This is a genomic window from Sandaracinobacter sp. T42, assembly GCF_059115405.1.
Genome location: NZ_CM181101.1, coordinates 1,691,814 through 1,747,273 on the forward strand (window position 1 = coordinate 1,691,814; position 55,460 = coordinate 1,747,273).

General features: G+C 66.5%; 57 protein-coding genes, 2 tRNA genes and 1 riboswitch (2 of these 60 cut by a window edge). Of the genes, 40 read left to right on the forward strand and 19 right to left on the reverse strand.

Going from position 1 to position 55,460, the window contains the following annotated elements:
• On the reverse strand, window positions 1-44 hold the beginning of the coding sequence (locus tag ACW9TV_RS08170) for a HamA C-terminal domain-containing protein (RefSeq protein WP_494302993.1). 913 nt of this gene lie to the left of the window's left edge; 44 of the gene's 957 nt are visible here — the first part of the coding sequence; it begins with the start codon at window positions 42-44; its stop codon lies beyond the left edge, outside the window.
• A 371-nt stretch (window positions 45-415) separates the two neighbouring features.
• On the reverse strand, window positions 416-613 hold the full coding sequence (locus ACW9TV_RS08175) for a hypothetical protein (RefSeq protein ID WP_494302994.1): 198 nt from the start codon (window positions 611-613) through the stop codon (window positions 416-418).
• Between the two features lie 209 nt (window positions 614-822).
• On the opposite strand from ACW9TV_RS08175, the gene ACW9TV_RS08180 reads away from it, so the two are divergent.
• From ACW9TV_RS08180 to ACW9TV_RS08190, 3 genes are read left to right on the forward strand one after another with little or no spacing between them, the layout of a single operon-like run.
• Window positions 823-1,119: a DUF3489 domain-containing protein gene (locus tag ACW9TV_RS08180; RefSeq protein ID WP_494302995.1), complete on the forward strand. Its 297-nt coding sequence runs from the start codon at window positions 823-825 to the stop codon at window positions 1,117-1,119.
• Entirely contained in the window at window positions 1,119-1,556 is a 438-nt protein-coding gene (locus ACW9TV_RS08185; RefSeq protein WP_494302996.1) for a DUF2924 domain-containing protein, read from the forward strand. The genes ACW9TV_RS08180 and ACW9TV_RS08185 overlap by 1 nt, the downstream gene beginning before the upstream one ends.
• Entirely contained in the window at window positions 1,553-3,190 is a 1,638-nt protein-coding gene (locus ACW9TV_RS08190; protein WP_494302997.1) for a recombinase family protein, read from the forward strand. Before ACW9TV_RS08185 ends, ACW9TV_RS08190 begins: the two co-directional genes overlap by 4 nt.
• 318 nt (window positions 3,191-3,508) lie before the next feature.
• Here the strand turns inward: ACW9TV_RS08190 and ACW9TV_RS08195 are convergent, their stop codons facing one another.
• From ACW9TV_RS08195 to thyA, 5 genes are all read right to left on the reverse strand, one after another.
• Entirely contained in the window at window positions 3,509-3,928 is a 420-nt protein-coding gene (locus ACW9TV_RS08195) for a hypothetical protein (RefSeq protein WP_494302998.1), read from the reverse strand.
• Window positions 3,925-4,710, reverse strand: coding sequence for a hypothetical protein (locus ACW9TV_RS08200; protein WP_494302999.1), 786 nt, complete (start codon window positions 4,708-4,710; stop codon window positions 3,925-3,927). The genes ACW9TV_RS08195 and ACW9TV_RS08200 overlap by 4 nt, the downstream gene beginning before the upstream one ends.
• Window positions 4,711-5,015: 305 nt before the next feature.
• Window positions 5,016-5,102 (reverse strand) — tRNA-Leu (locus tag ACW9TV_RS08205).
• A gap of 70 nt (window positions 5,103-5,172) precedes the next feature.
• On the reverse strand, window positions 5,173-6,300 hold the full coding sequence (locus ACW9TV_RS08210; RefSeq protein ID WP_494303000.1) for a beta-ketoacyl-ACP synthase III: 1,128 nt from the start codon (window positions 6,298-6,300) through the stop codon (window positions 5,173-5,175).
• Between the two features lie 22 nt (window positions 6,301-6,322).
• Window positions 6,323-7,234 carry a thymidylate synthase gene (gene thyA / locus ACW9TV_RS08215; RefSeq protein ID WP_494303001.1) on the reverse strand — a complete coding sequence of 304 codons (912 nt, stop codon included), beginning with the start codon at window positions 7,232-7,234 and terminating at the stop codon, window positions 6,323-6,325.
• Between the two features lie 140 nt (window positions 7,235-7,374).
• Here thyA and ACW9TV_RS08220 point away from each other — a divergent pair, with 140 nt between their 5' ends.
• Together ACW9TV_RS08220 and ACW9TV_RS08225 are read left to right on the forward strand one after the other, a co-directional pair.
• The gene (locus ACW9TV_RS08220) at window positions 7,375-8,763 is read left to right on the forward strand and encodes a glycosyl transferase family protein (RefSeq protein ID WP_494303002.1); all 1,389 of its coding nucleotides are present in this window, start codon (window positions 7,375-7,377) and stop codon (window positions 8,761-8,763) included.
• On the forward strand, window positions 8,756-10,075 hold the full coding sequence (locus tag ACW9TV_RS08225) for a hypothetical protein (protein ID WP_494303003.1): 1,320 nt from the start codon (window positions 8,756-8,758) through the stop codon (window positions 10,073-10,075). The genes ACW9TV_RS08220 and ACW9TV_RS08225 overlap by 8 nt, the downstream gene beginning before the upstream one ends.
• 6 nt (window positions 10,076-10,081) lie before the next feature.
• Here ACW9TV_RS08225 and ACW9TV_RS08230 read toward each other — a convergent pair whose 3' ends face one another.
• Genes ACW9TV_RS08230 through ACW9TV_RS08245 form a run of 4 tightly spaced genes read right to left on the reverse strand, consistent with a single transcriptional unit; the run spans window position 10,082 to window position 13,113 of the window.
• On the reverse strand, window positions 10,082-10,729 hold the full coding sequence (locus ACW9TV_RS08230; protein ID WP_494303004.1) for a 1-acyl-sn-glycerol-3-phosphate acyltransferase: 648 nt from the start codon (window positions 10,727-10,729) through the stop codon (window positions 10,082-10,084).
• A complete protein-coding gene (locus tag ACW9TV_RS08235; protein WP_494303005.1) occupies window positions 10,726-11,451 on the reverse strand; it encodes a MerR family transcriptional regulator in 726 nt (241 codons plus the stop codon). The genes ACW9TV_RS08230 and ACW9TV_RS08235 overlap by 4 nt, the downstream gene beginning before the upstream one ends.
• A gap of 13 nt (window positions 11,452-11,464) precedes the next feature.
• Window positions 11,465-11,656, reverse strand: a complete 192-nt coding sequence (locus tag ACW9TV_RS08240; protein WP_494303006.1) for a hypothetical protein — start codon at window positions 11,654-11,656, stop codon at window positions 11,465-11,467.
• On the reverse strand, window positions 11,653-13,113 hold the full coding sequence (locus ACW9TV_RS08245) for an FGGY family carbohydrate kinase (protein ID WP_494303007.1): 1,461 nt from the start codon (window positions 13,111-13,113) through the stop codon (window positions 11,653-11,655). The genes ACW9TV_RS08240 and ACW9TV_RS08245 overlap by 4 nt, the downstream gene beginning before the upstream one ends.
• A gap of 86 nt (window positions 13,114-13,199) precedes the next feature.
• Between ACW9TV_RS08245 and ACW9TV_RS08250 the strand changes: the two genes are divergently transcribed.
• The 5 genes from ACW9TV_RS08250 to ACW9TV_RS08270 all read left to right on the forward strand — a co-directional run bounded on the left by ACW9TV_RS08250 (window position 13,200) and on the right by ACW9TV_RS08270 (window position 18,685).
• Entirely contained in the window at window positions 13,200-13,985 is a 786-nt protein-coding gene (locus ACW9TV_RS08250; protein WP_494303008.1) for an SDR family NAD(P)-dependent oxidoreductase, read from the forward strand.
• 29 nt (window positions 13,986-14,014) lie between these two features.
• Window positions 14,015-14,216, forward strand: a riboswitch (cobalamin riboswitch).
• A gap of 105 nt (window positions 14,217-14,321) precedes the next feature.
• A complete protein-coding gene (locus ACW9TV_RS08255) occupies window positions 14,322-16,190 on the forward strand; it encodes a TonB-dependent receptor plug domain-containing protein (protein WP_494303009.1) in 1,869 nt (622 codons plus the stop codon).
• Window positions 16,177-16,959, forward strand: coding sequence for an ABC transporter substrate-binding protein (locus ACW9TV_RS08260; RefSeq protein WP_494303010.1), 783 nt, complete (start codon window positions 16,177-16,179; stop codon window positions 16,957-16,959). The genes ACW9TV_RS08255 and ACW9TV_RS08260 overlap by 14 nt, the downstream gene beginning before the upstream one ends.
• A complete protein-coding gene (locus ACW9TV_RS08265) occupies window positions 16,956-17,924 on the forward strand; it encodes a FecCD family ABC transporter permease (protein ID WP_494303011.1) in 969 nt (322 codons plus the stop codon). The genes ACW9TV_RS08260 and ACW9TV_RS08265 overlap by 4 nt, the downstream gene beginning before the upstream one ends.
• A complete protein-coding gene (locus ACW9TV_RS08270) occupies window positions 17,924-18,685 on the forward strand; it encodes an ABC transporter ATP-binding protein (RefSeq protein WP_494303012.1) in 762 nt (253 codons plus the stop codon). Before ACW9TV_RS08265 ends, ACW9TV_RS08270 begins: the two co-directional genes overlap by 1 nt.
• Here the strand turns inward: ACW9TV_RS08270 and hemF are convergent.
• Complete coding sequence (hemF, locus tag ACW9TV_RS08275) at window positions 18,672-19,556, reverse strand: oxygen-dependent coproporphyrinogen oxidase (RefSeq protein WP_494303013.1); 885 nt, start codon at window positions 19,554-19,556, stop codon at window positions 18,672-18,674. The genes ACW9TV_RS08270 and hemF overlap by 14 nt on opposite strands.
• Before the next feature lie 78 nt (window positions 19,557-19,634).
• On the opposite strand from hemF, the gene ACW9TV_RS08280 reads away from it, so the two are divergent.
• Window positions 19,635-20,573 carry a haloalkane dehalogenase gene (locus ACW9TV_RS08280; protein ID WP_494303014.1) on the forward strand — a complete coding sequence of 313 codons (939 nt, stop codon included), beginning with the start codon at window positions 19,635-19,637 and terminating at the stop codon, window positions 20,571-20,573.
• A gap of 54 nt (window positions 20,574-20,627) precedes the next feature.
• Window positions 20,628-20,704: transfer RNA gene (locus tag ACW9TV_RS08285), tRNA-Asp, on the forward strand.
• Window positions 20,705-20,738: 34 nt separating this feature from the next.
• Here the strand turns inward: ACW9TV_RS08285 and ACW9TV_RS08290 are convergent.
• From ACW9TV_RS08290 to ACW9TV_RS08310, 5 genes are all read right to left on the reverse strand, one after another.
• Window positions 20,739-21,050, reverse strand: coding sequence for a chorismate mutase (locus tag ACW9TV_RS08290; RefSeq protein ID WP_494303015.1), 312 nt, complete (start codon window positions 21,048-21,050; stop codon window positions 20,739-20,741).
• Entirely contained in the window at window positions 21,047-21,256 is a 210-nt protein-coding gene (locus ACW9TV_RS08295; protein WP_494303016.1) for a DUF2842 domain-containing protein, read from the reverse strand. Before ACW9TV_RS08295 ends, ACW9TV_RS08290 begins: the two co-directional genes overlap by 4 nt.
• A 9-nt stretch (window positions 21,257-21,265) precedes the next feature.
• Window positions 21,266-21,979, reverse strand: coding sequence for a 5-formyltetrahydrofolate cyclo-ligase (locus tag ACW9TV_RS08300; protein WP_494303017.1), 714 nt, complete (start codon window positions 21,977-21,979; stop codon window positions 21,266-21,268).
• Between the two features lie 88 nt (window positions 21,980-22,067).
• Window positions 22,068-22,403 (reverse strand): cell division protein ZapA, encoded by a 336-nt coding sequence (locus ACW9TV_RS08305; protein WP_494303018.1) that lies wholly within the window; start codon window positions 22,401-22,403, stop codon window positions 22,068-22,070.
• Window positions 22,396-22,557 (reverse strand): hypothetical protein, encoded by a 162-nt coding sequence (locus ACW9TV_RS08310; RefSeq protein ID WP_494303019.1) that lies wholly within the window; start codon window positions 22,555-22,557, stop codon window positions 22,396-22,398. The genes ACW9TV_RS08305 and ACW9TV_RS08310 overlap by 8 nt, the downstream gene beginning before the upstream one ends.
• A gap of 401 nt (window positions 22,558-22,958) precedes the next feature.
• On the opposite strand from ACW9TV_RS08310, the gene tkt reads away from it, so the two are divergent.
• The 26 genes from tkt to ACW9TV_RS08440 all read left to right on the forward strand — a co-directional run bounded on the left by tkt (window position 22,959) and on the right by ACW9TV_RS08440 (window position 50,794).
• The gene (gene tkt / locus ACW9TV_RS08315) at window positions 22,959-24,887 is read left to right on the forward strand and encodes a transketolase (protein ID WP_494303020.1); all 1,929 of its coding nucleotides are present in this window, start codon (window positions 22,959-22,961) and stop codon (window positions 24,885-24,887) included.
• Window positions 24,888-24,919: 32 nt separating this feature from the next.
• On the forward strand, window positions 24,920-25,921 hold the full coding sequence (gene gap / locus ACW9TV_RS08320) for a type I glyceraldehyde-3-phosphate dehydrogenase (RefSeq protein ID WP_494303021.1): 1,002 nt from the start codon (window positions 24,920-24,922) through the stop codon (window positions 25,919-25,921).
• Between the two features lie 80 nt (window positions 25,922-26,001).
• Window positions 26,002-27,126: a phosphoglycerate kinase gene (locus tag ACW9TV_RS08325; RefSeq protein ID WP_494305064.1), complete on the forward strand. Its 1,125-nt coding sequence runs from the start codon at window positions 26,002-26,004 to the stop codon at window positions 27,124-27,126.
• A gap of 14 nt (window positions 27,127-27,140) precedes the next feature.
• Window positions 27,141-28,055, forward strand: a complete 915-nt coding sequence (locus ACW9TV_RS08330) for a class I fructose-bisphosphate aldolase (protein ID WP_494303022.1) — start codon at window positions 27,141-27,143, stop codon at window positions 28,053-28,055.
• Window positions 28,056-28,146: 91 nt separating this feature from the next.
• Window positions 28,147-28,842, forward strand: coding sequence for a thiamine phosphate synthase (thiE, locus tag ACW9TV_RS08335; RefSeq protein WP_494303023.1), 696 nt, complete (start codon window positions 28,147-28,149; stop codon window positions 28,840-28,842).
• 66 nt (window positions 28,843-28,908) lie between these two features.
• Window positions 28,909-31,023: a M3 family metallopeptidase gene (locus ACW9TV_RS08340; RefSeq protein ID WP_494303024.1), complete on the forward strand. Its 2,115-nt coding sequence runs from the start codon at window positions 28,909-28,911 to the stop codon at window positions 31,021-31,023.
• A 157-nt stretch (window positions 31,024-31,180) separates the two neighbouring features.
• Entirely contained in the window at window positions 31,181-31,744 is a 564-nt protein-coding gene (efp, locus tag ACW9TV_RS08345; RefSeq protein WP_494303025.1) for an elongation factor P, read from the forward strand.
• A 114-nt stretch (window positions 31,745-31,858) separates the two neighbouring features.
• Window positions 31,859-32,656 (forward strand): inositol monophosphatase family protein, encoded by a 798-nt coding sequence (locus ACW9TV_RS08350; RefSeq protein ID WP_494303026.1) that lies wholly within the window; start codon window positions 31,859-31,861, stop codon window positions 32,654-32,656.
• A 259-nt stretch (window positions 32,657-32,915) separates the two neighbouring features.
• Complete coding sequence (gene ndhC, locus ACW9TV_RS08355; RefSeq protein WP_494305065.1) at window positions 32,916-33,302, forward strand: NADH-quinone oxidoreductase subunit A; 387 nt, start codon at window positions 32,916-32,918, stop codon at window positions 33,300-33,302.
• 47 nt (window positions 33,303-33,349) lie between these two features.
• Window positions 33,350-33,853 (forward strand): NuoB/complex I 20 kDa subunit family protein, encoded by a 504-nt coding sequence (locus tag ACW9TV_RS08360; protein WP_494305066.1) that lies wholly within the window; start codon window positions 33,350-33,352, stop codon window positions 33,851-33,853.
• Between the two features lie 4 nt (window positions 33,854-33,857).
• A complete protein-coding gene (locus ACW9TV_RS08365; protein ID WP_494303027.1) occupies window positions 33,858-34,484 on the forward strand; it encodes an NADH-quinone oxidoreductase subunit C in 627 nt (208 codons plus the stop codon).
• On the forward strand, window positions 34,481-35,716 hold the full coding sequence (locus ACW9TV_RS08370; protein ID WP_494303028.1) for an NADH-quinone oxidoreductase subunit D: 1,236 nt from the start codon (window positions 34,481-34,483) through the stop codon (window positions 35,714-35,716). Before ACW9TV_RS08365 ends, ACW9TV_RS08370 begins: the two co-directional genes overlap by 4 nt.
• Entirely contained in the window at window positions 35,713-36,339 is a 627-nt protein-coding gene (gene nuoE / locus ACW9TV_RS08375) for an NADH-quinone oxidoreductase subunit NuoE (protein ID WP_494303029.1), read from the forward strand. Before ACW9TV_RS08370 ends, nuoE begins: the two co-directional genes overlap by 4 nt.
• Window positions 36,329-37,636 carry an NADH-quinone oxidoreductase subunit NuoF gene (nuoF, locus tag ACW9TV_RS08380; RefSeq protein WP_494303030.1) on the forward strand — a complete coding sequence of 436 codons (1,308 nt, stop codon included), beginning with the start codon at window positions 36,329-36,331 and terminating at the stop codon, window positions 37,634-37,636. Before nuoE ends, nuoF begins: the two co-directional genes overlap by 11 nt.
• Before the next feature lie 3 nt (window positions 37,637-37,639).
• Window positions 37,640-39,676, forward strand: coding sequence for an NADH-quinone oxidoreductase subunit NuoG (nuoG, locus tag ACW9TV_RS08385; protein WP_494303031.1), 2,037 nt, complete (start codon window positions 37,640-37,642; stop codon window positions 39,674-39,676).
• Between the two features lies 1 nt (window position 39,677).
• Window positions 39,678-40,733: an NADH-quinone oxidoreductase subunit NuoH gene (nuoH, locus tag ACW9TV_RS08390; RefSeq protein WP_494303032.1), complete on the forward strand. Its 1,056-nt coding sequence runs from the start codon at window positions 39,678-39,680 to the stop codon at window positions 40,731-40,733.
• Window positions 40,730-41,215, forward strand: a complete 486-nt coding sequence (gene nuoI, locus ACW9TV_RS08395) for an NADH-quinone oxidoreductase subunit NuoI (protein WP_374390442.1) — start codon at window positions 40,730-40,732, stop codon at window positions 41,213-41,215. The genes nuoH and nuoI overlap by 4 nt, the downstream gene beginning before the upstream one ends.
• Before the next feature lie 53 nt (window positions 41,216-41,268).
• Window positions 41,269-41,904 carry an NADH-quinone oxidoreductase subunit J gene (locus ACW9TV_RS08400; protein ID WP_494303033.1) on the forward strand — a complete coding sequence of 212 codons (636 nt, stop codon included), beginning with the start codon at window positions 41,269-41,271 and terminating at the stop codon, window positions 41,902-41,904.
• The gene (nuoK, locus tag ACW9TV_RS08405; RefSeq protein ID WP_494303034.1) at window positions 41,901-42,206 is read left to right on the forward strand and encodes an NADH-quinone oxidoreductase subunit NuoK; all 306 of its coding nucleotides are present in this window, start codon (window positions 41,901-41,903) and stop codon (window positions 42,204-42,206) included. Before ACW9TV_RS08400 ends, nuoK begins: the two co-directional genes overlap by 4 nt.
• A 1-nt stretch (window position 42,207) precedes the next feature.
• Window positions 42,208-44,217: an NADH-quinone oxidoreductase subunit L gene (gene nuoL, locus ACW9TV_RS08410; protein ID WP_494305067.1), complete on the forward strand. Its 2,010-nt coding sequence runs from the start codon at window positions 42,208-42,210 to the stop codon at window positions 44,215-44,217.
• Between the two features lie 68 nt (window positions 44,218-44,285).
• Window positions 44,286-45,827, forward strand: coding sequence for an NADH-quinone oxidoreductase subunit M (locus tag ACW9TV_RS08415; RefSeq protein ID WP_494303035.1), 1,542 nt, complete (start codon window positions 44,286-44,288; stop codon window positions 45,825-45,827).
• Entirely contained in the window at window positions 45,824-47,275 is a 1,452-nt protein-coding gene (gene nuoN / locus ACW9TV_RS08420) for an NADH-quinone oxidoreductase subunit NuoN (RefSeq protein WP_494303036.1), read from the forward strand. Before ACW9TV_RS08415 ends, nuoN begins: the two co-directional genes overlap by 4 nt.
• Window positions 47,253-48,017, forward strand: a complete 765-nt coding sequence (locus tag ACW9TV_RS08425; protein ID WP_494303037.1) for a biotin--[acetyl-CoA-carboxylase] ligase — start codon at window positions 47,253-47,255, stop codon at window positions 48,015-48,017. Before nuoN ends, ACW9TV_RS08425 begins: the two co-directional genes overlap by 23 nt.
• Complete coding sequence (locus tag ACW9TV_RS08430) at window positions 48,017-48,835, forward strand: type III pantothenate kinase (protein ID WP_494303038.1); 819 nt, start codon at window positions 48,017-48,019, stop codon at window positions 48,833-48,835. The genes ACW9TV_RS08425 and ACW9TV_RS08430 overlap by 1 nt, the downstream gene beginning before the upstream one ends.
• 5 nt (window positions 48,836-48,840) lie before the next feature.
• Window positions 48,841-50,496, forward strand: coding sequence for a ribonuclease J (locus ACW9TV_RS08435; protein WP_494305068.1), 1,656 nt, complete (start codon window positions 48,841-48,843; stop codon window positions 50,494-50,496).
• A gap of 7 nt (window positions 50,497-50,503) precedes the next feature.
• Complete coding sequence (locus tag ACW9TV_RS08440) at window positions 50,504-50,794, forward strand: DUF1467 family protein (RefSeq protein WP_494303039.1); 291 nt, start codon at window positions 50,504-50,506, stop codon at window positions 50,792-50,794.
• Between the two features lie 10 nt (window positions 50,795-50,804).
• Here the strand turns inward: ACW9TV_RS08440 and ACW9TV_RS08445 are convergent, their stop codons facing one another.
• Together ACW9TV_RS08445 and ACW9TV_RS08450 are read right to left on the reverse strand one after the other, a co-directional pair.
• Window positions 50,805-52,883, reverse strand: a complete 2,079-nt coding sequence (locus tag ACW9TV_RS08445) for a coiled-coil domain-containing protein (protein ID WP_494303040.1) — start codon at window positions 52,881-52,883, stop codon at window positions 50,805-50,807.
• Window positions 52,884-52,927: 44 nt separating this feature from the next.
• Window positions 52,928-53,749, reverse strand: a complete 822-nt coding sequence (locus ACW9TV_RS08450; protein WP_494303041.1) for a CDP-alcohol phosphatidyltransferase family protein — start codon at window positions 53,747-53,749, stop codon at window positions 52,928-52,930.
• Window positions 53,750-53,817: 68 nt separating this feature from the next.
• Between ACW9TV_RS08450 and ACW9TV_RS08455 the strand changes: the two genes are divergently transcribed.
• Together ACW9TV_RS08455 and ACW9TV_RS08460 are read left to right on the forward strand one after the other, a co-directional pair.
• The gene (locus ACW9TV_RS08455) at window positions 53,818-55,155 is read left to right on the forward strand and encodes a CDP-alcohol phosphatidyltransferase family protein (protein ID WP_494303042.1); all 1,338 of its coding nucleotides are present in this window, start codon (window positions 53,818-53,820) and stop codon (window positions 55,153-55,155) included.
• 82 nt (window positions 55,156-55,237) lie between these two features.
• A protein-coding gene (locus ACW9TV_RS08460) for an inositol-3-phosphate synthase (protein ID WP_494303043.1) crosses the window boundary here: on the forward strand, window positions 55,238-55,460 show its 5' portion. 893 nt of this gene lie beyond the right edge of the window; the window shows 223 of its 1,116 coding nt (coding positions 1-223); the start codon lies at window positions 55,238-55,240; its stop codon lies beyond the right edge, outside the window.

Below are 55,460 nucleotides of genomic sequence, written 5' to 3' on the forward strand. Positions count from 1 at the left end.
GCGGAGTTTAGATCTTCGGCTGTGATCTCGGACAGTGCGCTCATTCCTGTGATTTATCTCATCGCTCTTAAATTGCTACAAATATTAGGCAACCGGGGATGACGTTGCGCATCACACTTGGGGTAGCCCAACCGGGGCGCCAAGCCCGACAACAATGTACTTCAGCGAAAGCCAGATCTTGGAGTCACGCCCAAATCTGCGGTGTGGCCAAGAGGGACGCATAGCTGACACGTGCGTGAGCGGGCTGCAACGGCGGTTTACCATCTTCGCGTTTTCGGAAGAGACGTTCCGGACCGTCCCGAAAAGCTGCCATGGAAAGTTAGGCAGCGCTGGAAATCCCGCCTGATATCAACTAAGTGCCTCCTCGAGCGGTTGTTTCCCGAGCGACCCGAGGGCAATCGCTCAACCCCTGACATTATTCATCAAGCAACGCCCTGATTGCGCTCGCCAGGGCAGTGATCCGCTCCGCAGCCTGTTCGACCGCAGCGGCCAAATGTTCTTGCGCGCCGCGATCACCACTACCAGCCAGGAGCGCCACCGGGCTGGTATCCTCCATGATCATGCCAACCCTGGTGAAGAGCTGTTCGATCAGTTCGCGTGTGTCGTCGTCCATGGCCCGACCACGCCGTGACCGCGCTTTGAAGTCCACCCGCAGCTTTGTCACAGGGGGCACAATCCATTCGACTTCGTGTCTATTCTGAGCATTGGTGTGTTCACTGAATCGCGGCCCTGATGAGGCGCAGAAGCCCTGATCGGCATGACCGGCAGGGCATTGGGTGGTGGGAGCAGCAAGGGTGCTGCTCCCGTACAGGACAACCACCCATGACCGAACCGACCACCACCAAGCGTCCCCGCCGCACGGCCCGCGAGGCCAAGCCCGAAGCTCCGAGCATGCCACCGGCCGCCAAGCCCCAGTCCAAGGCCGCGCTGGTCGAAGACCTGCTGCAGCGGAGCGGTGGGGCATCGCTCGATGACCTCTGCCAAGCCACCGGCTGGCTCCCTCACACCTGCCGTGCCTTCCTCACCGGCCTGCGCAAGAAGGGCCGGGCAGTGGAACGCAGCAAGCGCGAGGACGGCGTGACCATCTACCGCATGGCAGCCATGCAGGCCGCGGCCTGATGGGAAGGCAGCGCTACCTGAACCTCGCCCGGCTCGCCGAGCTACCGGGCGAGGACCTCAAGGCCGAGTGGGCGCGCCGCTATGGCGCGTCTGCTCCGAGCCTCTCGCCCGACCTGCTGCGGCTGGGGATCGGTTACAAGCTGCAGGAGGTGAAGCTTGGCGGGATCAGCCGTGGAACTCGAACCTTGCTGCGCCAGGTCGCAGCGCGGGCAGGGGAGGGTGAGAAGAGCAAGCCGCTGCCGAGGAAGCTTACCCCCGGCACCCGGCTGGTGCGCGACTGGCACGGCGTGGGCCACACCGTGATCGTGCTGGAGGTCGGGTTCGAGTACGACGGCAAGCACTGGAACTCGCTCACGGCTATCGCCAAGGCGATCACAGGGTCGCCATGGAACGGCCCGCTGTTCTTCGGCCTCACCGCGCGAAGGAAGAAGCCATGAAGGTGCTGCGCTGCGCGGTCTATACCCGCAAGTCGACCGAGGACGGTCTCGAACAGGAGTTCAACAGCCTCGACGCGCAGCGGGAAGCCTGCGAAGCCTATATCACCAGCCAGCGCCACGAGGGTTGGACGCTGGTGCCGGGGCGCTACGACGATGGCGGGTTCTCGGGCGGCAACATGGAACGCCCCGGCCTCAAGGCGCTGCTCGCCGAGATCGATGCCGGCAATGTCGATGTGATCGTCGTCTACAAGGTCGACCGCCTGACCCGCAGCCTTGCCGACTTCGCCAAGATCGTAGAGCGGCTTGATGCCAAAGAGGCCAGCTTCGTCTCGGTCACGCAGGCGTTCAACACCACCACGAGTATGGGGCGGCTAACCCTAAACGTGCTGCTCAGCTTCGCCCAGTTCGAGCGCGAGGTCACCGGCGAGCGGATCCGCGACAAGATCGCCGCTTCGAAGAAGAAGGGCATCTGGATGGGCGGACCGGTGCCGCTCGGCTACCAGGTCATTGAGCGCAAGCTCGTGCCCGTGCCAGAGGAAGCCGAGCGGGTCCGCACGATCATGCGGCGCTACCTCGAGGTCAGAAACGTCCCAAGGCTGATCGACATCCTGCGGGCCGAAGGCGTGGTAACCAAAGTCCAGCAGCGCGTCAGCGGCCCGCACCGCGGCGGCATCCCATTCGCGAGAGGCAGCCTGTTCCATCTGCTCAAGAACCCGGTCTACCGGGGCAAGATCGTTCACAAAGGCAAGGTCTACGAGGGCGAGCATGAAGCCATTGTCGATGAAGACCTGTGGGAACGTGTCCAGTTGCACCTTGCCGAGAAGGCCCCGCCGCGTCGCAGGGCAACCAACGACAAGCAGAACGCGCTGCTGCGCGGGCTGATTTCTGATCCGCACGGACGGCCGATGGTGCCGACCTATGGCTCGAGCAAGGTCAAGCGCTATGCCTACTACGAGACACGAAAGGATCTGGCCCGGCCAGGCGATCCACCCGGCCTGCGGTTCCAGCGTGGCAAGCTCGAGCAGCACCTGCTCGCTGAGCTTGCGGAACTGCTCGGCGACCAGCATCGGTTGCGGCGAATGACATGCCTCGAGGATGCGGGCGCGCTGCGCACACTGTTCGCGACCGCGCACCTGCTGTCGTTGAAGCTCACTGACTTTCACGAAAGGGAAGCCGCGATCCGCGCGCTGGTCAAGGCGATCACCATCGGCAACCAGGCAATCGAACTGCAACTCTATCCATCGGCATTGGGGGTAGAGGCCGAGGCGATGCAACAATGTTCGATCCCGCTTCCGGAACGCAAACCATTCCGCGAAGCGCGGCTGCGGATCGATACCGAGCAGACCCCAGCAACATCGAGCGTCGACCTGATCGAACTCCTTGGTGATGCAATGGCGGCGCAGCGGCTGGTGCTGGCTTCGCCCGAGCTCAATCTCAACCAGCTGGCCAAGCGCGAAGGGCGGTGTCGCACCCAGCTAGCACGGCTGCTGCGGCTCTCGTTCCTCAGTCCAAGAATCGTCGAGGCGATCGCTGAAGGATCGCAGCCCAAGGGACTGAACCGGCGCGTGTTGCTGAGCTGCGATCTGCCGCTCGACTGGGCTGACCAGGAGCGCATGTTCGGGCTCGCAACTTAAGCCAAAACCATCACAAAACGAGGTGAAGCCGGGTTCTCGCGGACAGAGAATCCGGCATATTTTTGGGCTGATGGCCGAGGTCAAAAATGCTCTCTGGCTTCACCTGCGATTTAGCATCGCGCCAGAGCCCGCAGAACTGCGCGGTTCTGCAGGCGCAGGGCGCCCGAGGGCGAAAATCTGTTACCTCGTGAGACTGATTGGTGCGGTCGAGAAGATTCGAGAAAAATAACAAAATGGCCACAGCATTCGTCATTCAATGACACGACCGCATAACATACTGACAAAGCGTCGGAACTTGAGGGCGGCGCATTGCCGCGCTCAATCGAAGTCTCCCTCCGATCCGCCAGCGGCATCGGCGGGATCGTTTCGCGGCTGCTCGTCCTGAAGAGATTTGAACAGCACCCCCGACCGAACCGGATCGAGGTCGTCCGCGACGGAGAGGGCCCAATTTGCCCACCGGTCGATGGTCTCCTCCTTGGAACCTGGCATTGCGGCGCGAGCACGCTCGACGAGCAATCGGATCGTCTCCGCCTGGTGAAGAGCGGCCGAATGCGCGAGCAAGTCGTCGATCCGAGCCTGCCGTTCCTTCGCGACCAGTTCGCGCTCCCGGCGCTCTGCCTCCTCGACCGCCTTGCGGCGCTTCTCAATGATGCTTCTCCGCCGCTCCAGCCACCAGTTATGATGCCTGACCTCGCCGTCGCGCAGGATCTGCTCGCCCGTGACGATCATCTTGATCAAGATCTCGCTGAGATGGTCTTCGACTTTTGAGGTGTTCGTATCCTCCCAAGCGACCGCTCGCCGTCATCCCAGCCGCTGCGGATAACCAGGCGCATCTTGGACTTGGCGTCGGCCTTCTCGAAGTTGCCCCGCCGAGGGTCGATCCTGAGATTGGCAGGCGTGTCGACCGCGATCCGGACATGCGCTTGATGGACGGTGATGGTGATGTCTTTCCCTTCGCGTCCCCTGATCTCGCTTGCACCCCCAAACTTTGCGGCCGCGCGGAATAGGCTGTTCAGTATCCGCAGGCGGCGGGTTTCAAAGGGGGTGTCGAAGAGCGGGCCGTCCCAGAGGCTCCACTTGGACGCCAGCTGCTTCTCCCGACGCAGCCGGTCAGCGTTCAGCAGCTTACCAACGGCTGGATGCACGCTGTCGAACGTTCGTATCAGAGGAACCTTGCCAACTGCGGTGGCAACTTCGGCCTCCACGTCCCCCATCAAGTTTTCGAAGGCGGGCGGATCTGGGATCGGGCCGAGAAACTCCTCTTCGTCCGGCGAGGACTGATACCGCGGCTCGCCGATTGGAACGGTCAACTCCATGCCAGGAGGGCGTTTTGGGAGGGCGGGCCGGTTGATCGACTCGCCCACTTGGATCTTTGCCCAATGACCGCGCTCGGGGACAGGTATCAATGCGTCGATGCATTTCCTGCGCAGCGCCACATCCGAAACACCGAACTTCGGAGCAAGCGTCTTCAGCGGCTCCTGCCAAACCTGCTCGTATAGCGCTGTTCGATCGATCCTCACGTGCCGGCCCCCAAGCAGTCTGATTCAGTGCACGTTACCGCATTCGAGGCCGGCTCGGGTGCGTCGGCGGAAAGTCTTGCGGTGACAGGTGGTGATTCTGCGAAGGAGCAACCGAGGCTGGCGGATGGTGAAGCCGGCTCATTAGAGGGGAGAGATTTTGCCCTATTGTGGGGCTCAGGAGACGTTCCTGTTGGGCGTCTCTGACTTCAGGGGCGTGATTCGCAGGGGGGCAAGGTCCTGAAAACTCGCCGAATACTTCAGGGCGATCCAGAGAAATCGTGAATAAAAACAATGACTTAACTGATTGGTGCGGTCGAGAAGACTCGAACTTCCACGGCCTTTCGGCCACAGCGACCTCAACGCTGCGCGTCTACCAGTTCCGCCACGACCGCACGCCGATGCCTGAAGCGGGATGTCCCGCCGACTGGTGAGCGCGCGCCCTAGCAGGCGCGGTGCACGGGTTCAAGCGGTCTTTCGCAGGAAAACGGTGCCCGCCGAATAGCCTGCCCCAAAGGAACAGATGAGTCCGGTATCGCCCGCCGCCAGATCGTCGCTGTTCAGGTGGAAGGCGATGATCGAACCGGCGGACGAGGTGTTGGCGTAGGTGTCCAGCACAGTCGGGCTTTCGTCCGGGCTCGCTTCATGGCCCAGCACCTTCGACGAGATCAGGCGGTTCATGTTGGCGTTGGCCTGATGCAGCCACATCCGGCGAAGCTGGCCGGCCTCGAGCCCCAGATCGGACATGTGGGCGACGATCATGTCCGAGACCATCGGCACCACTTCCTTGAACACCTTGCGGCCTTCCTGGCGGAACAGCTTGTCCGGCTGGCCGATGCCTTCCGGTGCGGCGCGGTTCAGGAAGCCGAAATTATTGCGGATGTTGTTGGAGAATTCGGTCTTCAGGCGGGTGCCGAGGATCTCCCAGTGGCCGGCCGGCGCGATCTCTCGGGATTCGACGAGGATCGCGGTCGCCACGTCGCCGAAGATGAAATGGCTGTCGCGATCCTGCCAGTTGAGGTGGCCCGAGCAGATTTCCGGGTTCACCACCAGCACGCTTTTCGCATGGCCGGCGCGGATGAAATCGGCCGCCGTCTGGATGCCGAAGGTGGCGCTGGAACAGGCGACGTTCATGTCGAAGGCGAAGCCCTCGATCCCCAGCGCCGCCTGCACCTCGATCGCAATGGCCGGATAGGCGCGTTGCAGGTTGGAACAGGCGCACAGGACGGCATCTACGTCCTTCGCGTCGCGGCCGGCGCGGGCGAGGGCCTGGGTGGCCGCCTTCACCGCGATTTCGGCCAGCACCGAAAGTTCCGTATCGGGCCGTTCCGGGATTCGCGGGCACATGACCGCGGGATCGAGGATGGGGGCCTTGGAGAGCACATAGCGGGCCTTGATGCCGCTGGCCTTTTCGATGAACTCGACGGAGCTGGGGGCAAGCGGCTGCACCTCGCCTGCCTCGATTGCGGCGGCGTTGTCGGCGTTGAACCGCGCGACATAGGCGTTGAAGCTTTCGACCAGCTCTTCATTGGAGATGCTGTCGGCGGGTGTGAACAGGCCGGTGGCCGAAATCACGGGTGTCGCGGTGCTCAATTGGGTCTCCCGAAGGGTGGCTCTAGACGGCCACTGGCGCTGCAATCGCAGGGTGGGGATCATAGCCGGTCAGGGTCAGATGCTCCAGCCGGTAGTCGAACAGGCTGGCCGCTGGCGCCAGCGACAGGGTGGGGAAGGGGCGCGGTTCGCGCGCCAGCATGGTTTCGACGAGATGGGCGTGGTTCAGATAGAGATGCACATCCGCGCCCATCCACACGATCTCGCCGGGGGCATAGCCGCACTGATCGGCCAGCATGCGGACGAGGAGGGCGGCTTCGAAGATGTTGAAGGGGAAGCCGAGGCCCAGATCGCAGCTGCGCTGGTAGAGGATGCCGGACAGGCGATCGGGGCCGTCCGACCGGGGCTCCACGAAATACTGGTAGGTCATGTGGCAGGGCGGGAGCGCCATCTGGCCCAGTTCCGCGACGTTCCAGCCGGTGAAGATGTGGCGGCGGCTGGCGGGGTTCTGTTTCAGGCTGTGAAGCAGCGCCGCGATCTGGTCGTGCGTTTCGCCATCCGGGCCCAGCCAGCGGCGCCACTGCTTGCCATAGACGGGGCCGAGTTCGCCCCATTGGGCAGCGAAGCCTTCGTCAGCCAGGATGCGCGCTTCGAATTCGTCGCGCGTCAGGATTTCGCCGGTCCCGTTCCGGTGACGCTCCATCGGCCAGTCCGTCCAGATATGGACGCCCTGTTCGACCAGCGGGCGGATGTTGGTGCTGCCCTCAAGGAACCAGACCAGTTCCTTCACCGCCGATTTCCAGAACACCCGCTTGGTGGTGAGCAGCGGGATGCGGCCGTCTGACAGATCGAACCGCAGGAGCGCGCCGAACAGGGCGCGGGTGCCGACGCCGGTGCGGTCCCGCCGCTCGCTGCCCTTCGTCCAGACCTGCCGCATGAGATCGAGGACGGCGGATTCCGGGTGCGGGGGTGTCATGCCACCGGCTGCTAGCGCAATGCGGAGGGCGGGGAAAGAAGCATGGTAAACCTCTGCTGCACGGGCTTGCCAGACGGCTTTGCTGTGCTAGCTAACCGGTTAGGGGGTCGGCCAAATTCTTGCCCTGGGGGCGTTGGCCGTTGGTTGAAATCGTTCCTGTGCTGGCCATTCTGGCCGTGCTGACGCGAGAGCTCTTGTGGCTTTCGGCTTCGGGGATCTTCCTTTCCAGCCTGGATGACATGGCGGTGGATGCGCTGTGGCTGGGCCGTTTCGCCTTTCGCGGAACCGAGCCTGTGCCGCCCGCCCCGGCCGGGCGGGGGCGATTCGCGCTGATCGTGCCCGCATGGGACGAATCGGCGGTGATCGGCGCGATGCTGGACCGGTTGTGCCGCACCTTGCCCGACGATCGGCTGCGGGTGTTCGTGGGTGTCTATTCCAACGATCCGGCGACGCTGGCGGCGGTGCAGGCGGTGGCCGATCCGCGGGTGCAGGCGGTGCCGACGGGCACGCCGGGGCCGACGACCAAGGCGGATTGCCTGAACAATCTGTGGCGGGGCGTGCTGGCGCACGAGGCGGCGTGTGGCGAGCGCTTCAAGGCGGTTGTGCTGCACGATGCGGAGGATGTGGTGGATCCCGCCAGCCTCGATCTCTATGACCGCTGGATCCCGGCGCTGGCGATGGTGCAGGTGCCGGTGCTGCCGATCCAGGACCCGGCGACGCGCTGGGTTTCGGGCCATTATTGTGACGAGTTCGCCCAGGCGCACGCCAAGGACATGAGGGTGCGCGGCCTGCTGGGGGCGCCGGTGCCGTCGGCGGGCGTGGGCACCGCGATCGACCGGGACGTGCTTGCGCGGCTGGCCGGGCCGGGCAATGCGCCGTTCGATGCCGCGAGCCTGACCGAGGATTACGAGATGGGCCATCGTGTCCATGCGCTGGGTCTGAAGGCGCGCATGGTGCGCGCGCATGCGGGCGGGCGGCTGGTGGCGACGCGGGCCTATTTCCCTTCGACCATCGAAACCGCCGTGCGGCAGAAGAGCCGCTGGCTGGCGGGCATCGCGCTTTCGGGCTGGGACCGGCTGGGATGGTCCGGTGGGTTCGCCACCCGCTGGATGCTGCTGCGGGACCGCAAGGGAATGTTTACCGCCGGAGTTGCGATGCTGGGCTATCTGGCGGCGATCCTGCTGCTGGCGCAGCTGGCGCTGAGGGCCTGGATTTCGGCGCGGACGGGTGTGCCGCTGCCGCCGTTGCTGGGGCCGGCGGATTCGGCGCTGCCGGGGTTCCTGGCGCTGAACGCCGGGCTGCTGCTGTGGCGGCTGGGCCTTCGCGCCGGCTTCACCGGCCACGCCTATGGCTGGCGCGAGGGGCTTCTGGCGATCCCGCGCGCGTTAACGGCGAACGCGATCAACTTCCTGTCGGCGCTGAGGGCGATGGAGCGTTACCGCGCCGCGCTGGAAAGCGGGGGCGCGCCGGCCTGGGGCAAGACGGAACACAGGTTCCCTGAAGCGGATGTGGAGATTGCGTGTGGCTGAGGGGGTTTCATCGGGTCGGGCGCTGCGCAGCTATCAGTTGATTCTTGTGCTGGCCGCCGGTTGGGCGCTGGGACGGATGCCGAACTGGCTGGCGGCGGAGACGGCGGAAAGTGCGGCGCTGGCGGCGGCGCTGTCCCCCGTGGCGCCGGCTGCGGCGCGACCGGGCGAAGCGGACATGGTGCGCGCGTCGGCCGAGATCGCGGCGCGGGTAGCGGCGGAGGTAGCCGATGCGACCGTTGCGCGCCTGCTGGCGGCGGGCTGGGCCCCGGCCGGCGCGCAGGGCGGGCAGCCGCGGATCGTGCTGGAAGCGCCCCGCGGGCTGCCGCCGCAGCAGACGACCGTGCGGGTGGTGGCCGAGGCCCCGGCCGGTGGATGGTATGGCTTCAGCCTGCCACCGGGCCAGTTGGCCGCCGGGCCAGCCCCTGATCCGGCCCCTGCACCAGCCCCCGCTGCCGCGGTTCCCGCTCGGCCCACCGCCCCGGCGAAGGCCCATGCCACCGCGACGGCCGGCTATGCCGCGATCCGCGCCGGAGACCTGCGACAGGGTGTAGGGCTTCTGAAGGCGGCGTCGGCCATGGCCCCGGATACGCCGGAGACGACCCAGTGGCAGGCGGATGTGCGGCAACAGACCCGGCGCTGGTCCGGCGGGGGTTATGTGCTGACGCGGGAGGGGGCAGGCGGTGGCGATGCGCTGGCGGCCTCGCCGGTGCTGGGGGCGGGGCAGGCGGGCGTTGCGCTGGGCTATCGGCTGAATCCGCTGGGCAAGCAGCGGGTTTCGGTGATCGGGCGGGTTTCGGCGGCCGCCGCGCCGCAGGGCGGCCTGGACGGCGAAACGAGCGAGGCGGCGATCGGGCTGCGCTGGGAACCTACGCGCAAGCTGCCTGTCGCACTGGACGTGGAGCGGCGGATCGCGCTGGGCCATTATTCCCGCAACGCCTGGGCGGCGCGGCTTTCCGGCGGCGTGCAGGCGGAAACCGGGGTGCGCGGGGCGCGGCTGAAGCTGGAGGCTTATGGCGAAGGCGGGGTGGTGGAGGGTTTCACCAGCCTGCCCGACCTTTATGCGGGGGGGCAGGGGCGTGGCGCCGTGCCGCTGCTGACCTTGGGGCAGACCCGGATCGACGCGGGCGCGGGCGTGTGGGGCGGCTGGCAGCGCAACGCCGGTGTCGTGGCGTCGCGGCTGGACATAGGGCCTTCGGGCCGGGTGCGGGTTGGGCCCTGGCCCTTCTATGCGCAGGTGGACTGGCGGGGGAAGCTGGCGGGGAACGCGGTGCCGGGATCCGGGCCGGTGCTGACGGTGGCCGGGGAGTTCTGAGCGGGTTCAGACCTGCTTGCCGGAGCCGACCGAGAAGCGGCCCGCATGTTTGCCGCGCGCATCCGCATAATGGCTGCGCATGACGGCGAGATCGGCTTCATAATCGCCGCTGGGCCAGATTTCCCCGGAAATGCGGACTGTGCGGGTGCCATAATCCATCACGGCGAAGACGATAGGCACGCCCGCCAGCCGGGCGATGTGGTAGAAGCCGGATTTCCATTCGCCCACGGCCGCGCGGGTGCCTTCGGGCGCGATCGCCATCTGCAGCTGGTCGCTCGCCTCGAAGGCGTCCACCGTTGCCCGGACCAGATCCTTCCCGCCGGAGCGGTCGATGGGGTAGAGGCCCGACAGCTTCACCAGCCACCCATAGGGGAAGCGGGCAAGGCTGGCCTTGCCCATCCACCTGAGACGCACGCGATAGATGCCGGCAGCGGCCACCATCCACAGCCCGTCCCAGTTGGAGGTGTGGGGGGCGGCGAGGATCACCGCTTTGGGATGATGCGGATAGGAACCTGCGACCTTCCAGCCGGCAAGCGCGAAGAGCGCGCGTGAGGCCCAGCGATAGAGTTCCGGCCCGACGCCCCGGAAGGCGTGCGGCTCGGCCCTGGTGAGGTCGTAGCGGATGTGGGTGCCTGGCGGCGGAGTTCCGGTCACGCCTGGCCTGCGCCCCTTGCTTCGGCGCTGCGGTTGTCGTTCGCGATACGGCGACGTTCGGACAGCAGGGCCAGCACTTCGCGGGTAAACAGTTCGGCCATCAGCTGGTTGAGGATTCCGATCCCGCGCTCGGCCATGTCCACGGCTTCCAGTTCGCCCACATGCGGGGCGACATTGGCGAAGAATTCCTTGAGTTCGATATCGGCGAGTTCGTGCATGACGGCGGCGACGCGCCCCATGTCTGTTCCGGCATAGCCCCGCTCGCGCGTGAAGCCGACCTTCGCGGCATCGATCAGCAGGCGCAGGATGCGCTGGTCACGCGGGGTTATGCTGCCGTCGTGTGCGGGAGTGATGACGCCCGCCGCGATTGAATCCGCGAGATGATCCGGATCTGCCCCGTTGGCCACTGCGAACGCCACGGCATCCACCCGTTCGCCTTCGGCATCGAGCCGGGCGCGCAGCAGATGATCGATTTCCGGCAGCATCTGCGGTTCCAGCCAGCCAGGCTGATCGCCTGCGAACAGCGAGCGGATGACGGAGAGCGGCAGGAAGCGCTCGTCCTTGAGGCGGCGGATCGTCAGCAGGCGGGCCAGATGTTCGTCCGTGTAGGTGGCGCTGTTGCGATGCGTGCGGTCGGGTTCGGGAAGGAGGCCTTCCCGGATGTAGAAACGGATCGTCTCCCGCGAGACGCCGCTGGCCCTTTCCAGTTCGCGCATGCGCATGAATGCCGCCCTATCAGGGGTTTGGCCGGCCCGCCACATTTTCCGGCACCGGCAGGGTAGACCAGCTCCAGACGTTGAACAGGGTGATGGCCGCCACCAGCAGCAACAGGATCGCGCGCAGCCGGTTCCGCCGCCACATCCAGATTCCGCCCAGCGCCAGCGCGAAGGCGCCCAGCATCGCCAGGCCATAGAAAAGGCCCGTCACAGGCCGGCCAGCGTCTGTTCGACGGCCTGGCCCCAGGCCCTGCGGCGGATGGCGCGGGCGTCTGCCGGGATGGCGGGTTCGAAGCGGCGGTCCGCATGGACCATCGCCGCTTCCGCATCGGCCAGCGCCGGGAACAGGCCCGCGCCGACGCCTGCCAGCATGGCGGCGCCAAGCCCGGTCGTTTCGATGCTGCGCGGGCGTTCGACTGGCAGGCCGGTCGCATCGGCGAGATCCTGGCAGAGCCATTCATTGGCGACCATGCCGCCGTCGACGCGCAGGCTGGAAGGGCTGACCCCGTCGGCGGCGAAGGCGTCGATCAGGTCGGCGGTCTGCTGGCCCATCGCTTCCAGCGTGGCGCGCACGATATGGGCCCGGGTGGTGCCCGCCGTGAGACCGGTGAGCAGGCCGCGCGCCAGCGGCTGCCAGTGCGGCGCGCCGAGGCCGGCGAAGGCGGGCACGAAACTGACGCCGCCGCTGTTCGGCACGGAGGCCGCGAGCGTCGCCGATTCCGCGACCGTATCGAGGATGCCCAGCCCGTCGCGCAGCCATTTGACGGCGTTGCCGCCCACGAAGATCGAGCCTTCCAGCGCATAGGCACGGGGGCTGGAGGACAGGAAGGTGGCGAGCAGGCGGTTGCCGCTGACGGGCGGGTGTGCGCCGGCGTTCGCCAGCATGAAGATGCCCGTGCCATAGGTGCATTTCGCCATGCCGGGCGACGAACAGCCCTGGCCGATGGTGGCGGCCTGCTGATCCCCCGCCAGCCCTGCGATCATCAGCGGCCGTCCGTAGAGGCGGGTTTCGGCGATGAGCCCGGCGGTGGGGCAGATGGCGGGCAGCGCCCCGGCCGGTATGCCGAGCAGGTCGATCATGTCGGCCGACCAGGCCGCGCCCGCGAGATCCATCAGCAGGGTGCGCGATGCGTTGGTGGCGTCCGTGAGGTGCTGGCCGGACAGTTTGAACAGCAGCCAGCTTTCGACGGTGCCGACGGCCAGATCGCCGCTTTCGGCGGCGGCCTTCACCCGGGGCCAGTTGTCCAAAGCCCAGCGGATCTTCGTGCCCGAGAAATAGGGATCGAGCAGCAGCCCGGTGGTGGCCTGCACCGCCGGTTCGTGCCCGGCTTCGCGCAAGGCGGCGCAAAGATCCGCGGTGCGCCGGTCCTGCCAGACGATGGCCGGGGCGAGCGGCTCGCCGCTGCGCCGGCTCCAGAACACGATCGTCTCGCGCTGGTTGGTGAGGCCGATGGCGCGAACCCGTTCGCTCACCTTGGCCAGCACCTCGCGGATGGCCTGATCCGTCAGCCGCCAGATTTCGGCTGCATCATGTTCCACATGGCCGGGGGCCGGATAATGCTGGGTGATGGCATGCTGGGCGACGGCCACGATCTGCCCGGACAGATCGAAGGCGAGTGCGCGCGTGGATGTCGTGCCGCTGTCGACGGCGAGGATCAATTCTCCCATGGCTGCCATTGCTGGCGGGTTGCGGGGCATCAGACAAGCCCTGACTGTGCGGGCCCTGACTGTGCGGGAAAACCGGGGAGAGGATCATGCGCTTCGAGGGACGGGTGGTGCTGGTGACGGGGGCTGCTTCGGGAATCGGCCGGGCGGCGGTGCTGGGATTCGCGGCCGAAGGGGCCGCCGTGCTGGCGGCGGACTGGTCGGAATCCGTTCAGGCGACGGTGGCGGACGTGAAGGCGGCGGGTGGCCGTGCGCAGGCGCTTGTCGGCGACGCGAGCGACGAGGCGTTCGTGAAGGCGGCTGTCGACCGGGCGGTTTCGGATCACGGCCGGCTGGACGCGCTGTTCGCCAATGCCGGCGTTTCCGGCGGGCTGACGCCGCTGGCGGAGCAGTCGGCGGCGGAGTGGGAACGGGTGTTGCGGGTGAACCTGATCGGGGTGTTCCTGGCGATCCGCGAGGGCAGCCGGGTGATGATTCCGAACGGGAAGGGTGCGATCGTTTCGACCGCCAGCGTGGCGGGCATCCGTTCGGGCGCGGGGGGCATGCCCTATTCGGCATCCAAGGCCGGGGTGATCAACCTGACGCAGACGGCGGCGAACTGGCTGGGGGGAACGGGCATCCGGGTGAACTGCATCTGCCCGGGCCTGACGGAGACGGGAATGACGGCGCCCCTGTTCGAAGGCGCGCGGGCGCGGGGCCGGGAAGACAGGATCGGGCAACTGAATCCGCTGAAGCGATATGCAACGCCCGACGAACAGGCGGCTGTCGCGATCTTCCTGGCTTCGGACGAGGCGAGCTATGTGAACGGGCAGGCGATCGCGGTGGACGGGGGGCTTTCTTCCAGCCACCCGACCGCGCCGGGCAAGTTCGTGTAAGGCTTGCCATGGGCGGCGCGCGGCGTTAGCCCATCCGTATCGGTGAAGGTGCCCCGGTATGGCCGGGGTGAAAAGGGAAGCCGGTGAGGGGGAACCCCTCCCGAGTCCGGCGCTGTCCCCGCAACTGTAACCGGGGTGGCTGCCCGCCACATGCCACTGCCGTTCCGGCGGGAAGGCGTGGGCAGCCCATACCCCGGAAGCCAGGAGACCTGCCTTGACCGGTCGTCCAGTCTTTCCGGCGGGGACTCCGGGGCGACCGAACAGGCGTTCGCGCATTGGCGCGAGGGCCTTTCGCATGGGCGACATCTGTCGTGACCATTGCGAAAGGAGTTTCTTGTGCCTGTTCTGTTTTCCATTCTTGCCGCTGCTTCCCTCACCGATCCCGACATCCTCGTTTCCGCACGCGCGCCGGTGACGGCAGCCGGGCTGGGCAGTTCCGTGACCGTGCTGACGAAGGCCGATCTGGACCGGTTGCAGGCCCCGCTGCTGCTGGACGTGCTGAAACTTCAGCCGGGCGTGAGCTTCAGCCGCAACGGTGGCCCCGGCGGCTTCACTGCCGTCCGCCTGCGCGGGGCGGAGGGCGAGCAGACGACGCTGGTGATCGACGGCGTGAAGGTGGCGGACACGGCGAGCCCCGGCGGCGGGGCGGATTTCGCCAATCTTTCCACCGCCGGTATGGGCCGGGTGGAGATCCTGCGCGGGCCCCAGAGCCTGGCCTGGGGCAGCCAGGCCATCGGCGGCGTGATCGCGGTGGAGACCGTGAAGCCCGGCGACGTCCCTGCAGCGGACGCGCGGGTCGAGGCCGGATCGCGCAACAGCTGGCTGGCGCGGGCGGACGCCTCCGGCCGGGTCGGTCCGGCGGCGCTGTCGGGCGGGCTGAACTGGCAACGGACGGACGGGATTTCGGCCGCCTCCGAAGGGCGGGGCGCGACCGAGCGTGACGATCTGGAAAGCTATGGCGCCAACGCGCGGGCCGATGTGGAGATCGTGCCGGGTCTGGTGGCAGACCTGCGCGGCCGCTTCCAGCATTCGGACGTTGGGCTCGATGGCTTCCCGCCGCCGACCTACGACCTTGCGGACACGGATGACCGGCAGCGCACCCGCGAGCTTTCGGGCGTGGCGGGGCTCGGCTATCGCGGCGACAGCTTCTTCGTTCGCGCCGGCTGGCAGATTTCCGATGTGGACCGGCGCAGCTATACCCCGGGCGCGACGCCTGAGACCACCTTCACCTCTGACGGGCGGCTGGAGCGACTGGACCTGCGCGGCGACTGGCGCGCGAGCGGCTGGCTGACGCTGGCCGGCGGTGTCGAGCGCGAGATCACGCGCATCACCACGCAGGACCAATGGTCAGTCGATCCGTTTCGGGCGCGCACCCGCCTGCAGGGCGTTTGGGGGCAGGCGCTGCTTGCGCCGGCGGAGGGGCTGAACCTGCAGGCCGGCCTTCGCCACGACGATCACAGCCGCTTTGGCGGGGTGACGACCTTTGCGGCGAGCGGTTCCTATCAGATCGTCGAAGCGCTGCGCCTGAAGGCCAGCTGGGGCGAGGGCTTCAAGGCGCCGACCCTGTATCAGCTGTTCTCGGATTATGGGAACGAGGCGCTGAAGGCGGAGCGCGCCCGGGGCTGGGATGCAGGGGTCGAGCTGAACCTGCTGGACGGCGCGCTGAAGGCATCTGCCACCTTGTTCCAGCGCACCACGCGCAACCAGATCGATTTCATCTCGTGCTGGGGCGTGACCAGCCCGATCTGCGTGAACCGGCCGTGGGGCACTTATGACAATGTGGCCCGCGCCCGCGTGCACGGCGTGGAGCTGGGGCTGGGCATGAACCCGGTGCAGGGTTTCACGCTGGGCGTGCAATCGAGCTGGATCGACGCGCGCAACCGCACAGAAGGATCGCCCAACGAGGGCAAGCGGCTGGCGCGGCGGCCCGGGCAGACGGTGTCTCTGGTGTCCGATTATGCGGCGCCCGCCGGATGGAGCCTTGGCGCGACCTTGTCGCAGGTGTCTTCCAGCTTTGACGATGCCGCCAGTACGCGGCGCATCCCCGGCTATCTGACAGCCGACATCCGCGCCGGCATCGCCTTTGCGGAGCGGTTCGAGCTGTATGGCCGGATCACCAACCTGTTCGACGAACGCTACGAGACGGTCAGCTTCTATGGCGCGCCGGGGCGTCAGGCGTTCGTGGGCATCCGTGCGAAGCTGTAGCATCCTCGCCGCGCTGATCGCGCTGTGGGCGGGTGCGGCCGACGCCCGCCCGCAGCGAATCGTGAGCATGAACCCCTGTGTTGACGCCGTGCTGCTGGCGGTGGCCGATCCGGGCCAGATTGCGGCGATCAGCCACTGGTCGCATGATCCTGCCGGAAGCTCTGTGCCCGTGGATCTGGCGCGGCGCTTCCCGGCGCATGGTGGCACGGCGGAGGAGGTGATCGCGCGGCGACCCGACCTGCTGTTCATCACCCCCTATACCCCGATGGCGACGCGCGAGGCGTTCCGGCGCCTGGGCTTCCGCATGGTGTCGCTGGGAGTTCCCGCCAGCATCGGGGAATCGCTGGCGCAGGTGCGGCAGATCGCGGACGCGGCCGGGCAGGGCGCGCGCGGCGAAGCGCTGGCGCGGCGGATCGAAGGGGCGCTGTCAGATGCGCGGCGGGCCCCGCCACGCCCGGCGCTGATGCGCATGGCATCCGGGCTGGTGCCGGGGCCGGGCAGCCTTTCCGAAGCGCTGATGGCGAACAGCGGGCTTCGCAGCGTGGCGGCGGATTATGGCTTTGCCCATGCGGGTGTGCTGGCGCTGGAGCCGCTGGCGCTGAACCCGCCGCCGCTGCTGATCACGGACCGGCCCGAGGCTGTTCCGCCTTTGCTGAAGCGGCTGCGCGTGTCGGTGGAAGGCTTCGACCGGCAGTTGCTAAACTGTGGCGGGCCCAGCCTGATCCCGGCGGCGCGGCGGCTGGCGGCGATCAGGGACTCGCTGCCATGAGACGCCCGGCCTTTGTGGCGCTGCTGGGCGCGGGTGCGCTGGCGGCCTTCCTGCTGAGCCTGATGGCCGGCAAGGTCTGGATTGCGCCCTTGGGGCTGGCGGCCGGTACGCCCGAAGCGCTGGTGATGCTGGAATTGCGCCTGCCGCGTGCGCTGTTGGGGCTGCTGATCGGGGCGATGCTGGGGGCATCCGGCGCGGTGTTGCAGGGCTATCTGCGCAACCCGCTGGCGGATGCGGGGGTTCTGGGCGTTTCCGCCAATGCGGCGCTGGGGGCGGTGCTGGCGCTGTTTCTGGGGCTGGCGGGCACGCCGATGCTGGTGGCGGCGTTCGGCATGGGCGGCGCGATGGCCGCCATGACATTGCTGGCCTTGCTGGCGGGGCGGTCGGCCAGCGCGACCGGCTTCGTGCTGGCGGGGGTGGTGCTGTCCAGCCTGGCGGGCGCGCTGACGGCGTTGCTGATCAGCCTGGCGCCCAATCCCTTTGCGCTGGAGGAGATTGTCACCTGGCTGATGGGGGCGCTGACGGATCGCGGCTGGCCGCAGGTGCGGATCGTGGCGCCCTTCACGGCGCTGGGGCTGGGCCTGTTGCTGCTGACGGGGCGCGCGCTGGACGCACTTGCCCTGGGGGAGCCGGCCGCGCGCTCTCTGGGGGTGGATCTTCGCGCCACGCGCTGGCTGGTGATCGCGGGCACAGGCCTTGGCGTGGGGGCCGCCGTTGCCGTGACGGGCGTTGTGGGATTCGTGGGGCTGATCGTGCCGCATCTGCTGCGCCCCTTCGCGGGGGAGCAGCCTTCGGCACTGATCCTGCCTTCGGCGCTGGGCGGGGCGCTGCTGCTGCTGCTGGCGGATTCGCTGGTGCGCCTGTTCCCGGGGGCCGGGGAACTGAAACTGGGGATCGCGATGGCGCTGCTGGGCGCCCCCTTCTTCCTGTGGCTGCTGTGGCGCGGGCGAACGGGGATGTCATGATGCTGGAACTGACCGATCTGTCCCTGTCGCGCGGTGGGCGGACGCTTTTGTCCGGCCTGTCTGCCCGTTTCGAACCCGGCAGCGTCAGCGTGATCCTTGGACCGAACGGCGCTGGGAAGTCCACGCTGCTCGACACGCTGGCAGGCCTGCGAAGGCCGGATGGGGGCGTGCTGTGCCTGGATGCCGTGCCGGTGGCGGACATGCCGCATCGCGAACGGGCGCGACGCATCGGCTATCTGCCGCAGGGCGGGGAGCTGAACTGGAACCTGAAATCGCGCGAACTGGTTGCGCTGGGCCGGCTGCCGCATCGGGGGGCGTTCGCGGGTGAATCCGAGGCCGACAGGGCGGCCATCGCCCGTGCCATGGCGGCCGCCGACATCGCCGCGCTGGCGGATCGCCCGGTGCTGAGCCTTTCCGGTGGCGAACGGGCGCGGGTGCTGCTGGCACGGGTTCTGGCGGGGGAGCCGGCGCTGCTGCTGGCGGATGAGCCGCTGGCCAATCTGGATCCGCGCCATGGCGTCGATGCGCTGCGCCTGTTCCGCCGCGCGGCGGATGGCGGCGCGGCGGTGGTGCTGGTGCTGCATGATCTGCAGGCGGCGGCGCGCGTGGCGGACCATATGCTGCTTCTGGCGGACGGCCGATGCCTTGCGCAGGGCCGCCCGGTGGACGTGCTGACCCCTGCGCTGCTGGCGCAGGCCTACGGGCTGGAGATGCGGGTGGTGGTGGCCGACGACGGGGGCCTGATCATCATTCCCAGATGACTTCCGGCGGCAGGCTCATCAGGATCGCATCAGTGTTGCCGCCGGTTTTCAGGCCGAAGGTCGTGCCGCGATCGTAGACGAGGTTGAACTCGGCGTAGAGGCCCCTGTATTTCAGCAGGGCGTGGCGGTCTTCGGCTGCCCATCCCTCTGCCATGCGGCGCCGCACGATGGCGGGGAAGGTGGCGAGGAAGGTTTCGCCCACGTCCTTCGTGTAGGCGAAATGGGCATCGAAATCGGCCTGGGTGTCGGCCGACAGCCAGTCATAGAAGATGCCGCCCACGCCCCGGTTCCGCTTGCGGTGGGGGATGTGGAAATATTCGTCGCACCAGGCCGAGTGTTTCGGCCAGAATTCGGGCGCATGGCGGTTGCAGGCCTGTTCGAAGGCGCTTCGGAAGAAGGCGGTATCCTCGTCGCGGGGGAGGGCGGGGTTCAGATCCGCGCCGCCGCCGAACCAGCGTTTCGTGGTGACGAGGAAGCGGGTGTTCATGTGCACGGCGGGCACATGGGGGTTCGCCATATGGGCGACGAGGCTGATCCCCGTGGCGAAGAAGCGCGGGTCTTCCGCGGCGCCGGGAATGTTCTTCGCGAATTCCGGATTGAACTGGCCGTGCACGGTGGAGATGTTCACGCCGACCTTCTCGAAGATGCGGCCTTTCATGACCCCCATGGTGCCGCCGCCGCCCGGCTGGCCCGAGTGATCTGTGCGTTGCCAGGGCGTGAAGGTGAAGCGGCCCGGGGCCTGCGGCGCGTTCGGCAGGGCGGGAAGGGCCGCGCCCTCGTCCTCGATCCGCTCGAACTCGGCGGTGATACGGTCACGGAGCGATCGGAACCAGGCCTCTGCGGCCAATTGCTGGGCATCGAATTCAGGCATGGCAGGCGGGTGCCATGCAAAATATGGCCTTGCAAGTGCCGATAGTTTGGGCACAGTCCGCCGCCGGAGGAGAAACAGATGCCGATCGTCCGCACCCCTGATTCGCGATTCGAGGGCCTGGAGGGTTTCGACTACGCGCCCCACTATACCGATGTGGATGGCGGCCCGCTGGGCAGGCTGCGCATCGCCCATGTCGAGGCGGGGCCCGCCGACGGGCCTGTCGTGCTGCTGATGCACGGGGAGCCGAGCTGGTCTTACCTTTACCGCCACATAATTTCGGTGCTGGTGGCGGCCGGCTATCGGTGCCTTGCGCCGGATCTGGTGGGCTTCGGCCGTTCCGACAAGCTGACGGCGCAGACCGACTACAGCTATGAGCGGCATGTGGACTGGATGCGCCAGTGGTTCCTGGCGCAGGGGGCAGGCACAGCCGCGCCTGGAATTCGCGGCCAGTTGAACAACGTGACGCTGTTCTGTCAGGACTGGGGTGGGCTGATCGGGCTGCGGCTGGTTGCGGCCTTTCCGGATCGCTTTGCGCGGGTGTGTGCGGCCAACACCTTCCTGCCTACGGGGGAGGGCAAGGCTTCCCCCGCGTTCGAGGCCTGGCGCAATTTCAGCCAGACCGTTCCGGATTTCGATTCGGGCTGGATCGTGAACGGCGGCACGGCGCGCGGCATCAGCGAGGCGGCACGCGCGGCCTATAACGCCCCCTATCCGGATGACAGCTTCAAGGCTGGCGCGCGCATCTTTCCGATGCTGGTCGTGACCGATCCGGACATGCCCTCAGCCGCCGAGAATCGGGCCGCCTGGGGCGTGCTGGAGCGGTTCGAGAAGCCGTTCCTGACCCTGTTCGGCGAAAAGGACATGGTCACCCTGGGCACGGAGAAGATCCTGCAGGCGCGGATTCCCGGCGCGAAGGGGCAGCCGCACCGCCTGATCGCGAACGCCGGGCACTTCCTGCAGGAAGACGCCGGTGCCGAGATCGCGGAGGAACTTGTGCGCTGGATGGGAAAAGCGTGACGAGGGGTGTTGACAGCCTCCGGCCCCCCGCATAAAGCCGCGCCTCCAAAGTGCGCGGGCGTAGCTCAGTCGGTTAGAGTGCCGGCCTGTCACGCCGGAGGTCGCGGGTTCGAGCCCCGTCGCTCGCGCCACTTTGGATTTCAGGGATAACGCGAACCGTTCCGCCTATTCGGCGGCGGTTCGCGCCCGATCCCAGGCCTGAAGCTCGTGCGCGATCGAGGCCTCGACCAGCTGCTCCCACAAGTCTGCGATGATGCCCGGATCCAGGCCGAGTGACTGCGCGTGCGCCGCCGCATTCTCGATCACCTGCCGCTTGCGGGGTTCGTCGCGCACCTGGCCGCGTTCGGGCTTGATGCGGGCGGCGGCATCCATGAAGCGGAAGCGTTCGGCAAGAAGCGCGACCAGTTCCGCATCCAGGCTGTCCACGCCGGCGCGAACGTCGGCCATGGTGACGCAGGCTTCGGGTGCTTTCCTCATGGCCGCCACTTGCCCGTCTCGATCCAGATCATCACCGGCTTGAGCGGAAACACCCAAGCCACGCCCAGCAACGCCCAGACGGGCAGCTGGATCAGCGGGTGGAGCGACGCGACAGGCTCGAAGAGCCAGACGACGAAAAGGGCATAGGCGAGGATGCCGACGAGAACGGCGAGAATGCCGAGCGGCCGCCTGAGGGACGGTGTCATGCCCCGGCCTTAGCGCTGCGCGCGATTGCGTGGAAGAGCGGCCGGGTGAAAGGCCGTCGGGGTGGCGACGGCATCCAGCGGCTCGTCCCAGCTTTCCGCGGGCAGGGCATCCAGCAGCTGCACGTCCCACGCGAGGCCGATGGTGCGCACGGGCCCCTGCGCGCGCAGGGCGGCCAGCGTTCGATCATAATGGCCCTTGCCCTGGCCCAGCCGGTTGCCGGCCCTGTCAGCGCCTACAAGGGGCACAAGCAGGGCGTCCGGGCGGACGACGGGGGTATCGGCCGGGGGTTCGGACAGCCCCCTGTAGCCGGGAATGAGGCGGTCGCGCCCGGTTTCATGGAAATCGAGCGGGCCTGACGTCACCCGGGGGAAAGCGATTCGCCAGCCGGCCTCGCGCGCGGCGCGTTCGAGATGCGCAGGATCGATCTCGTCGCCGATGGCGCAATAGCTGCCGAGGATGCCCGGCGGCCCCAGCCGGGGCAGATGGGCTGCAAGCGCCTTTTCGAGGCCGGCGCGGACGGGGGCCGAGAGCGCGCCCGTGAAGGCGGCGCGGGCGTCGCGCAGGGCACGGCGAAGGGCCGGGCGGTCGGGACTGGTCGGGGATGAAGCGGAACTGGGCAGGGCGGTTGCGCTTTCGGCAGGGGTGGCGGGTCCGCTGCGACCGTTTGCGAGAAGATCCTCTGACGCCAGAACGTCAGGTGGGAGCCGTATGATCGGGCCCACGGGCCCGGCAGGGACAGCCCCCAAGGATGTGTTTATCGCCTCAGGGATGTTCAGTTGCGCGCATCGCGCAGATCCCGCCACCCCCTATCTAGGCGGCGGAGGCGGCTTCCTCAAGCCTTTGCGCCAGCGCCTCTGCACGGGCAGCCAGTGCTTCGTACCGGGCAAGATCCGGGGCGGGGCCGGGGCCTTCGGCCGGGAAGGGGGTGAGGCGCGCGTCGGTGGATTTGCGTTCCAGCAGTTCGCCTGAAACCAGCAGGGCCGCCATCAGCAGCAGGCGCGGTTCCGCAACGGCGCCGTGGGCGTCCATCAACGAGGCGACGCGTGATTCAAGCAAGCCGCCGGCCGCACGGAGATCATCCTCCTCGCCGTCCCGGCAGGCGAGCTTGTAGGCGCGGCCGCCGATGGAGAGGGTGACTTCAGCCATGGCTGCGCTTCCGTTCGGATTCGATCAGCCGGTCGAGGCTGGACAGGGTTTCGTGGGCGGCTGTGCGAAGGCCCCTGTGGCGCTGCCGCAGCCGTTCGGCCGCGACTTCGGACCGCCGGAGAGCGGATTCAATTCGTGCGAGCACGTCGGTCATGTCTTGTCCGCCCTGAACTTCACGCACCATGGATTCGCTCCGACCGATCAAGAATCGTTCCTCCAGATTCTTGACGTCGGGAGATAAGGGCTTGTTTCACTTGGCGTCAATGGCCGCATTGTAACCTGTTGTTCCCTGAAGGCGGAATCCCGCCGCGGACGACCGGGGGATGGCGTGGCACCTGCAAACCGGCGCGTGACCTGTCTGCGGGCAGGGTTCTGGCCGCCGGATGAATGCCGGCAACGTTGATTTCCCGTCCTGCCTTTGCAAGGAGGGCGCCGCGCACGCGGCCCGCCGGGCTGTGGACAAGGCGCGATTCGGGCGCGCGTCCTGCCGCCCCTCTGTCTTGGAAAAGGGCCCAGATGGCTTCCGCACGGCTTGCCGACACGCTTATTCGACCCATGGCCAACAGCATCCGTGCGCTTGCAATGGATGCGGTGGAAGCCGCGAACAGCGGCCACCCCGGCATGCCGATGGGCATGGCGGACGCCGCCACCATCCTGTGGGGCGAGTATCTGAAATTCGACGCAGCCGATCCGCGCTGGCCTGACCGCGACCGTTTCGTGCTGTCGGCGGGCCATGGATCGATGCTGATCTATGCGCTGCTGTATCTGACCGGGTTCGAAGCCCCCACCATCGACGATATCCGCAACTTCCGCCAGCTGGGCAGCCCCTGCGCCGGCCACCCGGAGAATTTCGAGCTGCCGGGTGTGGAATGCACCACCGGGCCCCTGGGGCAGGGGCTTGCGATGGCGGTGGGCATGGCGATCGCGGAGCGTCACCAGAATGCCGTGCATGGCGACGCGCTGGTCGATCACCGCACCTGGGTCATTGCCGGGGACGGCTGCCTGATGGAGGGCGTCAGCCACGAGGCGATCGGCCTGGCCGGGCATCTGAAGCTGGGCCGGTTGAACGTGCTGTGGGACGACAACAACATCTCCATCGACGGGCCGATCACGGTTTCCTCCAGCGAGGATGTGACGGCAAGGTTCCGCGCGGCAGGCTGGCATGTGGTGGCCTGCGACGGCCATGACCCCGCCGCCATCCGCAAGGCACTGGACGAGGCGCAGGCCTCTGAGCTGCCCAGCCTGATCCGCTGCACCACCGTGATCGGCTTCGGCGCGCCCAACAAGGCGGGCTCGGAAAAGGTGCATGGCAGCCCCCTGGGTGCGGCCGAGGTGGAGGCCGCCAAGGCGCATCTGGGCTGGACGTCGGCGCCGTTCGAGATCCCGGCCGACCTGCTGGCGGCCTGGCGGGCGGCGGGTTCCCGCGGGGGCGCGGCGCGGGCGGCATGGGATGCCCTGCCGGGCGCGGCCGAGCTGCGGGCGTTGATGGCGAACCCCGCCCCTTCGGTCGATCTTTCGGCCTTCAAGGCGAAGCTGGTGGCGGACGGCAAGGCCGTCGCCAGCCGCAAGGCTTCGGAAATGGCGCTGGATGCGATGAACGCGCAGGTTTCCACCACCATCGGCGGTTCGGCGGATCTGACGGGTTCCAACCTGACCCGTACGGCCGGAATGCAGGTGCTGGACGCGGCCAATTACGGCGGCACCTATCTGCATTACGGTATCCGCGAATTCGGCATGGCCGCCGCGATGAACGGCATGGCGCTTCACGGCGGTGTGATCCCTTATGGCGGCACCTTCCTGGTGTTCGCGGATTATGCGCGCGGCGCGATCCGCCTGTCTGCCCTGCAGCAGGTGGGCGTGATCTATGTGCTGACGCATGATTCCATCGGCCTTGGCGAAGACGGGCCGACGCACCAGCCCATCGAGCATCTTGCCTCTCTCAGGGCGATTCCGAACCTGGCGGTCTATCGCCCGGCGGACGCGGTGGAGACGGCCGAATGCTGGGAACTGGCGCTGGCGGACCGCACACGGCCGTCGATCCTGGCCCTTTCGCGGCAGAATCTGCCGACGCTGCGGACGGACTGGGCCGAGAACCGTTCGGCATCCGGCGCCTATCGGCTGGTGACGGCCGCGGCGCCGCGCCAGGTGGTGCTGGTGGCGACCGGATCGGAAGTGTCGATCGCGGTGGACGCGGCGAAGCTGCTGGAAGCGCAGGGGATCGGCGCAGACGTCGTGTCCATGCCGAGCTGGGAGCTGTATCGCGAGAAGGGTGACAAGGGGCTGCTGCCCGCCGACGTGCTGAAGGTGTCGGTGGAGGCCGCTTCCACCTTCGGCTGGGAACGGATCGTGGGCTCCGACGGGCTGATGATCGGGATCGATGCGTTCGGCGCCTCTGCCCCGGCGACGGACCTTTACCAACATTTCGGCTTGACCCCGGACGCAATCTGCGAACGGGTGCGCGTGCAACTTAACGCACGGAAATAGCCGCTAAACCATCACATATAAAGGAGAGGCACATGAAGGTTGCGATCAATGGCTTCGGGCGGATCGGGCGCCTGGTTCTCCGGGCGATCCTGGAACAGGGACGGACCGACATCGAGGTGGTCGCGATCAACGATCTGGCCGATGCGAAGTCCAACGCGATGCTGTTCAAGCGGGATTCGGTGCATGGCCGTTATCCCGGCACGGTGGAAGCCGACGGCAACGACATCGTGATCGACGGCAAGCGCATCCGCGTGACGGCCGAGCGGGATCCCGGCAAGCTGCCGCACAAGGAACTGGGCGTCGACATCGCGCTGGAGTGCACCGGCTTCTTCACCGACGCCGACAAGGCGGGCGCGCACCTGACGGCCGGCGCGAAGCGGGTGCTGATCTCTGCGCCGGGCAAGGGCGTTGACCTGACCGTGGTCTATGGCGTGAACCACGAGAAGCTGAACGGCGATCACAGGATCGTTTCGAACGCATCCTGCACCACCAACTGCCTGGCGCCTGTCGCAAAGGTGATGAACGACCTTGTCGGCATCGAGCGCGGGCTGATGACGACGATCCATGCCTATACCAACGACCAGAAGATCCTGGATCAGATCCATGGCGACATGCGCCGGGCGCGTGCGGCCGGCATGTCCATGATCCCCACGACGACGGGCGCGGCCCGCGCGGTTGGCGAGGTGCTTCCGGAACTGAAGGGCAAGCTGGACGGTTCCGCCGTGCGGGTTCCCACACCGAACGTCAGCCTTGTGGACCTGACCTTCGTGCCCGGCCGGGAAACGACGAAGGACGAAGTGAACGCGGCCCTGAAGGCCGCTTCGCAGGGCGCGCTGAAGGGCATCCTCGACTATTCGGAAGAGCCGCTGGTTTCCATCGACCTCAACCATGTGCCCTTCTCGTCGACGGTGGACAGCCTGGAAACTGCGGTGCTGGAAGGCAAGCTGGTGCGCGTGGTTTCCTGGTACGACAATGAATGGGGCTTCTCCAACCGGATGGCCGACACGGCGGTGCAGATGGGCAAGTTCCTCTGATGCCGTTCCGCACGCTGGACGACCTGCCCGCCGACCTGAAGGGGCGGCGGGCGTTGGTGCGGGTTGATCTGAACGTGCCGATGGATGGCGCCCACGTGACCGACGTGACGCGCCTGCAGGCGGCCGTTCCCACCATCGCCGGGCTGGCGGACCGTGGCGCGCGCGTCCTTCTGCTGGCGCATTTCGGCCGGCCGAAGGGGACTGCTTCGGAGGCGTTCTCGTTGAAGAAGGTGGTTCACGCCCTGTCCGAAGTGCTGGGCCGGCCGGTGGGTTTCCTGCCGGATTGTGTGGGCGACGAGGTGGCGGCGGAAACCCGCGCCCTGGCAGACGGCAGCGTGACGGTGCTGGAAAACACGCGCTTCCACCCGGGCGAGGAACGGAATGATCACGGCTTCGTGGCCGAAATGGCGAAGCTGGGCGATTTCTATGTGAATGACGCCTTTTCGGCGGCCCACCGGGCCCATGCCTCGACCGAGGGGCTGGCGCATGTGCTGCCGGCCTATGCCGGGCGCTCGATGGAAGCGGAGCTGAACGCGCTGGAAGCGGCGCTGGGCAAGCCGCAGCGGCCGGTGGCCGCTGTGGTGGGGGGCGCCAAGGTCTCCTCCAAGCTGGACGTGCTGACGAATCTTGTCGGCAAGGTCGATCATCTGATCATTGGCGGCGGGATGGCCAACACCTTCCTGGCCGCAAAGGGCATCGGCGTTGGCAAGAGCCTGTGCGAGCATGATCTGGCCGATACCGCGCGCGACATCCTGACCCGGGCCGAGGCCGCCGGTTGCACCGTGCACCTGCCCTGGGATGTGGTGGTGGCAAGGGAGTTCAAGGCGCAGGCGGACAATCGCGTGGCCAATGTGAACGACGTGGCCGCCGATGAAATGATCCTGGATCTGGGGCCGCATGCGGTGGAAGCGCTGGGCGACGTGCTGAAGACCTGCGCGACGCTGGTGTGGAACGGCCCGCTCGGCGCGTTCGAGCTTCAGCCCTTCGATGCGGCGACCGTTGCGCTGGCGCAGACGGCGGCGGCGCTGACGGAAGGCGGCAGCCTGGTGAGCGTGGCGGGCGGCGGCGACACCGTCGCGGCGCTGAACCATGCGGGTGTGGCGGACAAGTTCACCTTCGTCTCGACGGCGGGGGGCGCCTTCCTGGAATGGATGGAAGGCAAGGTGCTGCCGGGCGTTGAGGCCCTGCAGATCGAGACAAAGTAAACAGGAGCTGGCGAATGAAGATCACGAAGACGGTCAAGCGCATCCTCGACAATTACGAGAGCGACAACCCCGGCACCAAGGCCAACCTCGCCCGCATCCTGATGGCGGGCCGGCTGGGCGGCACCGGCAAGATGGTGATCCTGCCGGTTGACCAGGGCTTCGAACACGGCCCGGCGCGCAGCTTCGCGGTGAATGCGCCCGGCTATGACCCGCACTACCACTTCCAGCTGGCCGTGGATGCCGGCCTGAACGCCTATGCGGCGCCTCTGGGCATGATCGAGGCGGGCGCGGACACGTTCGCGGGCGCCATCCCCACCATCCTGAAGGTGAATTCCTCCAACAGCTGGGCGGGCGGCGCGAACCAGGCGCTGACGGGCAGCGTGGACGATGCGCTCAGGCTGGGCTGTTCGGCCATCGGCTTCACCATCTATCCGGGCAGCGAGGACTGCTTCGACATGATGGAAGAGATCAAGGAGATGTCGGCCGAAGCGAAGTCGGTTGGGATCGCCACCGTGATCTGGAGCTATCCGCGCGGCGGCAAGCTGCCGAAATCCGGTGAGCTGGCGCTGGACGTGGGCGCCTATGCCGCACACATGGCGGCGCTGCTGGGCGCGCACATCATCAAGGTGAAGCTGCCGTCCGACCATATCGAGCAGGAAGATGCCAAGAAGAGCTATGCCGGCACCGACTGGTCGAAGCAGTCCGACCGGGTGGCGCATGTGGTGAAGGCCTGCTTCAACGGCCGGCGCCTGGTGGTATTCTCCGGCGGGGCCGCCAAGGGGTCGGACGCTGTCTATCAGGACGCGCGCGACATCCGCGATGGCGGCGGCAATGGTTCGATCATCGGCCGCAACAGCTTCCAGCGCCCGCGCGCCGAAGCATTGGAGCTGCTGGACCGGATCATCCGCATCTATCTGAACAAGGAATAAGAATGGTTGCGGCAGGCCGGCAGGGCGTTGGCCCGATCTGGATGCCGGGCGGGCAGGGCCGGGCCCTGCCCGTGGCAGCGGCGCGCTGACGATGGCGATCGAACCCGCATCGCCGGAAGATTTCGCCGCCTTCCTGGGGATCGAGGACGTACGGCCACCCTGCCAGCTGTATCTGGTTTCCCCGCCGTCGCCGGATCCCGAGGTGCATGCCGCCGCGCTTTCGGCGGCGCTGGCGGCGGGCGGACCCGTTGCGGCCTATCAGTTGCGGATGAAGGATCATTCCGATGCCGCGATCCTGAAGATGGCGGCGCGGCTGCTGCCGATCTGCCAGGCGGCGGACGTTGCCTTCATCCTGAACGACCGGGCCGATCTGGCGAAGGAAGCCGGGGCGGATGGCGTGCACCTGGGGCAGAAGGACGGATCGGTGGAAGCCGCGCGCGCCCTGTTGGGCCGGGATGCGCAGATCGGCGTGACCTGCCACGGCAGCCGGCATCTTGCCATGGAAGCCGGCGAAGCCGGGGCCAACTATGTGGCGTTCGGCGCCTTTTATCCCAGCCACACCAAGCTGGTGGCGCATCATGCCACCCCCGACATCCTGGCCTGGTGGACGGCGCTTTCGCCCATTCCCTGCGTGGCGATCGGCGGGATCACGGTGGAAAACTGTGCGCCGCTGGTGCGGGCTGGCGCGGATTTCTTGGCGGTCAGCGGAGCGGTCTGGAACGCCCCTGACGGGCCAGACGGCGCCATACGCCGCTTTGCCGACGAAATCCGTTCGTCGAAAGCCTGATTGCCGCGGGGTGCCCTGGCGGGCTAGCAACCGGGCATTGCCAAATCCGAACGAAGGGATCTTCCCTTGAAGTCATTCCTGCTTCTTGCATCCGCCCTTATGATGGTGACCCCTGCGATGGCCCAGACACAAGCTGCCGCCACGACGGCGCCGGCCCAGCTTCCCTTCCTGCTGCAGCCCTGGACGGGGCCGCATGGCGGCGTGCCGCCATGGGACAAGGTGACACCGGAAATGTTCCCGCCGGCGTTTGAAGTGGCGTTCGACAAGGTGCGGGCCGAAATCCGCGCCATCGCGGAAAATCCCGCGCAGCCGACGTTCGACAATGTGATCGGGGCGCTGGAAGCCAGCGGCGAAAGCCTGAACCAGGTGGCCAGCCTGTTCAATGTGATGACCTCGAACATGAACAGCCCGGCCTATCAGGCGCTTGACCGGGACTGGAGCCCCAGGTTCGCCGCGCTGGGCGACGAGATCGCGATGGATCCCAAGCTGTTCGCGCGGATCGACGCCCTGTACCAGTCCCGCGCGACGCAGAAGCTGAGCCCGATGCAACTGCGCCTTCTGGAGCGTACGCATGCCGAATATGTCCGCAGTGGCGCGAAGCTGGCGCCCGCCGACAAGGTGAAGCTGGCCGCGATCAACCAGGAACTGGCCGTGCTGTTCACGGATTTCAACCAGAAGCTTCTGGCGGACGAGGAAACCCATCTTTCCGCCACCGAGGCCGAGATGAAGGGCGTCCCCGACGGCGTGAAATCGGCCGCCCGCGCCGCCGCTGAGGAGCGCAAGCTGCCCGGCTATGCGATCGTCAACACTCGTTCCGCCGTGGATCCGATCCTGACCTTCGCCGACGACCGGGCGCTGCGTGAACGCGTGTGGCGCGCCTTCGTGAACCGGGGGGACAATGGCGACGCCAACGACACCAATGCCGCCATTGCGAAGATCGTGAAGCTGCGCGCCGAGCGCGCGCGGCTTCTGGGCTATCCGACCCACGCCAACCTGCGGATGGCCGACACGATGGCTGTCGATCCGGCCCGCGCGGAAGATCTGATGATGCGCGTGTGGGGCCCGGCCGTCGCCCGCGTCGGCCAGGAAGTGGCCGACATGGAGAAGATCGCGGGGTTCCCGATCGAACCCTGGGATTATCTGTATTTCGCGGAAAAGGTGCGCAAGGCGCGCTACGACCTCTCTGAAGCGGAAACCAAGCCCTATTTCGAGCTGAACAACATGATCCAGGCCAGCTACTGGGCCGCCGGGCAGCTTTACGGGCTGGCGTTCAGGGACGTGACGGGGACGATCCCCGTGTTCCACCCGGATGTCCGTGTCTATGAAGTGACGCGGGAAGGCCGGTATGTCGGCCTGTTCTATCGCGACGATTTCGCCCGCACCGGCAAGCGGTCCGGCGCGTGGATGACAACCTATCGCGGCCAGCGGAAGTTCCCGACGCCGCAGACGGTGCTGGCATCCAACAACAACAATTTCGCCAAGCCCGGCGCCGGCGAACCGGTGCTGATCAGCTATGACGACGCCGAAACGCTGTTCCACGAGTTTGGACACGCCATCCACTATTTCCTGCAGGACATCACCTATCCCGGCCTTGGAAACACCCCGCGCGATTTCGTGGAGTATCCAAGCCAGGTGAACGAGAACTGGCTGCTGACGCGCGAGGTGCTGGACAGGTTCGCCCGGCACTACAAGACGGGCGAACCCATGCCCAAGGCCCTGGTGGACAGGATCGAGAAGTCGCAGACGTTCAACGAGGGCTACAAGACGGTATCCTACCTGTCTTCGGCGATCATCGACATGAAGCTTCACCGGCTGGCGGATGGCGTTGTGGACCCGGATGCGTTCGAGCGCGACACGCTGGCCGCAATCGGGATGCCGAAGCAGATCGTGATGCGCCACCGGCTGCCGCAGTTCAGCCATCTCTTCTCGGGCGACAGCTATTCGGCTGGCTATTATTCCTACCTCTGGTCTGAAACGATGGACGCCGACACCTGGGCGGCGTTCGAGGAGGCGGGCTCAGTTTGGGACAAGGCCACGGCCGACCGCTTCCGCACCATCCTGCTTTCCACCGGCAACGAGACCGACCGGGCGGACGCCTATCGCGCGTTCCGGGGCCGCGATCCGGATGTGAAGGCGCTGCTGAAGAAGCGCGGTTTCCCCGTGGACGGCGCCGCGAAGTAACCCGAAGCTGGTATGGAACCGGAAGGGGCGGGCCCGTCATGGGTCCGCCCTTTTCTTCATTCGCGGGGCTTCTTCATGCGCGTATCTTGAGACTTTGCGCCCGAGCGGCTAAGGGCGCGGCACATTTCGCTCTTTCCAGCACCACAGGTGAATTCCCATGAAGATCAGCGGCGTGGACATTCGTCCCGGCAACATCATCGAATATGAAGGCGGCATCTGGCGCGCCGTGAAGACGCAGCACACCCAGCCGGGCAAGGGTGGCGCCTACATGCAGGTGGAGCTGAAGAACCTGATCGACGGCCGGAAGACGAACGTGCGCTTCCGTTCCGCCGAAGTGGTGGAGCGCGTGCGGCTCGACACCAAGGATTTCCAGTATCTCTATGCCGAGGACGACAACCTCGTGTTCATGGACAAGGACAGCTACGAGCAGGTGACGCTGCCGCGCGACCTGCTGGGCGATGCCGCCGCCTTCCTGACGGACGGCATGGACGTGACGATGGAACTGTATGACGAGCGCCCGATTTCCGTGCAGCTGCCCGAGCAGGTGGAAGCCCTGATCGTGGAAGCCGACGCGGTGGTGAAGGGCCAGACCGCTTCATCCAGCTACAAGCCCGCGATCCTGGAAAACGGCGTTCGCGTGATGGTGCCGCCGCATATCGGTTCGGGCACGCGCATCATCGTGGACGTGTACGAGCAGGCCTATGTGAGGCGGGCGGACTGATTTTTTGCGCTGAAGCGCCCTCCCGCCGCCCCGCTCCCCCGCCCAACCGCCCCAAGAATGACGATGTCGGGCGGGGGAGCGGGGCGGCGGGAGGCTACCGGAACGGAAATACCCATGTCGCAATCCGCCATCATCACCGTCATGGAGCGGGCGTGCCGCAAGGCCGCCCCGCGCCTCCGCCGTGACTTCGGGGAAGTCAGCCAGTTGCAGGTTTCGCGCAAGGGGCCGGCCGATTTCGTGAGCCAGGCCGACAAGGCGTCCGAGCGCACCCTGCTGGAGGAGCTGCAGAAGGCGCGCCCCGGCTGGGGCTTCCTGCTGGAAGAAGGCGGCGAGATCCCGGGCGAGGAGGAGAATTCGCCGCGCTTCATCATCGACCCGCTGGATGGCACCTCCAACTTCCTGCACGGCATCCCGCATTTCGCCATCTCCATCGGCGTGGAGCATATGGGCGTTCCGGTTGCGGCGATGGTGTATCAGCCGCTGACGGACGAGAGCTTCTGGGCGGAACGCGGTCGCGGCGCCTGGCTTCACAATGCCCGCCTGCGGGTTTCCGGGCGGAGCGACCTTTCCGAAGCCCTGATCGCGACGGGCATCCCCTACAAGGGCCATGGGGATCAGGACCAGTTCGAGACGATCCTGAACAAGGTGATCCCGGAAGTTGCCGGGGTGCGCCGGTTCGGGGCGGCAAGCCTGGATCTGGCCTGGGTGGCCGCCGGCCGGTTCGACGGTTTCTGGGAACAGGGGCTCAGCCACTGGGACGTCAGCGCCGGCCTGCTGCTGGTGAAGGAAGCGGGCGGTTTCGTCTCCGACTTCCGCGGCGGTGAGAAGATGGTCGAGCGCCGGGAGCTGATCGCGGCCAATGATGTGCTGCATTCGCGCCTGCACCGGCTGGTGGCCGGCGCCCTTCGCTAGGCGCAGGCCTGAACGCTGCCGCCCATGCCCCGGCGGGCTGGCGGGTTTGCATCAGCTTGCCCTGTTATATTCCTGCCCCTGAAATTGTCCCGGCCTGTCAGCCTGTGCTGACAGGCCGTCCTCGCGTCTTGGGCAGGCGGTGAAGCGCGGCCCGGGCATGGCAGCAATGCGGCCCGGGCATGCCGTTTCTCTTGCTTGTGCGGTGCAGCGCGCACTTGCCGAGACGTGAGACCGCGCCTAGAGACGCGGCATGTCCGACCTGACTGACATCGGCCGGGAGTATCTCCCGATTCTCCTTTTCTTTGGTGTTGCCATCGCCTTCGCGGTGGCCTTCGCCGGGCTGCCTGTGCTGGTGTCGAACGTGATCGGCACCAACAAGCCCTATGGCGAGAAGCTGACCGAGTATGAAAGCGGTTTTCCCGCCTTCTCGTCGGCGCGTGGCCAGTTCGATGTGCGCTTCTACCTGGTTTCGATCCTGTTCATCATCTTCGATCTGGAAGTCGCCTTCCTGTTCCCCTGGGCCGTCAGCCTGGCGCACATGGGGCCCGAGCTTCATTTCGCCTGGGGGTCGATGATGCTGTTCCTGGGCGTCCTTACCATCGGTTTCATCTATGAATGGAAGAAGGGGGCGCTGGATTGGGAATGAGCAGCACCACTCTCATCAGCCCGGACGGCTCGCCGCTTTCGCGTGACATGGTCCGGCAGGACCAGTTTTTCGCGGACGTGAACGCAGAGCTGTCGAACAAGGGTTTCCTTGTCGCCAGCCTTGAGGATCTGACGACCTGGGCGCGCACCGGCTCGCTCTGGTGGATGACGTTCGGGCTCGCCTGCTGCGCGGTCGAGATGATGCACGCATCCATGCCCGACTGGGACATGGAGCGGTTCGGCGCCGCGCCGCGCGCGTCTCCGCGCCAGTCTGACGTGATGATCGTGGCCGGCACGCTGTGCAACAAGATGGCCCCGGCGCTGCGTCGCGTTTACGATCAGATGCCCGAGCCGCGCTATGTGATTTCCATGGGCAGCTGCGCCAACGGTGGTGGATATTACCACTACAGCTATTCTGTGGTGCGCGGCTGCGACCGCATCGTGCCGGTGGATATCTATGTGCCCGGCTGCCCGCCGACCGCCGAGGCGCTTCTGTACGGCATCATGGCGCTGCAGCGGAAGATCCGCCGCCAGTCCTCGTTCGAGCGGTAATCCGATGTCGCATCTTCCCCAGATTCCCGGAAACCAGGGCATCGCCGATCGGGCGCGCGCCGTGCTTGGCGCGGACCTGATCGAGGCGACGGAGCGCGTGGGCGAGCTGACGCTGCTGGTCAGCCGCGAGGCCGCCGCTTCGGTGCTGCAGCAACTGCGCGACACGCCTGATCTTTCCTATGAGCAGCTGCTGGACATTGCCGGCGCCGACTATCCGGAGCGCGAGGAGCGGCTGGAGGTGAACTGGCACCTGCTGAGCCTGACGCACAATCGCCGTATCCGTGTGAAGGTGATGACGGACGAGGTGAAGCCGGTGCCGTCCGTCACCAGCCTGTGGCCGAACGCCGGCTGGCTGGAGCGCGAGGTGTGGGACTGTTACGGTGTGCTGTTCGAGGGCAACCCCGACCTGCGCCGCATCCTGACCGACTATGGCTTCGAGGGCCATCCGTTCCGCAAGGACTTCCCGCTGACCGGCCATGTGGAGCTGCGCTATTCGGAAGAGCAGGGCCGCGTCGTCTATGAGCCGGTGAAGCTGAAGCAGGATTTCCGCAGCTTCGATTTCCTGAGCCCGTGGGAAGGGCAGTGGAAGCTGCCCGGTGACGAGAAGGCCGCTGAAGGGGATCAGGCATGACCGAAGTTCTCGACGGCGAACTGATCCTGGACCCCACGCTGGTCACCGCCGACACCAGCATCCAGAACTACATGATCAATTTCGGGCCGCAGCACCCGGCGGCGCACGGCGTGCTGCGCCTGGTGATGGAGCTGGACGGCGAGCTGATCGAGCGTTGCGACCCGCACATCGGCCTGCTGCACCGGGGCACCGAGAAGCTGATCGAATACAAGACCTACCTCCAGGCGCTGCCCTACATGGACCGGCTGGATTACTGCAGCCCCATGTCGATGGAGCACAGCTATGTGCTGGCCATCGAGAAGCTGCTGGGCGTGGAGGTGCCCAGGCGCGGCCAGCTGATCCGTGTGCTGTGGGCCGAACTGACGCGCATTTCCAACCACATCATGAATGTGGGCGCCCATGTGATGGACGTGGGCGGGCTGACCCCGATCCTGTGGCTGTTCGCGGAGCGGGAAGCCATCTACCGCTTTTCGGAACGGGTTTCGGGCGCGCGGATGCATGCGGCCTATTTCCGCCCGGGCGGCGTCCACCAGGACATGCCGGCGGGCCTGGCGGAGGATATCCGCGACTGGGCGGCCAAGTTCCCGAAGGTGCTGGACGACGTGCAGGCGCTGGCCGGCGACAACCGCATCTTCAAGCAGCGCAATGTCGACATCGGCGTGATCAGCGCGAAGGACGCGATCGCCTGGGGCTTCACCGGCCCCTGCCTGCGCGGTTCGGGCATTCCCTGGGATCTGCGCAAGAGCCAGCCCTATGAATGCTATGCCGACCTGGAGTTCGACGTGCCGGTGGGCAACAACGGTGACTGCTATGACCGGTGGATGGTGCGCATGGAGGAAATGCGCCAGTCGCTGAGGCTGATCGAGCAGTGCCTGAACCGGCTGGCCCATTGCGAGGGTGAGCCGGTCTCCACGCTGGACCGCAAGGTTTCGCCGCCGAAGCGGGGCGAGATGAAGCGCTCGATGGAAGCGCTGATCCATCACTTCAAGCTGTATACCGAAGGGTTCAAGGTGCCGGCGGGCGAAGTCTATGCCGCGACCGAAAGCCCCAAGGGCGAGTTCGGCATCTATCTGGTGAGCGACGGGACCAACAAGCCCTATCGCTGCCACATCCGCGCGACGGGGATGAGCCATCTGCAGGCGATGGACTTCCTGCTGAAGGGGCACATGCTGGCCGATGCCCCGGCGGTTCTTGGATCGCTGGATATCGTGTTCGGGGAAGTTGACCGGTGAGCGGAGCGATTGTGGACATCTCTCGGGATTTCAAGGACTTCAAGTGGACGGATGCCAATGCCGTTGAGGCGGAGCGCATCATCGGCCGCTATCCCAAGGGGCGTGAGAACAGCGCGATCATGCCGCTTTTGTGGCTGGCGCAGTATCAGGTGAAGGACATGACCGGCGTGGCCTGGCTGCCGTTGCCGGTGATCGAGTTCGTTGCGGCGCAGATCGGCATGCCGATCATCCGGGCGATGGAAGTCGCCACCTTCTACACCATGTACAATCTGAAGCCCGTGGGCCGCTTCCATGTGCAGGTGTGCGGCACCACGCCGTGCATGCTGCGCGGGTCTGACGACGTGCTGCGCGCCTGCGCCGACAAGGGGCTGAAGAAGGGCGAAGTGACGAGCGACGGCCTGTTCACCCTGACCGAGGTGGAATGCCTGGGCGCCTGCGCCAATGCGCCGATGGTGCAGATCAACGACGACAATTTCGAAGACCTGACCTACGAGACGATGACGGCGATCCTGGAGGATCTGATCGCCGGGCGCACGCCGAAGGCGGGCAGCCAGATCGGCCGCACGGCCAGCTGCCCCGAAGGCGGCCCGACCAGCCTGAAGGATGTCGCCCATGCTGGCTGATTCCGATCGAATCTTCACCAACCTCTATGGCTTCCAGCCGTGGGGGATCGAACATGCCCTGAAGCGCGGGGACTGGGCGGGCACGAAGGAACTGCTGGCGCGCGGGCAGGACACGATCATCCAGCAGGTGAAGGATTCGGGCCTTCGCGGGCGGGGCGGCGCGGGCTTTTCCACAGGCACGAAGTGGAGCTTCATGCCGAAGGAGAGCAAGGACGGGCGCCCCAGCTTCCTGGTGGTGAACGCCGACGAATCCGAGCCCGGAAGCTGCAAGGACCGGGAGATCATCCGCCATGATCCGCACAAGCTGATCGAGGGCGCGCTGATCGCGGGCTACGCGATCCGGGCCCGTGCGGCCTATATCTACATCCGCGGCGAATATATCCGCGAGGCGGAGGTGCTGTTTGCCGCCGTCGAGGAAGCCTATGCCAAGGGTTTCATCGGCAAGAACGCCTGTGGCTCCGGCTATGACTTCGACGTGTTCGTTCACCGGGGCGGCGGGGCCTATATCTGCGGTGAAGAAACCGCGATGATCGAGAGCCTTGAGGGGAAGAAGGGCCAGCCGCGCCTGAAGCCCCCGTTCCCGGCCGGCGCCGGCCTCTATGGCTGCCCCACCACGGTGAACAATGTGGAATCGATCGCGGTGGTGCCCACCATCCTGCGGCGGGGGCCGGACTGGTTCGCGGCCATCGGCCGGCCGAACAACCAGGGCACCAAGCTGTTCCAGATTTCCGGCCATGTGAACAAGCCGTGCGTGGTGGAAGACGCCATGAGCGTGCCGTTCCGCGAACTGATCGAGACCCACTGTGGCGGCATTCGCGGCGGCTGGGACAATCTGCTGGCGGTGATCCCGGGCGGATCGTCTGTGCCGCTGGTGCCCGCGCACCAGATCATCGACGCGCCGATGGATTTCGATGGCCTGCGCGAACTGAAATCCGGCTTGGGCACGGCGGCGGTGATCGTGATGGACAAGTCCACCGACATCGTGCGCGCGATCGCCCGCCTGTCCTACTTCTACAAGCATGAGAGCTGCGGCCAGTGCACGCCCTGCCGCGAAGGCACCGGCTGGATGTGGCGGGTGATGGAGCGGCTGGTGACGGGCGATGCCGAGCCTTCGGAAATCGACCTGCTGCTGGAAGTGACCACCCAGGTGGAAGGCCACACCATCTGCGCGCTGGGCGATGCGGCTGCCTGGCCCATCCAGGGCCTGATCCGGCACTTCCGGCCGGAAATTGAATCCCGAATTGCGAAGCGTCGCGGTTTTGCCGTGGTGCCCGAACTGCCGCAGGCGGCGGAGTAAGAAATGCCCAAGGTAACCGTAGACGGGATCGAAGTTGAGGTGCCCTCGGGCGCCACGGTGATGCAGGCCTGCGAAGCGGCCGGCAAGGAAATCCCGCGTTTCTGCTATCATGAGCGGCTGTCCATCGCAGGCAACTGCCGCATGTGCCTGGTGCAGGTTTCGCCCGGCCCACCCAAGCCGCAGGCCAGTTGCGCCTTGCCGGCCGCTGAAGGGCAGGTGATCCTGACCGACAGCCCGATGGTGAAGAAGGCGCGCGAAGGGGTGATGGAGTTCCTCCTCATCAACCACCCGCTGGATTGTCCGATCTGCGACCAGGGCGGCGAGTGTGACCTTCAGGACCAGGCCATGGCCTATGGCCGGGGCGGCAGCCGCTTCGACGAGAACAAGCGCGCCGTCACCGAAAAGTACATGGGCCCGCTGGTGAAGACGGTGATGACACGGTGCATCCATTGCACCCGCTGCGTGCGCTTCACCGAGGAAGTTGCCGGCACCAACGAGATCGGCGCGCTGTATCGCGGCGAGAACATGCAGATCACCAGCTTCCTGGAGCAGGCGGTGACGAGCGAGCTTTCGGGCAATGTGATCGATCTGTGCCCGGTCGGCGCGCTGACCTCCAAGCCCACGGCCTTCCACTATCGCCCGTGGGAACTGAAACGGAACGATTCGATCGACGTGATGGACGCCGTGGGCGCGAACATCACGCTGCACAGCCGCACCGCGGAGGTGATCCGCGCGACGCCGCGCCTGAACGATGATGTGAACGAGGAATGGCTGGCTGATACCGGCCGGTTTGCGGTGGACGGCCTGAAGGAACAGCGTCTCGACCGCCCCTGGGTGCGCGTGAACGGCGAGTTGCAGCCCGCCAGCTGGACGCAGGCGTTCGAGGCTGTGAAGAAGGCGCTGGCAGTCGTGGCAGGCCAGGACATCGCCGCGCTGGCGGGTGATCTGTGCGCAGTCGAGGATCTGGTGGCCGCGAAGGACCTGCTGACGGGCCTTGGCGCGACCCGACTGGAATGCCGCACCGACGGCGCGGCCTATGAAGGCCCGGCGGCGCACTGGCGCTTCAACACGACGATCGCGGGGATGGAGACCGCCGACCTGATCCTGCTGGTGGGTTGCGACCCCCGGCTGGACGCGCCGCTGGTGAACAGCCGAATCCTGAAAGCGGTGCGCAGGCGTGGCGCGAAGGTTTTTCGCATCGGCGCGGGCAGCACGCCGGCTTATGCGCTGACGGAACTGGGCGACGATTTGGGCCTGCTGGCGGACCTGCCCGCAGAGCTGGCGGACGCGCTGACCGCGGCCGAGCGGCCCGCGCTGCTGATCGGCAGCCGCAACGCCAGCGCGGAGGTTCTGGCGGCTGCCCATGCGCTGTCCGGCCGGTTCGTGAAGGACGGCTGGAACGGCTTCAACATCCTGCACACGGCGGCGTCGCGCGTGGGTGCGATGACGACAGGCTGGGTGGGCGAGGGGCTTGAGCCGCTTCAGCAGAATCCGCCCAAGGTGCTGTTGCTGCTGGGCGTGGACGAAGTGGCGCTGGCGCCGTTCGGGGGCGCGGTGAAGATCTATGTGGGCAGCCATGGCGATCGCGGCGCGGCTGTCGCCGACATCATTCTGCCTGGCGCGGCCTGGGCGGAAAAGCCGGGCACCTTCGTGAACATGGAAGGGCGTGTTCAGCGCGCGTTCCGCGCCACCTTCCCGCCGGGCGAGGCGCGCGAGGACTGGACGATCTTCCGCGCGCTGGCCGATGTGCTGGGCATCACCCTTGGCTATGACAATGCGGACCAGTTGCGCGCGCGCATCGCGACGGAGTGGCCGGAGCTGGCCCGCGAAGGGCTGACGACGGCAGCGTGGGAAGTCGGGGCGCCGAAGGCAGGGAAGCCTTCCGGGCCGTCGAAGCCGCGCGCCACGGATTTCTACAGCTCCAATCCGATCCTGCGCGCCAGCCCAACCATGCGGGCCTGCGTGGCGGAAATCATCGAAGGCCGCGTGGCGTCCGATCTTGAAAGCCGCTCCGCGGCTGGGCTGGAGGCTGCGGAGTAAGATGGTCGAATTCTTCCAATCCTGGCTGGGCACCGGTTTCGGCTGGTTCGTCGCGCACCTGATCTTCATCCTGCTGATCGCGCTGCCGGTCATGCTGTGCATGGCGCTGGCGACCTGGGTGGACCGCAAGGTGTGGGCGGCGATGATGCTGCGGCGGGGGCCGAACGTGGTGGGCCCCATCGGCATCTTCCAGCCATTCGCGGATGGCCTGAAGCTGTTCCTGAAGGAAACCATCGTGCCTTCGGGCGCGAACAAGGGCGTGTTCTTCATCGCGCCCGTCATCACCTTCGTGCTGGCGCTGGTTGCCTGGGCGGTGATTCCGTTCGACGCGGGCTGGGTGCTGGCCGACATCAACGTGGGCCTGCTGTTCCTGTTCGCGGTGTCGTCCATGGGCGTTTACGGCATCATCATGTCGGGCTGGGCGTCGAACTCCAAATACCCGTTCCTGGGCGGGCTGCGGTCTGCCGCGCAGATGGTTTCCTACGAAGTGTCCATCGGCTTCGTGATCGTGACGGTGGTGCTTTACGCTTCCAGCTTCAACCTGACCGATATCGTGGAAAGCCAGCGCGGCAACATCTTCGGCATCCTGAACGGCAACATCTTCAACCCGTTGCTGCTGCCGATGGCGGTGGTGTTCCTGATCTCCGCGCTGGCGGAAACCAACCGGCCGCCGTTCGACCTTCCGGAAGCGGAATCCGAACTCGTTGCCGGTTACCAGATCGAATATTCCTCGATGACCTTCGCCCTGTTCTTCCTGGGCGAATATATGAACATCCTGCTGATGTGCGCGCTGACGAGCATCCTGTTCCTGGGGGGCTATCTGCCGCCGGTGAACTGGGCGCCGCTCTATCATGTGCCCGGCCTTGTGTGGTTGTTCGCCAAGATCGTCTTCATGTTCTTCGTGTTCGCCTGGGTGAAGGCGACGGTGCCGAGGTATCGTTATGACCAGCTGATGCGGCTTGGCTGGAAGGTGTTCCTTCCGCTCTCGCTGTTCTGGGTGGTGCTGGTGTCGGGCTGGCTCGTCTTTACCGGCCATTTTTCAGGAGGGGCTGCATGAGCATCCTTCAGGCTGCCAAGTCGCTGTTGCTGCTGGAGTTCATCCGTGGTCATGCGTTGACCTTCAGCTACATGTTCAAGCCGACGCGGACGGTGAACTATCCCTATGAAAAGGGGCCGATCAGCCCGCGCTTCCGGGGTGAGCATGCGCTGCGCCGCTACCCCAACGGGGAAGAGCGCTGCATCGCCTGCAAGCTGTGCGAAGCCGTGTGCCCGGCGCAGGCAATCACCATCGAGGCGGAGCCGCGCGCTGACGGTTCGCGGCGGACGACCCGCTACGACATCGACATGACGAAGTGCATCTATTGCGGCCTCTGCCAGGAGGCCTGCCCGGTGGACGCCATCGTCGAGGGGCCGAATTTCGAGTTCGCAACCGAAACCCGCGAGGAGCTGATGTACGACAAGGACAGGCTGCTCGCGAATGGCGAGCGCTGGGAACGGGCGATCGCGGCGAACCTTGCCGCCGACGCCCCCTATCGCTAACGGCTGCCGGGGCTTTCCATCATGACTCTTTCCAACAGGGGCCGCGCTCAGCCGTGATACAGGCCACCATCTTCTATCTGTTCGCAACCGTCGTCGTGGCCTCCGGGCTGATGGTGATCCTTGCGAAGAACCCGGTGCACTCCGTGCTGTGGCTCATCCTTGCCTTCTTCAACGCGGCGGGGCTGTTCCTGGTAATCGGGGCGGAATTCATCGCGATGATCCTGGTGATCGTCTATGTGGGCGCGGTCGCCGTGCTCTTCCTGTTCGTGGTGATGATGCTGGACATCGACTTCACCGAGATGCGGGCCGGTTTCGCGCGCTACCTGCCGTTCGGCATGCTGCTGGCGCTGATCCTGGCGGTGGAACTGGTGCTGGTGGCCGGCGCCTGGGCCTTCGGCGACATGGTGACGGGCGCCCGGATGGCGCCGAAGCCGCCGGTCGAGGCGAACCTTTCCAACACGCAGGCGATCGGCACGATCCTGTACACGGACTATGTCTTCATCTTCCAGATGGCGGGCATGATCCTGCTGGTCGCCATGATCGGCGCCATCGTGCTGACGCTGAGGCGGCGGCCGGGTGTGCGGCGGCAGGACGTTGCGGCGCAGAACGCCCGCACGCCGGCTTCCGCCGTTACCATCACAAGGCCGGCCATCGGCGCCGGCGTCGACACGGATGGAGGCGTCAAGTGATCGGCATCGGCCATTACCTGACGGTTGGAGCGATCCTGTTCACGCTGGGCGTGTTCGGTATCTTCATCAACCGCAAGAACATCATCGTCATCCTGATGTCGGTGGAACTGATCCTGCTGGCGGTGAACATCAACTTCGTTGCCTTTTCGGTGTTCCTGAACGACCTGGTGGGGCAGATCTTCGCCATGTTCGTCCTTACGGTCGCCGCGGGCGAGGCCGCCATCGGCCTTGCCATCCTCGTCATCTATTTCCGGAACCGCGGGACCATCGCTGTCGATGATGTCCGCCAGATGCGTGGCTGACATGATCCAGGCTCTCGTCTTCCTTCCCCTTCTCGCCTTCCTGATTGCCGGCATCGGCAACCGGGCGATCGGCAACACCGCCGCCAAGGTCGTGACCACCGGCGCGCTGTTCATCAGCTGCGCGCTGGCGTGGGTGATCTTCATCGGCCTGATCGGCGGCGCCCCCGCACAGGATCATGTGGTGGCCGAATGGTTCACCAGCGGCGATCTGGCCGTGAACTGGACGCTCAAGGTGGACATCCTGACGGGCGTGATGCTCGTCGTCATCACCTCGGTCTCGGCGCTCGTTCACCTCTACAGCTGGGGCTATATGGCCGAAGATCCGGATCAGCCCCGCTTCTTTGCCTATCTGTCCCTGTTCACCTTCGCCATGCTGATGCTGGTGACGGCCGACAATCTGGTGCAGATCTTCTTCGGCTGGGAAGGCGTTGGCCTCGCCTCGTACCTGCTGATCGGCTTCTGGTACAAGAAACCCTCTGCCTGGGCGGCCGCGATCAAGGCGTTCGTGGTGAACCGCGTGGGCGATTTCGGCTTCATGCTGGGCATTTTCGGCCTGTTCATGCTGTTCGGCACGGTGGACATCGACACCATCCTGCAGGGTGTGCCGCTGGCCAAGGGCGCGACCTTCACCTTCCTAGGGTATCAGGTGGATGCGATCACCACGATCGCGTTGTTGCTGTTCGTGGGCGCGATGGGCAAATCCGCCCAGGTGCCGCTGCACACCTGGCTGCCCGATGCGATGGAAGGGCCGACGCCGGTTTCCGCGCTGATCCACGCGGCCACCATGGTGACGGCCGGCGTGTTCCTGGTGTGCCGCATGTCTCCGCTGTTCGATGCGAGCCCGACCGCATCCACCGTCGTGACCTATGTTGGCGCGCTGACGGCGATCTTCGCCGCGACGGTCGCGACGACGCAGCACGACATCAAGCGGGTGATCGCCTATTCCACCTGCTCGCAACTGGGCTTCATGTTCTTCGCGGCCGGTGTCGGCGCCTATGGCGCGGCGATGTTCCACCTGTTCACCCACGCCTTCTTCAAGGCGCTGCTGTTCCTGGGCGCGGGCTCGGTGATCCATGCGATGCACCATGAGCAGGACATGCGCTATTATGGCGCGCTCAGGAAGGCGATCCCGCTGACGTTTGCGGCCATGCTGATCGGCACCATCGCCATCACCGGCGTGAACTATACCTCGGGCTATTTCTCGAAGGACGCGGTGTTGTTCGCGGCCTGGGAACGCGGCTCGGAAGCCGGGCGCGTGGCCTTCTTCGTCGGCATCTTCTCGGCCCTGCTGACCAGCTTCTACAGCTGGCGGCTGATCTTCAAGACCTTCTTCGGCGAAGCCCGCTGGGTGCAGTCGGAGCATGTCCGCCATGCGCTGCATGAGGATCATTCGGAGCATGGGCATGCTGATCACGGGCATGATGATCATGGCCATGCCGCAACCGGCACGGGCGGCTATCACCCGCACGAAAGCCCGGTTCCGATGCTGGTGCCGCTGGGCGTGCTGGGCTTCGGCGCCCTGTTCGCCGGCGCCATCTTCAACGACTGGTTCGTGGGCGGGGCGGAGCAGGCCTTCTGGCGCGGGACCATCGTGCATGACGGGGCCTTCTTCGAAAGCCTGCATCATGTGCCCGCGCTGGTGCACTGGGCGCCGGCCATCGTGATGCTGACCGGCCTTGCCATCGCCTGGCTGGTCTATATCCGCAATCCGGGCTTCTCCGACCGGTTCAAGGCGCAGTGGAAGCATCTGCACGCCTTCCTCTACAACAAATGGTATTTCGACGAGCTGTACCGGGCGATCTTCGTGAAGCCAGCGCTGTGGCTGGGCCGCCTATTCTGGCGGGCGGGCGACCAGGGCACGATCGACCGCTTCGGGCCGGACGGCCTGTCTGCGGTGGTCGCTTCGGGCGCCGTGGTGGCGAAGCGGTTCCAGACGGGTCTCGTCTATTCCTATGCGCTGGTGATGCTGATCGGTGTCGCTGCCTTTGCAACATGGTTCATGGTCCGGTGAGCGGCCACATGACCCATATTTCCTTCATCAGCGCGCGTCCGCGCGCGATGTTCATGGTGCGCTGACCGATGCTTTCCGCGATGATCCTCCTGCCGCTCGCGCTTGCGCTGCTGGTGCTGTTCCTGCCCGGCGACGAGGCTGCGAAGGCCCGCATGGCGCGCCTTGTCGGGCTGGGCACGACGCTGCTGCTGTTCGCCATGGGCCTTGTCCTCTGGGCCGGGTTCGACAGTTCGACGGCGGCGTTCCAGTTCACCGAGCGTGCCGAGCTGTTCGGCGGCCTGTTCAGCTGGCACCTGGGCGTGGATGGCATCAGCCTGGTGCTGATCCTGCTGTCGGTGTTCCTGATGCCGCTTTGCATCCTTGCCGGCTGGGACAGCGTGAAGACCCGCGTGCCGGAATATATCGCCGCCTTCCTGGTGATGGAGAGCCTGATGATCGGGGTGTTTTCCGCCCTCGACATCTTCCTTTTCTACATCTTCTTCGAAGCCGGCCTGATTCCGATGTACCTGATCATCGGCATCTGGGGCGGCAAGCGGCGTATCTATGCCAGCTACAAATTCTTCCTCTACACGCTGCTCGGCTCGGTTCTGATGCTGCTGGCGATGCTGTGGATGGTGCGGGAAGCCGGCACCACCGACATCCCGGCGCTGATGGCGCATGATTTCCCGGTTCGGGCGCAGACCTGGCTGTGGCTCGCCTTCTTCGCCAGCTTCGCGGTGAAGATGCCGATGTGGCCGGTTCATACCTGGCTGCCGGATGCGCACGTGGAGGCGCCGACGGCGGGTTCGATGATTCTGGCCGGCGTGCTGCTGAAGATGGGCGGTTACGGCTTCATCCGCTTCAGCCTGCCGATGTTCCCGGAAGCGTCGGTGGAGCTGATGTGGCTGGTGCTGGGGCTTTCGATGGTCGCCGTGGTCTACACGTCGCTGGTGGCGCTGATTCAGTCCGACATGAAGAAGCTGATCGCCTATTCCTCTGTCGCGCACATGGCCTTCGTGACGGGCGGCCTGTTCGCCTTCAACACGCAGGGGCTGGAAGGCGCGATGGTGGTCATGCTGAGCCACGGGGTCGTTTCGGCCGCGCTCTTCTTCTGTGTTGGCGTCATCTATGATCGCCTCCACACGCGGGAGATTGACCGCTACGGCGGCGTCACCACGAACATGCCGCGCTATGCCGTTTTCTTCCTGCTGTTCACCATGGCCTCCATCGCCTTGCCCGGCACTTCGGGCTTCGTGGGCGAATTCATGGCGCTGACCGGCATCTGGAAGGCCAACACCTGGGTGGTGTTCGTGATGGCGACGGGCGTGATCCTGGGCGCGGCCTACATGCTGTGGCTGTTCGCCCGGGTGATGTTCGGCGCGCAGAAGAATGCGGATGCCGCCGCCATGCCCGATCTGAACCGTCGGGAATGGGCGGTGATGCTGCCGCTGGCGCTGGTCGCGCTGTGGATGGGCATCTATCCCAAACCCTTCCTGGAACCGCTGAAAGCGCCTGTCGGCAGCCTGATGGCGCGCCTTGAACGGGCTGCGCCGCCGCAGACCCCCCATACCCCAATCGTTGCAACGGCGCCTGTGCAGATGGCGTCGGCAACTGTCGGAGACGCCAAGTGACGCTCGCCCAATCGCTTTCCATCGGCGCACCCGAAGTGGTGCTGGCGGCCGGCGCGCTTGTGCTGCTGATGATCGGCGTGTTTCGCGGAAACGACAGCCTGAAGGGCCTTTCGTGGGGCGCGGTGATCCTGTTCGCACTCGCGGCGCTGACGGTGATCGACGATTCCCCCACGCGCGAACTGGCCTGGAACCAGCTCTATGTGGCGGATGCCCTGTCGTCCTTCCTGAAGATCCTGATCCTGGGCGGCGCGGCCGCGGCGGTGCTGATGGCGCTGCCCTACATGGAGCGGGTGAAGCTTCACCGCTTCGAATATCCGGTGCTGATCGTTCTGGCGACGCTGGGCATGTGCGTCATGGTCAGCGCCAATAACCTGCTGACGCTGTATGTCGGGCTCGAACTGATGAGCCTGTCGGCCTATGTGCTTGCGGCCTTCAACCGCAACGAGCAGCGCTCGACGGAAGCCGGCCTCAAATATTTCGTGCTGGGCGCGCTGTCGTCGGGCCTGCTCCTCTATGGTGTCAGCCTTGTCTATGGCTTCGTCGGCTCCACCGAGTTCACCCGGATCGCGGCGGGCCTCTCCGCCGGCGAGGGCCGCAACATGGGCGCGCTGTTCGGGCTGGTGTTCGTGTTCGCGGGGCTGGCCTTCAAGGTTTCCGCCGTGCCGTTCCACATGTGGACGCCGGATGTCTATGAAGGCGCCCCGACCCCGGTCGCCGCCTTCTTCGCCTCTGCGCCCAAGGTGGCCGCGATGGGCCTGTTCCTGCGCGTTGCGCTCGACGCCTTTTCGGGCATGATCGCGGACTGGCGGCAGCTGGTGATCTTCATGGCCATCGCTTCCATGCTGGTGGGGGCCGTTGGCGCGATCGGGCAATCCAACATCAAGCGTCTGCTTGCCTATTCGTCGATCAACAATGTCGGCTTCATGCTGATCGGTCTCGCCGCGGCGACTGCCGCCGGCGCGTCTGCCGTGCTGCTCTATCTTGTCATCTATGTGGTGATGACGATCGGTTCCTTCCTGGTTGTGCTGGCGCTGACCGACGCGGACGGCAACGCGGTGGAAACGCTGGACGATCTGGCGGGCCTTGCGCGGACACGGCCCTGGCTGGCGACGGCCTTGTCGATCTTCATGCTTTCCCTCGCCGGCCTGCCGCCGCTGTTCGGCTTCATGGCGAAGCTTGCGGTGTTCAATTCGGCGGTGGATGCCGGGCTGTGGCTGCTGGCGGTGCTGGGCGTGCTCTCCAGCGTGATCGCGGCCTATTACTATCTGCGCGTGGTGAAGATCCTGTTCTTCGATCCGCCGGCCGATGTGGTCGTGAACGGGCAGGGCGGGGCGGTCGTCAACAACGGCATGATGATTGCGGCTGCCGTGTTCTGCTCGCCCATCGGCTATCTGCTGCTGGGGCCGCTCGCGGAAGCCACCCGCCTTGCGGCAAGCAGCCTGTTCTGACCGCCAGCCGGCCGGACCCGTTCTGATCCTCACTCTGTCCGAAGTCGGCTCGACCAACGACTGGCTGCGCGAGAACGCCAGCCAGTTCGCGGACGGGCAGTGGGTGCGCGCAGAGCGCCAGACCAGCGGCCGTGGCCGGCTGGGGCGGCAGTGGCAGATGCCGGAAGGCAATCTCGCCATGTCGGGCCTGATCCGTCCGCAGCCGGGCGAAGGCAACCCGGCCGAACTGGGCTTTGTCGCGGCGCTGGCCCTGCATGATGTGATGGCCGGGCTTGTCGATGTGGCCCGGCTACAGCTGAAATGGCCGAACGACCTGCTGCTGGACGGGGCGAAGCTGTCCGGCATCCTGCTGGAGCGCGAGGGTGAGGTACTGGTGCTGGGCATCGGCGTGAACATCGTGGCGGCGCCGAAGCTGCCGGATCGCGCCACCATCGCGCTGGCGGATCTGGGCATCGTGATCGCCGCTGCGGATTTCGCCGGCCGGCTGGCGGAGGCCTTCGCGGCCCGCCGGGCGCAATGGCGGGAAGCGGGATTTTCCGCGATCAGGAACGACTGGCTCGCCCACGCGCACCCGCCGGGCACACCGCTGTGGGTGTCGGCGCCGGGCGGCCGGGTGGCCGGTCGTTTCGCCGGGATCGACGCCGATGGCGCGCTGCGGTTGGATGGTGAGGACGGACAGGTTCATGTGATCCATGCCGGCGATGTATGGGGCGCGCCGCCAGCCGGGAGAGGAGAGGGCTGATGCTGCTTGCGATCGATGTCGGCAACACGAACATCCTGTTTGCCCTGGTGGACGGGGGCGAGATCCGCTGGCGCTGGCGCATCGCCACCGACGGGCGGCGGACGGCGGATGAATATGCCGTCTGGCTGAACCAGCTGATGGCGATGGAGGGGCTGGATCGCAGCATCATCGACGATGTGATCATCGCCAGCGTCGTGCCGCAGACGCTGTTCAATCTGCGCGGGCTGGCGCGGCGCATCGCCAATGTGGAACCCATGGTGGTGGGCGCGCCGGGCATCGATTACGGCATGCCGATCAACCTGCCCAATCCGGCTGAAGTCGGCGCGGACCGGGTGGTGAACGCGGTTGCCGCGCACGGCATCTGGCCGGGTGACCTCATCATCATCGATTTCGGCACGGCGACCACGTTCGATGTCGTCTCCGCCGCCGGCACCTATGAAGGCGGGGTGATCGCGCCAGGCATCAACCTGTCGATGGACGCGCTCTATAATGCGGCAGCGAGGCTTCCGCGCATTGCGGTGGAACCGCCCGCCGATGGCCTGGGCGTGATCGGCAAGGGCACCGTGCATGCCATGCAATCCGGCGTGTTCTGGGGCTATGTGGGGCTGATTGAAGGGCTGGTTGCCCGCATGAAGGCGGAAATCTCGGAGCGTCCCGGGCTGATTTCGGTCGAGGCCGTCACCGTGGTCGCGACCGGCGGCCTTGCGCCATTGTTCAGCCGGCATACCGACGCTATCTCCCATGTCGATCCCGACCTGATGATCAAGGGCCTCATGCGCATTCATGCGGCCAACCGGGACGACAGCAGAAAGGCTTGATGATTTTGACTCCGGGTGACGAACTGATTTTCCTGCCGCTGGGCGGGTCCGGCGAGATTGGCATGAACGTCAATCTCTATGGCTGCCGCGGCAAGTGGATCATGTGCGATCTGGGCATGACCTTCGCCGACCCGACGCTGCCCGGCGTGGAACTGGTGCTGCCGGACCTGCAATTCATCGAGGATCGGCGCGACGACCTGCTGGGCGTGATCCTGACGCACGGACATGAGGACCATATCGGCGCCATCCCCTATCTGGCGGCGGATCTGGGCGTGCCGCTTTTTGCCACGCCGTTCACGGCGGGCCTGATCCGGCGCAAGCTGGAGGAGGAAGGCCTTCAGAACGAGGTGAAACTGCATGTGGTGCCGATGGGCGGCACGGTGGAGCTGGGGCCGTTCCGGGCGCAGTATGTGGCGCTCGCTCATTCCATTCCCGAGGGCAATGCGCTGGTGATCGACACGCCGCACGGCCGCCTGTTCCACACCGGGGACTGGAAGCTGGATGCCGGGCCGATCCTGGGCAATCCGGCCTCTGCCGGGGAACTGGAAGCCATCGGCGCCAACGGCGGCAAGGGCACGCTGGCGCTGGTGGGCGACAGCACGAACGTCTTCAACCCGGAGCCGTCGGGCAGCGAAAGCCAGGTGTTCGACGGGCTGATGAAGCTGGTGAAGAGCCGGCGGACGGGCCGTGTCGTTGTCACCACCTTCGCGTCCAACGCAGCCCGCCTGCACACGCTTGGCGAAGTGGCGAAGGCGACAGGGCGGCGGCTGGTGGTGGCTGGCCGCTCGCTCGACCGGATCATCGCCGTCGCGCGTTCGACCGGCTATCTGAAGGATTTCCCCGAGCCGCTGAGCCTGGAGGCGGCATCCGATGCGCGGCCTGAAACGCTGCTGATCGTGGTGACGGGCACGCAGGGCGAGCCGCAGGCCGCGCTTGCGCGGATCGCGGACGGCACGCACCCCTATATCAAGCTGCAGAAGGGCGACCTCGTCGTCTATTCCTCCAAGCAGATTCCGGGCAACGAACTGGCGATCGGCCGGGTGCAGAACGCGCTTGCCGCGCGCGGGATCGAGATCGTGGGCGACCGGCAGGCGCATGTCCATGTCTCTGGCCATCCCGGCCGGCCAGAGCTTGAGGCGATGTACGGCTGGATCCGGCCGCGCATTTCCGTGCCTGTGCACGGCGAGCGGCGCCACATGGAGGAACATGCCCGCCTGGCGCGTGGCTGGGGCGTGCCCGATGCCATCGTGCCGATGAATGGCAGCGTGATCCGGCTGGCGCCGGGCCGGCCAGAGGTGATCGGCCACGAACATCATGGCCGTCTGGTGCTGGACGGCGACGTGATCCTTCCCGCCGACGGGGCCACAATGGCCGCGCGCCGCAAGATGGCCTGGTCAGGGCTGATGCTGGTGACGCTGGTTGTCGGCGCGAAGGGGCGTCTGGCGGCGGATCCGCGCGTGATCGCGAAGGGCGTTCCTGTCGAGGAAGACGAGGAGGCGTTCCTGGCCGAAGCGGCCGATGCGGCCCGCGCGGCCTTCCGCAAGTTCGGCCTTTCCGACCGGCGCCGGCTGGAAGATGAAGTGAAGGTGGCCGTTCGCCGTGTTGCGCGGCAATGGACCGGCAAGAAGCCGCCCACCGACGTGCAGATCATCAGCGTCTGAGCCTGCGATGCCCTGGTATTCGGCCCTTGCCATCTATCTGCTGTTCTGGGTGTTCACCCTGTTTCTGGTGCTGCCCCATGGTGTGCGGACATCGCGCGAACTGGGCGAGCCGGAAGTGCCGGGGCAGGCACCCAGCGCGCCGCATCATTTCTCGTTGCCGCGCAAGCTGCTCTGGACGACCCTGGTGTCCGCGCTCTTCTTCGGCCTGTTCTGGCTGAACTGGGAAATGGGCTGGATCACCCGCGCGGATCTGGAAGCGCTGCTGCCGAAGCCGGGCCGTTCGCTGCCCGGGGCCTGAGGCCTTCGGATCAGGCCTCCAGCGCTTCCGATAGGGCGGCGGCCAGCCGGCCCTGATCCGATCCCAGCAGGGCGGCCGAAAGGGCAGGGGCCTGCCCTTCGAAGCGGCGCACCAGCGCATCGAAGCTGTTGGTATAGTCTCGCGCGGCCCGGGCGAACTCGGCGTCGCGCGCCAGCAGGTCCTTCAGCTCCTTCGCCTCGCGCCGTTCCAGCAGGGCGACCGCCCGACGGTTGAACAGGCCGCGCTCGCCCTTGCGCCATTGCGCCCAGTCCGTGTCGTCCATCGGCCGGCCCAGCGCAGAGGCGATGGAGACGGATGAATCCGCCAGCCGTTCCGTCAGCAGGCTGGCCGCTGCCAGCAGTTCGGCCTGGCGCGCCTCTTCGAACTGGACGACCCTGTCCGCCGAACGGTCTTCGAGGAGTTTCAATGTGTTCGCGAGGGCAGCCATGCTGCTCGCGGTGCGTTCGGCGGCGGCCGCTGCCGCGGCCTCGGCTTCCTTCGCCTTTGCGGCGATCGGCTCCGCGAAGCTGCGCCGCATCGCGTCGTCCGCCGCTTCCGTCAGGGCTGCGCGCGCTTCCGCCATCACCCCGTCCAGCATTTCGCGCATGGTGCCGGTAGTCTGCGCGGCCACTTCGCGCACGCGCGCCATCGCATCCACCAGCCGGGTCGCGGCGGCCAGCGACGTGTCGCGGGTTTGTTCCTCCACTTCGCCGATCAGGGTGCGGGCCTGCTGCAGCTCCACCACCAGCGCCTGTCCGGCTGCCTCGATCGCTTCGCGCTGGGCGGCGTAGCCCCGGCTTGCCGCGTCCAGCGCGGCGCGGCTTTCCGCAATCGGCGCAGACAGGGCCATGGCCTTGTCATGCGCGCCATCGATCGCGCGCACCAGGTCCATCAGTTCGGCCGTGAGCGTTTCGGCGGCGCGGCCGGCATCCACGGTGCGCGCGGGCAGCGTCTCGCCCAGCACGTCCACCGTCTGCAGCGCGGTTTCGCGCAGCTTCCGCACTGCGGATTCCAGCGCCTGGGTCGCGGCCTGGCTTTCCTTCAGCGGGTCCGCGATGCGGCCAAGCTCCGTGCTGACGCCCTGCACCCGGGCCAGCAGCCGGTCGAGCGACTGGCCCGATGTTTCCTGGCTGTGCTGCAACCGGGCATCGAGCAGCTTGAAGGCCCGCTCGCCAGAGGCGGCGAGGCTTTCCGTCAACGCGCCCTGCGCCGTCAGCCGCCCCTCGATCGCTTCGGCCTGCCGGGCAAGTTCGCCCAGCCGCTCGCCAAGGTGCGTGGATGCAGCGGCCGCCATGGCTTCCAGCCGCTGCCAGGCCTCCTGCATCTGGGCGAGCATCACTTCGCCCTGCTTCTGCGTGGCTTCGCGTTTGGCGGTCTGCGTATTCTCGAGCAGTTCGAAAAGGCTGTCGGCTTCGCTGCGGATCGCGCGCATCCCGGCCTCGCTCTGGCTTCGGCCGCGTTCGGCTTGCGCCTCCAGCGTCGCCAGCGCCTGCGCCAGCGTCTCCGCGGATCTGGTGCCGTGCGCGCTGAGCGCCTCGAGGCCGCTGGCGACGGACCGCGCGGCTTCCTGCGCCCGATCCGCCTGCGCTTCGGCGACCGCGCCTGTTTCCCCCAGCGCCTGGCGCAGCCGCTCGGCGGCTGATGCGGCCTGCGGCAGAACCGATTCCAGCACGCGGCTGGCTTCCAGCGCCCCGCTGGTCGCGGTCGTCAGGTCGGAAACCAGCCGCTGCGCCTCTCTCGAGCGGGTTTCGAGGAGGTCTGCGGTTGCGGACAGGGTGCCGAGATCCTGGCTGAGCGAATCCTTCAGCGCATTGATGCGGGCGGCGGCGCCGGCCACCCGGGCTTCGGTTTCCTCCAGCGAGTCGGACTTTTCCAGCACCGGAATGCGTTCCCGGTTCTGCAGGGCGGCGGCCAGCGCATACATGGCGGCGACCGGCATCAGCAGGATGCCGATCTGCTGGATGACGCCCGAGATGCTGTCGGGTCGCGTGCCATCCATCATCATCGCCCAGAAACCGAATCCCAGCCAGGCAAGGCCCAGCAAGGTCGCGATCACGAACGACAGGCGGACGGTGGTGATCTCAGACATGGCCTCTCCTGCGCCCTTCGGATTTTCCGGATTCCGGCTTTGTTTTAGCGGGACGGATCGACACGACCGGCCCCCGCTTCCGCCTGCCTCAGCCGCGCGTTGGCGGCAAGCGCCAACAGGCTGAGCGCAAGAATCTCCCACAGCCAGAAGAAGATCGGCTCTCTGGCCAGCGCCGCAATCCAGAGCGCGATGAGCCGGCCGTCGCTGCTGAGCGGCGACATCCGGCGCAATGTGCGCGCGGCGCTCGGCCGCCAGGCGTCCAGCAGCGCCTGTCTTTCGGCGGGCGGCGCGGCGGCCAGCCTGTCGTCGAACGGGCGGGTGCGATTGCCCAGCATCGCTTCCCCCCTGTTGTACAGCCGTTCGATCAGCCCGCCGGTTTCGGGCCGCTTCACCGCCTGGAACCGCCCGGACAGGCGGCGGATGTAGGTGGCGCGTTCGCCTTCGTAGAACTGGGCCTGCAAAGCGTGGGCCAGACCTGCCGCAGCCGCGATCAGTGCGGCGGCAGCCGGGTGCGGGTGGGTGAAGGCCAGCGCCATGTAGGTGGCCACGAACGTGGAATAGTCGGCCACGCCGTCCAGCAGGCGGCCGGCATCGCTGGTCTGGCCCGTGGCGCGGGCGAGCTGGCCATCCAGCCCGTCCATCACGGCCCAGCCCAGCATCAGCAGCAGCCCCAGCGTGGCGAAGCGGGGATCCGGCCAGCGCAGATAGGCCGCAGCCGCGGCGAGCCCGAGGCCCAGCCCGGCAGCCGTGACAAGGTTGGGGTGCAGGCCCATCCGGATGGCGCCGGGCAGCAGCGCATTGGACAGCCGGTGGATCAGCAGCCGGTTGGGAAGCGTTTCGATTTCTTGGGGGCGGCCGCCGGTCATCGCGGCAATCCCTCGCAAAAGCGGGGGCAGGCTGGCAAGCCCGCGACAGCGCCGTTAAGGACGCGCGCATGGATTTCGTAGCGCTTCTGATGGTGGGCGAAAGCCTGAACGGTTCCGAACCGGCCGGGCTTGGACAGGTGGGCGGGATCAGCCTGCTGGAACGGCAGGCCCGCATGGTGCTGAAGGCCGGTGCCGAGCGGGTGCTGGTGGTGGCGCCCGCGCTGCCGGCTGATCTTGGCGCACGCCTTGCGGAGGATGCACGCATGGTGCGCGTGCAGACGGCCGACGCGCTGGCCGGCGAACTTGTCGGTGAAACGCGCCCGGTGCTGATGCTGGCGCCCGGCCTTCTGGCGGATGACCGGCTGATTTCCGCCACCCTGTCCGGCGGGGGGACGCCGCTGCTGGCGGTATTCACGGGCGACGCGCCCGCCGAAGCGCAACGGCTGGATGCGGCCAGCCACTGGGCCGGGCTGGCGCTGCTGCCGCCCGCGCTGGTGCGCGATGTCGCTGCGGGGCTTGGCGAGTGGGAGCTTTCGGGCACGCTGGTACGCGCCGCCTGCGAATCGGCAGTGCCGCGCCTGCCGGTCGATGCGCTGCCCCTTTATGTTTCGAATCGACGCCGCGAAGTGCCGATGATCTGGGCCATGCCGGCCACGGAGGCCGGGCGTTCAGCCGCGACGGACATGTTGCTGGCGGCCGCGCAGAAAGGCTGCCTGGACTGGCCGGCCCGCTTCATCCACCCCCCCGTCGAGAACGCGCTGGTGCGGTTGCTGCTGCCCACCCCCGTCACGCCCAACATGATCACCGTGGCGACGGGGCTGCTGGGGGTGGCCGCCATCTGGCTGTTTGCAACCGGACAGCCGTGGTGGGCGCTTGCGATCGTGCTGCTGGTGGGGCCGCTGGATGGCGTGGACGGCAAGCTGGCCCGCACGCGGCACGAATATTCCCGCTGGGGCGATCTGGAACATGTGCTGGACAAGGTGCTGGAATATGGCTGGATCCTGGCGCTGGCCTGGTGGTTTTCCGGAACGCACGGGGTTGCCGCCTGGCTGGCGGCGGCCGGGATCATCATCTTTGCCCTTTCCGAAGCCGCTTCGGGCGAATTCTTCCGCCGTTTCACAGGCCGCCAGCTGGATGACTGGGGGGTGTTCGAACGGCGCTTCCGCCTGATCGGCGGGCGGCGCAACACCTTCTTCTGGAGCCTGCTGCCTTTCGCCGCCTTCGGCCTGTGGTGGCAGGGGTATCTGATGATCCTGGCCTATGCGGCCATCACGTTCGCGATTTCCCAATGGCGGCTGCTGAACGCGATCGGCGAATATGGGCGACAGGTCAGCGATGAAGTGCGCGGCAATTTCGCCGGGACGGCCTATGATTTCTTGCCGAAGCAGGGGGGGGCGGCTAGGTGAGCCGCCTGATGTTGCAAATAGTTTACGTTCGGCCCCCGGAAGCATGGGGCCTGGCGCAAACGCAGAAGGACTGACAGGCCGGATGACGCCGATCAATGTTGCGATAGCAGGCGTGGGAAACTGCGCCAGCTCGCTGGTTCAGGGGATCGCCCACTATTCCAACGGCGGCGCGAACGAAGCGATCGGTCTGAGCCACTGGGATCTGGGCGGCTGGCGGCCGCGGGATCTGAAGATTGTCGCCGCATTCGACGTAGACCACCGCAAGGTCGGGCTGGACGTGGCGCAGGCGATCTTCGCAGAACCCA

Excerpts from the sequence above, each read along its gene's own strand:
- ACW9TV_RS08235 (WP_494303005.1), bottom strand. The coding sequence starts at position 11,451 with ATGCGCATGCGCGAACTGGAAAGGGCCAGCGGCGTCTCGCGGGAGACG.
- efp (WP_494303025.1), top strand. The coding sequence starts at position 31,181 with ATGAAGATCAGCGGCGTGGACATTCGTCCCGGCAACATCATCGAATAT.
- ACW9TV_RS08370 (WP_494303028.1), top strand. The coding sequence starts at position 34,481 with ATGACCGAAGTTCTCGACGGCGAACTGATCCTGGACCCCACGCTGGTC.
- nuoF (WP_494303030.1), top strand. The coding sequence starts at position 36,329 with ATGCTGGCTGATTCCGATCGAATCTTCACCAACCTCTATGGCTTCCAG.
- ACW9TV_RS08270 (WP_494303012.1), top strand. The coding sequence starts at position 17,924 with ATGCTGGAACTGACCGATCTGTCCCTGTCGCGCGGTGGGCGGACGCTT.
- ACW9TV_RS08360 (WP_494305066.1), top strand. The coding sequence starts at position 33,350 with ATGGTCCGGCAGGACCAGTTTTTCGCGGACGTGAACGCAGAGCTGTCG.
- ACW9TV_RS08330 (WP_494303022.1), top strand. The coding sequence starts at position 27,141 with ATGAAGATCACGAAGACGGTCAAGCGCATCCTCGACAATTACGAGAGC.
- ACW9TV_RS08190 (WP_494302997.1), top strand. The coding sequence starts at position 1,553 with ATGAAGGTGCTGCGCTGCGCGGTCTATACCCGCAAGTCGACCGAGGAC.
- ACW9TV_RS08415 (WP_494303035.1), top strand. The coding sequence starts at position 44,286 with ATGCTTTCCGCGATGATCCTCCTGCCGCTCGCGCTTGCGCTGCTGGTG.
- ACW9TV_RS08265 (WP_494303011.1), top strand. The coding sequence starts at position 16,956 with ATGAGACGCCCGGCCTTTGTGGCGCTGCTGGGCGCGGGTGCGCTGGCG.
- ACW9TV_RS08305 (WP_494303018.1), bottom strand. The coding sequence starts at position 22,403 with ATGGCTGAAGTCACCCTCTCCATCGGCGGCCGCGCCTACAAGCTCGCC.
- ACW9TV_RS08245 (WP_494303007.1), bottom strand. The coding sequence starts at position 13,113 with ATGGGAGAATTGATCCTCGCCGTCGACAGCGGCACGACATCCACGCGC.
- thyA (WP_494303001.1), bottom strand. The coding sequence starts at position 7,234 with ATGACACCCCCGCACCCGGAATCCGCCGTCCTCGATCTCATGCGGCAG.
- ACW9TV_RS08250 (WP_494303008.1), top strand. The coding sequence starts at position 13,200 with ATGCGCTTCGAGGGACGGGTGGTGCTGGTGACGGGGGCTGCTTCGGGA.
- ACW9TV_RS08325 (WP_494305064.1), top strand. The coding sequence starts at position 26,002 with ATGGATGGCGCCCACGTGACCGACGTGACGCGCCTGCAGGCGGCCGTT.
- nuoG (WP_494303031.1), top strand. The coding sequence starts at position 37,640 with ATGCCCAAGGTAACCGTAGACGGGATCGAAGTTGAGGTGCCCTCGGGC.
- nuoL (WP_494305067.1), top strand. The coding sequence starts at position 42,208 with ATGATCCAGGCTCTCGTCTTCCTTCCCCTTCTCGCCTTCCTGATTGCC.
- ACW9TV_RS08450 (WP_494303041.1), bottom strand. The coding sequence starts at position 53,749 with ATGACCGGCGGCCGCCCCCAAGAAATCGAAACGCTTCCCAACCGGCTG.
- hemF (WP_494303013.1), bottom strand. The coding sequence starts at position 19,556 with ATGCCTGAATTCGATGCCCAGCAATTGGCCGCAGAGGCCTGGTTCCGA.
- ACW9TV_RS08350 (WP_494303026.1), top strand. The coding sequence starts at position 31,859 with ATGTCGCAATCCGCCATCATCACCGTCATGGAGCGGGCGTGCCGCAAG.
- ACW9TV_RS08290 (WP_494303015.1), bottom strand. The coding sequence starts at position 21,050 with ATGAGGAAAGCACCCGAAGCCTGCGTCACCATGGCCGACGTTCGCGCC.
- ACW9TV_RS08175 (WP_494302994.1), bottom strand. The coding sequence starts at position 613 with ATGGACGACGACACACGCGAACTGATCGAACAGCTCTTCACCAGGGTT.
- ACW9TV_RS08455 (WP_494303042.1), top strand. The coding sequence starts at position 53,818 with ATGGATTTCGTAGCGCTTCTGATGGTGGGCGAAAGCCTGAACGGTTCC.
- ACW9TV_RS08280 (WP_494303014.1), top strand. The coding sequence starts at position 19,635 with ATGCCGATCGTCCGCACCCCTGATTCGCGATTCGAGGGCCTGGAGGGT.
- ACW9TV_RS08310 (WP_494303019.1), bottom strand. The coding sequence starts at position 22,557 with ATGACCGACGTGCTCGCACGAATTGAATCCGCTCTCCGGCGGTCCGAA.
- gap (WP_494303021.1), top strand. The coding sequence starts at position 24,920 with ATGAAGGTTGCGATCAATGGCTTCGGGCGGATCGGGCGCCTGGTTCTC.
- nuoH (WP_494303032.1), top strand. The coding sequence starts at position 39,678 with ATGGTCGAATTCTTCCAATCCTGGCTGGGCACCGGTTTCGGCTGGTTC.
- thiE (WP_494303023.1), top strand. The coding sequence starts at position 28,147 with ATGGCGATCGAACCCGCATCGCCGGAAGATTTCGCCGCCTTCCTGGGG.
- ACW9TV_RS08430 (WP_494303038.1), top strand. The coding sequence starts at position 48,017 with ATGCTGCTTGCGATCGATGTCGGCAACACGAACATCCTGTTTGCCCTG.
- ACW9TV_RS08445 (WP_494303040.1), bottom strand. The coding sequence starts at position 52,883 with ATGTCTGAGATCACCACCGTCCGCCTGTCGTTCGTGATCGCGACCTTG.
- ACW9TV_RS08185 (WP_494302996.1), top strand. The coding sequence starts at position 1,119 with ATGGGAAGGCAGCGCTACCTGAACCTCGCCCGGCTCGCCGAGCTACCG.
- nuoI (WP_374390442.1), top strand. The coding sequence starts at position 40,730 with ATGAGCATCCTTCAGGCTGCCAAGTCGCTGTTGCTGCTGGAGTTCATC.
- ACW9TV_RS08180 (WP_494302995.1), top strand. The coding sequence starts at position 823 with ATGACCGAACCGACCACCACCAAGCGTCCCCGCCGCACGGCCCGCGAG.
- ACW9TV_RS08440 (WP_494303039.1), top strand. The coding sequence starts at position 50,504 with ATGCCCTGGTATTCGGCCCTTGCCATCTATCTGCTGTTCTGGGTGTTC.
- tkt (WP_494303020.1), top strand. The coding sequence starts at position 22,959 with ATGGCCAACAGCATCCGTGCGCTTGCAATGGATGCGGTGGAAGCCGCG.
- ACW9TV_RS08295 (WP_494303016.1), bottom strand. The coding sequence starts at position 21,256 with ATGACACCGTCCCTCAGGCGGCCGCTCGGCATTCTCGCCGTTCTCGTC.
- ACW9TV_RS08365 (WP_494303027.1), top strand. The coding sequence starts at position 33,858 with ATGTCGCATCTTCCCCAGATTCCCGGAAACCAGGGCATCGCCGATCGG.